Origin of the sequence: Butyrivibrio sp. AD3002, from assembly GCF_000420905.1 — a bacterium.
Classification (GTDB): Bacteria; Bacillota; Clostridia; order Lachnospirales; family Lachnospiraceae; genus Butyrivibrio.
Window position 1 is genome coordinate 461,371 of record NZ_ATVV01000001.1, and the last position, 57,671, is coordinate 519,041.

Genomic DNA, 57,671 nt, shown 5'->3' on the forward strand with positions numbered 1-57,671 from the left:
TGAATTCCCTTAATCTTAATGATATATTGGTTGGGATTAAGCTGAATATTATCGCGCAGGCGAATAATCGGAACCACGGTACCAAGTTCCAGTGCAATCTGTCTACGTATCATAACTACTCGGTCGAGAAGGTCACCGCCCTGATTTACATCAGCAAGCGGGATAATCCCGTATCCAAATTCAAGCTCAATAGGATCAACCTGAAGAAGACTTGTAACATTTTCAGGCTGCCTGATTTCCTCAGCCTGTTGCTCCTCTTCAGCCATAACCTCTTCCTCAGTCGCACCAATCTTCGATTCTCTGTCCATAAGGAAACCAAGTCCCGCTATAAGGCCTCCGAGCGGTATATACAAAATATTAGGAAGCGGTGTAAATACGCCCAGAGCAGCCACTACGCCGCCAACCAGATACAATGTCTTGGACATGGAAAAGAGCTGCCCAATAAGAGCAGGTCCAAAGTCTGCTTCCTTGCCGCCTTTTGTAACAAGAATACCTGTGCTTAGCGACACAAGAAGTGAAGGTATGGAACTTACAAGTCCGTCACCCATTGTAAGGATGGAATATTTATCAAGTGCATCCGTTACAGGCATCCCCTGCCTGAGTACACCCATCAGGATACCACCGACAATATTTATTATGGTGATAATAAGTCCTGCAACCGAGTCTCCTTTTACATACTTCGTAGCACCGTCCATTGCTCCGAAGAAACTCGCTTCATTCTGGATCTTCTCACGTCTCTCTTTTGCTTCCTGATCTGTGATAGCTCCCGTGTTAAGATCGGCATCAATAGCCATCTGTTTACCGGGCATAGCATCCAGTGTGAATCGAGCCGATACTTCAGCGACACGCTCAGAACCTTTGTTGATAACCATGAACTGAACAAGAATAAGCATTCCGTACACAATCGCACCAATGATAAGATCTCCGGCTCCTACGAAAGATCCGAATACCTCAATAACCCTTCCGGCATCTCCTCCAGTGAGTATAAGACGCGTAGATGATACGTTAAGTGCAATACGGAAAATTGTGGTGAACAAAAGGATAGTCGGGAAGAATGACATATCCAGTACTTCCTTGGAAAACATGGCTGTAAAAAGTATCACAAAAGAAAGTGACAAATCCATCGCCAGAAGCGTATCCATCAGCCACGTAGGAATAGGGATAATGAGCATCATAATAGCTGCAACAAAATAAAGCGCTACTCCATAATCAAAAGCACGCTTTCTTATTGTTTCAAGCAAGCCTGAATTCATGATTATCCCCCTTTCCCCATTTTTTCATAATTATACATAATTAGTATAGCGCATACCATATATTGTATTCAAGAGAAAAATGGGGCACAAGTTTAGAGGAAGTTCTGCTCTACTCTGTATGACATCTCACCAGACTCGAAAAAACCTTGTCAGGTGATCTGCACATCGCTATCGCTCGCCAGAACAAGGTAATTACTAAGCTCGAAAATACCTCGCTAAGTAATTACACTTTTCCTTGCAGGTGATATACAAATGCCAGAACCTCAGCAACTGCCTGATACAGCTCCGGCGGGACAAACTCTCCGACTTCCACATTTGCATAAAGCATACGGGCAAGAGGCTTATTTTCAACTATTTCTATGCCATGTTCCTTGGCAACATCTTTGATTCTCTGAGCCAGATAATCCTCACCCTTTGCTACAACCTTAGGTGCATCGTAAAGATCAGCATCATAAGAAATCGCAACAGCATAATGAGTAGGGTTTGTGATGACAACATCTGCCTGGGGAAGCTCCTGCATCATTCGACGCTGTGAAGCCTGCATCATTCGGCGACGCTGCTGTCCTTTGATCTGAGGATCTCCTTCTGTATTCTTGTATTCATCTTTTACTTCCTGCTTGGTCATTCTCATATCTTTCTTGAATTTCCTTCGCTGGAAGACAACATCTGCCGCCGCGATAATTACATAAATCGCAGCAATCCTTATTCCAACATCGATAACCATCGATCCCATAAGACCAATGGCCTGTTTCAAAGGCATATCATAGAGTGTAAAAAGCGACGCTGTGACACCTGTAAAATAGTTATATACAACAAAGCTTATTATGGCTATTTTGGCAATTGATTTAAAAAGCTCAAATAAAGATCTCGAAGAAAAAATCTTCTTGAAACCGTTTATCGGATTAAGTTTACTAAGTTTGGGCTGAAGCGGCTTACTTGTAACCTTCCATCCAACCTGAGCAACATTAGACACAAGTCCGATAAGTAGAGCTGCAGCAAAAAAAGGCAGTGCCGTAAGAAACATGATAATTACCGCATGTTTCATCACTGCTGTAATATTCTGAAACGGAGTATTTCCGGAATGCATTATTATAATGTCTGGAATCTGAGTATATACATACTTGAACATTCCCGAAAAATTATTCCCCATATATCCGTAAAGAAGTCTGATCATAATAAAAAGCGCAAGAAGACCTGCCGCATTTCCAACCTCTCGGCTGTTAGCAACCTGTCCTTCATTTCTGGCATCCTGCAACTTTTTTGCTGTGGGTTCCTCGGTTTTTTCACCGCCGGGACCATCCGCAAAAAACTGCAAATCATAAGAGATCATAAGGCCATTATTAAGTTGTCCAAACTCCTCACATAAGGTCATTTATAAACTCCGTGATCATTTGTCGCATATTGGAAAATATGAAATCCGACGCATTGTAAAGCAACGTACTGGTTATATACATAATAAGCAGTCCAACGATAAGCTTGAGCTGCATACCAACAGCAAACATGTTCATCTGAGGTGCAACTCTTGCGAGCACACCCAAAATAACGTTCATCATGAATGTGACAATAAAAATCGGAAGACATATGCGAAAACCGATGATCATATACGCACTCAAAAACTTTATCATTGAGTTAAGAAGCTTATCCGAGTTGAATATCGCTCCGTTAACCGGTATCAGCAAAAATGAATCCGCAAGAGCCGAAACAAAGTATCTGTACAAACCGCTCACAAGCATCATTGCAAGAAATGAATACTGGTAAAGACCTGCCGAGACAGGCACCTGCTCTCTTGAATTAGGGCTCATTACCTGTACCATCGAAAGTCCGACCTGCATATCGGCAACCTGTCCTGCAAGCGAAGCTATCAAAGTACATATCTGTGCCGAGTAACCTATTATAAGTCCCGTAAAGAACTCCTTCAGGACAATTATGGTGTAGCCTAATACCGTGTTATACTCGAGGGTATTCACAGGTGCAAGGCCATATAAAAGAAAAGACAGGAATACCGAAAAACAGATTTTTACACGGTGCGGTGTATTATTCATACTAAAAAAGGGCGCAATATAAACAAACATTGTCACCCTCACAAGTATTAGCAGAAATATCTCAAGGTCACCATAGGTGAATGTGAAATCTATCAAGTCATCATCCTCCGCTAATGAATGTACAGAGAAAAATCTGACCAAATTTTTACTACATAGTTGGACAGCTCAGTAAGCATCCAGTTTCCGAGAAGCATAAGCGCCAAAAAAGTAATAATTATCTTTGGCACAAATGTCAGAGTCTGATCCTGAATGGACGTAACAGTCTGAAAAATCGAAACAGATAGACCAACTATGAGGGATACCAGAAGAACCGGCACCGCTATTTTTATAACCATGAATAAACCGTTACTCATGATGGCAGTTACATCATCTACTGTCATAGTTACCTCCTTAATAGAACGTCTTCACAAGGCTTCCGATTATCAGATTCCAGCCATCCGCAAGTACAAACAGAAGAATCTTGAACGGCATGGAAATAGTTGTCGGCGGCAACATCATCATACCCATACTCATAAGTACCGATGATACAACCATATCTATTACTATGAACGGAATATAAATCAAAAAGCCGATGATAAAAGCTGTCCTGAGTTCACTGATAAGGAAACTCGGAACCAAAACCGCATTGGGAATACTGTCCAGTTCCCCATCCCATTCGATATCATCAATTTCCATGAAAAGGCGAACATCCTTAGTCTGAGTCTGGCCATACATAAAATTCCTGAAAGGAATCATAGCTGTATCCAAAAACTCCTGCTGCTCTATTTCTCCCTTGTCAAAAGGAACAACTGCAGTGTCATACACCTCCTTAAGAGTCGGCTGCATAATGAAAAATGTAAGAAAAAGAGCAAGTCCGAGGAGAACCTGGTTGGGCGGTGATGTCTGCGTGGCAATAGCCGTTCTCGTAAAGTGAAGCACTATGATGATTCTGGTGAAACAGGTCATCATGATAAGAAGAAGCGGTGCCAGCGAGATAAGTGTCAGGGTAATAAGGATACGAAGCGCACCGTTTATAGTCCCGTTTCCGTTATCATAGGTTACAGTGACAGTATTTGCGATATTGAGTTCTTTAAGGTCGTCTGCATCCTTAGCGGAACCCGGCTCAGTTATATTCGTCCTCTCTCCGTCCGTCCCCGTAAGATTAGTCTCCCTGTCAACAGTCGGATCTGTAGGGTGCGTATCATCTATGTAAGAGGTTGATGCATATATAGTCACAGATCCACTGTTAAAAATACAAAAAGCCATAACGAAAGAAAGGCATAACAAAGAAATGCCTTTCCTCAATAATGGCTTTAAATCAAATACTCCCCGAAAATTCTTCATACCTTTTACTTCTTCTTAAACCGCTCTAAAACTTTATCAAATTCCTTGGCAAAATCAACAGGTTCTGAACCCCTTACTGCCGGCGGTTCATACTCATCCTCCGAAAGCTCGGTCAGAAGAGTGACCGAATCTTTACTTACAGAAATTACCAGATACTTATTAACAACCCTCACAATCTGAAGATATTTTGTAGTTGAAATCCTACAGGTCTCCATTACCTCCATATTTGATGTGAAGGTGGATTGCTTCTGATATTTCGCAATCCATTTTGTTACATAATAGGTCGCAGCCAGGACCAGAAAAAACAATATAAGAACAGTAATCAGCTGCGCCACCGATGAAACTCTCATTTTTATGACCTTTCAGAAAATTACTGAACTATCTCCGTTACACGTACGCCGAAACTTTCCTCGATTACTACAACCTCGCCCTTTGCAACAAACTTACCGTTAACAAGGACATCTACAGGTTCACCGGCAACCTTTTCAAGCTCTATGATGGTACCCGGTGCGAAATCAAGGATATCGGAAATTGCCTTAGCTGTACGACCAAGTTCAACTGTAACCTCAAGCGGAACGTCCTTGATAAGGCCGATATTCTCTCCGGCTGCCATCATGGGGCCACCACCCGCAAAGCTCTGGAACTGAGCAGGCTGAACATTTGCTCCCATCATCTGAGGCTGCATCATAGGCATACCCATAGGCATCATAGGCATACCCATCTGAGGCATACCCATCTGGGGCTGCATCCCCTGCATCATTGAAGGATCCATTGCAGGCATTCCCTGAGGTGCTGCAGCGCCCATGCCCATATCAGGTGCCATACCCATATCGGGTGCAGCTGCCGGAGCAGGCGCCGGTGCCGGAGCAGCTTCTTCAGCAGGTGCTTCGGTACTGATAGTATCCTTAAGGCTCTTAGCAAAATCTATAGGATACAACTGCATAAGAGTCGAATCCACGAGTTCACCGATCTGCAGTTTAAATGTAACGCGGCAGAAGGTTCCTGTCAGGAACTCAGAAATCTCACTTGGATCATCATCGATCATATCAAGCAAGGTAGCCTCCGGCGGACTGATATCGACTTTCTGACCAATCATGGTAGAAAGTGATGTTGCCGCAGCACCCATCATCTGGTTCATAGCCTCGGAAATAGCTGAAAGCTGAAGTTCCCCAACCTCACCCTCAGTATTTGTTCCGTCACCACCCATCATAAGATCGGTGATAACCATAACATCATGCTCCTTGAGGATAAGGATATTAGTACCCTCAAGACCTACCGTATATTTAATCTGAATAAATACACAGGGTTTCTCATAATTATTTAAAACTGTATTCCAGTTAGCAAGCTCTACCTGAGGCGTAGTGATATTAACCTTCTGATTAACAAGGGAATAAAGCGTTGTAGCTGAAGATCCCATACTGATATTGGCAACTTCACCTATCGCATCCTTTTCCTCATCATTCAGAAGACTCTCATCAATTTCTCCGGCAACGAAACCACCGCCACCGCCTGAAGGAGCATCTGCAGCAGGAGCATCTCCGCCCGCATCAGCAGCGGGAGCATCTCCGCCACCGGCATCACCACCTCCTGAATCCATACCGGCGAGCAGTGCATTTATTTCTTCCTGTGAAAGCATTCCATCCATGCTGCTACTCTTCCTCCTCTCTAATTACCGACGTTATCTTGACGGCGTACTTATCTTTAGCTGTTCCGGGCATTGCAGTGAACTTATAAATATCACCGACATATACCTGTAATTCGCTATTAACCTGATTATCAAGTCGAATTATATCGCCCCTCTGGAGCTGAACAAAATCGCTGACCGATACGTTACATCTCCCCAATATGGCCTTAACCGGAACATCGACATGTCTGACAAGAGACTCGAGATGTTCACCGTAAGTATCATCATCATGCTTCTGCATGGTTGAAAACCAGAACTTCGTATTCAGCTTATCCATAACACTCTCAAGCGTGAAGTACGGAAGACAGATATTCATCAGTCCCTCGACATCACCGATCTTGATATTAAGTGTCACGATCGCGATCATATCAGTAGGTGAAATTACCTGTGCAAACTGCGGATTGGTTTCAATCCTCTCCATGATAGGATTTATCGCAAGAACGTTCTCCCACGGTTCAACCATAAGCTGCATACATATGGTTATCAGCTTCTCAATAAGCGGCATCTCAATATCGGTAAAGGGCCTTGTCTTATCAAGTCCGACGCCCTCTCCTCCGAGCATTCTGTCTATAAAGGCAAAACCGATATTGGCCTGAAGCTCAAGAATAATGGTTCCCTGCAAAGGTAAGAAATTAATAATTCCCAAAATTACAGGGTTACTCAGTGCGTTACTAAACTCCGAATATGTTACGGTCTCGGAGTTTGCCACCGAAACCTGCACGTTTTTTCTAAGATAAAGCGGAAGTGTTGTTGATAACAATCTTCCATAATGTTCATAGATCATCTCGAGGGTTCTCAGGTGTTCCTTAGAGAACTTTGCCGGTCGTTTAAAGTCGTAATCCTTGACTTTCTTCTCATCCGCAGCGGACATCTGATCCACGTCGAGTTCACCGGTATTTAGAGCCGCGAGTAGATTATCTATCTCATTCTGTGATAATACTTCACTCAAGCGTAGATCACCTCACTTTTACAGTAACAAAGTACTTTCATAACAAACTCTTTTCATACTCCCCAAAATAAAGACTATATATATTACTGATATACGGTTCCGGAAAAGCTTACATCATAGATAAAGCCGGATCCGAAAAGTTCCTGTATCTGCTCCAGAAGAGTAGCTTTGGCTTCATCCTCATGCTGTCTGATCTCATCCAGTGTATACGCGCCGATAACAGTGGTAATCTTGGACTTGATCATATCCTGATAGGTTGCAATTGCTTCATCCGTACCATAGGTATTGTAATCCTCATTGGATTTATCCATCGAAAGAACGATGGTTGTAAGCATGTAATGTGCTTTTCCGCTTCCGTCCTCTTTAAGCGTGATAGTCATATCAGCAATGGAATATGATGCAACATTTGCAATATCCACATTACCTGTAGCGGATCCCGAAAATCCCTGACCGTTTTCACCACCGTTGGCCTCAATCTGAAGAGCGGCTGCGATATCTCCGATAAGAGCAACTGCCTGATTGTTGGTGGTCATGACCGTCAGCATCATAAATCCTGTCATACCTGTGTTAACTAAAAGTAAAGCCAAAATAATAATTGCAAGCAGGTTCTTTTTCATTTTTTTGTCTCCCTTTTAATACATTGGACTGAGCGGATTGTATATCCTTATCTCTACTCGCCTGTTCCTTGCTCTTCCTTCCGGTGTGGAATTGTCCGCAACCGGTTCATACTCTCCTCTTCCCGAATGCTTCAACTTTGAAGGGTCAAGATTGGTATTCTCAATAAAGTAGTAGAATACCGAAAGTGCTCTTGCATCACTAAGTTCATCATTGTTTGTTATCTTACCTGAAGATCTGTGCATAGGAACATTATCTGTATGTCCCTCGATCTCTATCGTCCCACCGGCATATCTCTCAAGAACCGAACCGACTTTATTAAGAATCGAGTCTGCTCCCGGCTTAAGTACAGCGTTACCGGTGTCAAACAAAATCGCTCCCTGAAGTGTCAGCTGCACGAACTGGCTGGTAAAATTAACATCAACCTGTTTTGCCACATCCAATGAATCCAGAGCTTCATTGACCTCAGCTGCCAGCGCCTCCGAAGCCTTGAGCTGTTCAGCCTCAGCCGCCTCCTGAGTTTCCTCGGAATTAGCACCTTGCTGGGTAGCATCACTCTCTGTAGACATCTCTGTGGAATCACCCTCGGAACCAGTTCCGGTTGCATCTCCTTCCGATCCGCTTCCTTCTCCTCCGGTTCCCTGCATGATACCACTGGTGTCTCCTTCTGTGTTTATTCCGGCTCCGCCGCTCTCACTGGCATTTTCGCCCTCGGAATCGGTAATATCCTCATCCTGGGAACCTGACTGAGATACACCCATTGAGATAATATAGTTGGACAGCTGATTGAGCTGTGAAATACCGTCTCCGACCAACGCGCCTTGACCAAGTGCAGCTTCACCACCCTGGAAAATACCAAAGGCTGAACTGAAGGATGCGGCAACCTCCTCGAACTTCTGCGCATCCATGGTAGCCATGGAGAAAAGCAAAACGAAGAAGCAAAGGAGCAGGTTCATAAGGTCACCGAAAGTACCCTGCCACGCCGGCAAACCGGGCTTTATTTCTTCTGGTTTTTTAGCCATTATTCTCCTCCGCCTCCGTCACCGGTGCCGTTCTCTGCCTCATAAGCAGCTCTGTTAGCAGGTGAAAGGAACGATTTAAGCTTCTCCTCTGTTACACGCGGGTTTTCACCTGCCTGTATAGAAAGAAGTCCCTCAATGACAATACTTTTCATAGTATATTCTGCATTATCCCTTGCCTTGAGCTTATTCTCGGCAGGGTAGCAAAACCAGTTCGCAAGAACCGATCCGTAGAACGTTGTGATAAGGGCAACGGCCATGGACGGTCCGATTGATGAAGGATCTGACATGTTCTGTAGCATAAGAACCAGTCCAAGAAGGGTTCCGATCATACCCCAGGATGGTCCCATACCTGCAACATCAGCAAAGAATGTATAATTCTCTTTATGTCTTTCTGACATAGCATCTATCTCAGCTTCAAGGATAGCCTTAACCAGTTCGGGCTCGGTACCGTCAACTATAAGTCCGACACCCTTCTTCATGAAAGGATCTTCAATGTTGCTGGCAGCTTCTTCCAATGCCAGAAGTCCCTCTTTACGTGCAGTATTGGAAAGATCAATTATCTGCTTGATAACAGCCTTAGTATCATCCGTCGGCATCTTAAAAATCAGCGTGTAGGATTTAAGGCCGTTAATGAAACTGGGCATGGTTCTGGATGCCAAAACCGCCATGAAAGCTCCGCCAAACGTGATCATCGCGGAAGGCGCATCGACGAAATATTTAACACCGGTGATACCGGCACCAAACACAATACTCAGAATCATGAAAACGAAACAAAGCAATACACCAAGTAATGACGCTATATCCACTTAGTTTTCTCCTCTCATAAAAAAACTTTAGCCGAACTTATTTCTCGTTACATTTCTTCATGATCTCAGGAACAGATTCCTGTACAATAAACTTACGTCCATTCGCCATAATAATGACTGTGTCGGGGGTGGCCTCCACTGTTTCTATAAGATCCTCATTGACCAGCATAATGCGGCCATCAATTCTGGTAATCTCAATCAATTTTTAGCCCTCATATAATTATTTTTTGAAAAAAGCATTCAGAAAATAATCTCCCACTGAAGCAAAATTATCACGAATCAGTTTAATTAAGATAATTTTATCATGCTTTTTCGATGAATAGGCATCCTGAAAGACGCAAAAACACAGCTTTTGTATTTTTATTTCAAAATGTATAGTTTTTGATGAAATAAAATTACACGCTACATCTTGTGCATACTTCATTTTTGATTATACAACATCTCGTGATTTATTAAAATAGTTTTGGCTCTTTTTCTGAAATAATGATGGCCTGTTTTTACTTTAAAGAATTTTTCGGGTTTGTTTATTTGTATTTAATATATTGATTTCTGATCAACAGATAATTCAATGATGTTATTGAAAATTTATTTCATAATTTTCTAAATATTATTGTAATTAATTTTCAACCGAATCTCTTCTAGCGAAAATGGCGCTCAGGTTTGAGCGCCATTTTTGTTTATCTTAGCTTTATCTCCCCCTCGCTAAGTTATTACCTCTTCAGATTTGTCAGCTCCTCAAGGAGTGTATCTGAAACTGTGATGATTCGGCTGTTAGCCTGGAATCCACGCTGGGTTGTGATCATGCTGGTGAACTCACTTGAAAGGTCTACGTTTGACATTTCCAGAACACCTGTGGTGATGTATCCGCCGTCTGTTGTTACATCCTGGATTGTAGCTTCGCCGGAGTTAAGTGTCTGTGTATAGAGGTTGTCACCGTTCTTCTCAAGACCTGATGCGTTAGCAAATTCTGCTGTTGCGATCTGTCCAAGGAGCTTTGTCTGACCGTTTGAATAGGTTGCGTAGATTGTTCCGTCCTTACCGATTGTAACACCGTTCATCTCGCCGACTGCACGTCCGGTCTTAAGACTTTCCTTATCACCCTTAACTGCTCCGATTGTGGAGGTTGCCATTGTATTGTAGTTAGTTGTGGATGAGAAATCCATGTTTACATCTGTGAAACCTGCCATCTTAGGCTGTCCATCGATAACAGCGTCCTGGTTGAAATTAAGAACGATCTTCTCTGTGGGCTGCTCGATGGCGCCGGTCTTTGCATTGTACTTAAGTGTAATTGCGTTGTTTACAATCTGAAGTGTTCCGTCATCAAGGATGTGATAGGTAAGTGTCTCGTAGTTTCCGGAAGTCTTGTCAGGTGTGTAGTTATAAACATCCGGGAAGAAATCTGCTGTAGCTGTTGCATCGAAGATCTCTGATACATAGCCGGTTCTCGGAATCTTGTCGTAAACTGTTTTTCCTTCTTCGCTTGCATTCTTGAAGGTAGCGGTTGTCTCGTCAAGTTCGATTTCAAATGTAAGCTGTGTCTCGGTTGTTGTCTTTGTAATTGCAAAGCTCTTTACACCTGAGTTATTCTTTGTTCCGATTGTAAGTGTTGATCCGTCATCGCTGAGCTTATAGGTAACATCATCATTACCGGGTGTGTAGTTGTAGATAGCTTTAAGCACATTCTTCTGTGAGTTTGTAAGTGAGCTGATATTTCCTGAAAGCGGTACTGCTGTCTCAACTTCGCTCTTGTAATTTCTGTATACGATGTTTGATCCGGTATTCATGTAAACCGAATAGGTATTTTGGTTCTGATATTCGTTAGCAGCTGACTTTGTACTTGTGGTCTTGTAGATAGTAATCTTACCATCTGTGGCAATTTCATATTTGTAGGTATATGTACTGTTGTCATCAGATACAGGGATATCATTTGCTGTCATGCCGTAGCATTCAAGTATTTCAAGTGATTCGGGATCAAGGCTTGAAAGATCACCTTTTCTGTCAAACTTATGATTTTTCTTATCATCACTGAATACAGCTGTTGTTCCTTCTGTTGAGTAAACATATTTTGTGCTGTCATAAGGTCTTTCGGTAAGCTGAGTTGTTGCTACTGTCGTTACTTCAACAGTCATAACTCCGGCATCAGAAATCGTATATTGATATGTGTATAGCTCTGTACCGCTTGCGTTCTGCTCCGGAAGTGGTGTTGCTTTAAGCCCCAGTGCTTCAAGATCAAGGGGAGCTGACGATTCGCTGATAGCATCTGTTATCGGTAACTGTCTTGTTGTTGGAGGTGTCGACGGAACATTTATTGTTACTGTTCCTACAGGATTGTTATAATCTGTAATACTAAGTGGTCTGGTAAGTGTTGTATCTCCTTCTACGGTTGTTTCAACCTTAGTAATATCGATCTTTCCGTTTGTAAGGTTGATTGTGTAGCTGTAAGTGTGATTTGCATCTACTGGGTAGTTGGATCTGGATAATCCGTATGCTTTAAGCAGATCATCTGTTAAAACATTAGGTCCGGATGCAGTTTCGGGGATATCTATATTAGTATCTGTATTTCTGTTATTCAATGTAATTGTTCCCGAATCATACTTAACTATTCTGTAATCTGCATCAAGCGGCTTTTCTTCATGTGATTCACCGTTTCTATACAGTGTAAGACCTGATACTCCGTCAGATGAAAGTCTATATGAATAAGTTACACTGTCTTCGCCTGTCTTAGGTATGTAATCAAGGTCTTCAACCTTTAAGCCAAACATTGATTCAAGGACTTCCTTCTGGCTGGAATCCAAAACACCCGTATTGGGCATATCCAGAGTTCTGGGAAGTGTTGCATAAGTGGAATTCTCATAGGTTCCGTATGTAACTGTGGTATCTGTGCTGCTGTTCTTATAATAGGTTCCAAGACTTGATGATGATGTATCTGCCTGTGTTACAGGGTATACGCTGATGGAGCCGTCGGTGTTAATTGTGTAATAATCTGTAGATGCTACTGAAGTATCTCCTGCTACTCCAACTGTAAGTCCATACACATTTCTCAGAAGTGTAGGTGCCTTATCAACGAGATTTGAAATTGCTCCGCTTGTAGGAATTCCTGAATATGCGGTTGATCCTGATGAATTTTTAAAAGATACATTCTTAGCACCAACTGTTGCTGTATAGTTAACTGTTGTTACTGTCTTTGTCCAGGAATCACGAAGTCCGTAGGTCTGCTCATCATTATCAAGGTCTGTGAAGGTTACGTTGCTGAGCTTCTCTGCGCCGATTGTATTCCCCTTGGAATCAAGGATATCTTCGAGAGTCATTGTATAAGTATGCTCGAGGTCATCAACGTCGCGAACAGCGAATTTTGCTGTGTAGAGATAACCAAGATTGTCGTAGAACTCGAGAGTTACGGTTTTTCCGTTATCACTTGTGATGTTTGTGTCGTGTGCGTCAATGTTACCGCTTACAAGTCCTTCTGTTGTTCCTTCCGGAGGATATGTCATGTTCTCGGCACTCATGATCTGAAGTTTGCCGATACCGCCGTTTGTGTTAACGGTGATGGCACCTGTCTCGGGATCTTCCTGTGCTGACCAGCCGTATACAAAGTAACCTGTTGACTGCATTGCGAGGTTTCCTGCACCATCTACATAGAAGGAACCGTCTCTTGTAAACATTGTCTGGTTTCCGTTATTTACTACATAGAAAGCGTCGCCGGTAATTCGCATATCGAACGGATTGTTAGTTGTTTCCGTTGCGCCCTGCTGAGTGATTGCTGTTGCAATCGCGCCTGATTTTGCACCAAGACCGATCTGACGTGCATTGATACCACCGGTTCTCTCGGTAGCTCTGGATGCGCGCTGCGTAGTCTGGTACATCAAATCACTGAAGGTGATAGACTGTGACTTGAAGGATGTGGTGTTAACGTTCGCGATGTTATTACCGATAACATCCATCTTGACCTGGTGGGTCTTAAGTCCTGCTACACCAGAAAAAAGTGATCTCATCATAAGGCATGTCCTCCTACTTTGATGGGGGACGGCACACATATTCTATTTTCCGGTTGGAATGAAAAAGAAGGGGAAACGTGATTGAATTCCGTCTGGCGTTCGGGAATTCGTGACCTCCTTAGATACTTACCACTTCCGATAAGCTTACGGACAGCTGCCCTGTCCTCGGTCCGGTCATATTTCTTCTTTCATTCTGTCCATTTTATAGAACTTATGCGATTACCGCTCCGTCTATATTGGTAAAAATGTTGCTGCCAGTTTCCTGACTATCCATCGCTGTAACTACTGTGTTGCTCTTTACATTTACGATGAAGGCAAGCTGATCAACCAGGATAAGTGATTCGTTTATTCCTTTCGCATTGGCCTGATTCCTTGCGTTATTCAGGCGGTTCATCTGATCCTGTGTGAGCTCAATGTTGCGGTCACTTAGTCTGTTGGAAGCGTGCTTTGAAAATCTGACACCCTCCCTGCTTTCTTCGATCTGAGAGAGGATTTTGCCAAAGTCCGAATTCTGGACGCCGGCGCCGCCTCTGATCTTCTCGCCCTGACCAAAGTACTGGTTCTGAACCTGTTCAATTGAAAGGAATCCGCTTGTATTATCTATTCTCACGGCTTACTCCTTTCCATAAACAAACACTAAGCCTAATTGCTTTACCGCTCTATATTTCGGCTTGCTAATCAAAAACTTAAACCCAATTTACAAATTTACATAAATTTAATAAATGATATGATTCATTTATTCGGTTGATACGCTTTCATCGGGGTCGTTTGTTATCTCGTCGATCTTTGCTTCCTTCTCAGCCTTCTGTCTTTCCTCGTAGTCTGCCTGATTCTGGTTAGCTTCCTTTACAAGTTCCTGAGCTCTCTTATAATACTTTTCAAGTTTATCAATATCAGACTGATCAAGAAGAGCAATTGCATCCGCATCCATATTCTCGTAAAAGCTGAAGGCCTTGTAAATTGCATCCGCATCGGTAAATACCATGTTTTCATAAACAGGGAACTTTTCCATCATCTCTGCAAGATCATCTGCCTGATCATGAATCTCTACAAAGTGGCTGTCCGCTACTGAGCTTACATCTTCCATCTTGTAATCTGTTCCGTCTATATTCAGATATGCTTCTCCGCTCTTGTATGTTACATAGTCAACCTTGCCCTGAACCTGCTGGCCCGCCTCATTTGTAACGATAACGGTTTTTCCAACAAGGTCGGATGCTCTGGACATTGAGAAAGCCTCTGCCATATTGGATAGCTGTTCAACCTGTGTAAAGGTCGCATACTGATTGATATACTCGGTGTTAGAAGTCGGCTCCAAAGGATCCTGGTACTTCATCTGTGCACAGAGAATATTCATAAATGCGTTTTTGTCATATCCCTGATTGGCCGCCGCTTTAGTAGCGTCACTGGTTTTGCTCTTGGTATCAACGAGTTTACCGTCTTGAACTACTGCATTTACACTCATTTAATTACCTCCGCCGTATATCATGCTGAAAAATCGACTGAGTTGCCGTTAATCGCCATCATCTCAGCTGTGAGCTGATCTTCCTCGGCTATTTCTCCGACTTCCTCTAAGGAAAGGTCTCCGAGTCTTATTCTTCTCATGGGCTTTCTGACAGAACTCTGCGCATCAGCATCATCTTCTCTCTGGCTCTGGCTGTCATTAAGTGCCTGATCAAAAGCTCCTGCGTTTACTGTTACTTCTACTGCAGTAACCTTTACGCCCTGCTCATTAAGCTTATCCTGAAGCTGCTGTATCTGGCTTTCAATGGCTGCCCTTACATCTTCGTTCTGAGTGAGGAACTTTGCTATTACATTTCCGTCCTTAGCCGCTTCGATGATTACATTTACATTTCCGAGGCTTGCCGGATGAAGCTGAAGTTCCATTGTGGTTGTATCGGATCTTACATTCATTTTGATATACTCGGTTATCTGATCCATTATCTCCTGAGTGTTAGCCCTTGCCATCTGCCCATAGCTTTCGGTCTCCACTACTTCGGTAAGAGATGCTGATATCTGATTCATCACCTGGTTGTATACAGACCCTTCTGTGTTTTCCTGTTTCTTGTTATCACTATGATGCTCTTCGTGATGTTCCTGTGTCTCTACTGTAAGCTGGAAATTTGGAGTTGCTTCTTCGTTTTCAGCAATTCCTGCTGCCTCTGTAGTTGTAGTTGTTTCTTCTGTTTTAGTCGCCTCTGCCACCTGCTGGCTTACTTCCTTTACAATGCCGTCACCTGTAAGGTCAAGTCTTACTGCCTCAGAGGATACCGCATTTTCAAAGGTCTGAGTAATTGCCGGATTATTTGTATCTGCAACAATTTCTCCAATTTCCTGTCTGGGTTGCTGTTCACTTAAAGCTTCATTGAAATCCTCAAGTGCGGAGTTAAATCCTTCTTCATTTAATCCAAACTCCTCCATGAGGTTCTGTCTGGTAGTGTCTACCGCATCCTGCATATTCTGTACATTCAGATACAAGTCTGCATTGGTTACGATGGCCATTACGTCATTTGCAGCGGTAAGCTGGCCAACTATCTGTGTAAGATTTGTAGGATCAAGTATTGCTACATTTGTAAGTCCCAGTGTTGCCATTGCATTCTCGATGTCTTCGATATCGACACCAAGTTCATCTGCAAGCTGTTCCATCAGAAGTCTGCTGCTTTCAAGCATAGCCTGTTCCAAAGCGGTCTCGGCTTCATCTGCCGCTGCAATAGCAGCTGTGTCTTCGCCGGCATTTTCTTCTGTTACTGTCACAACCTGGGCATTTTCTTCTGTCTGTTCCGTGACATTTGAAGTTTCTACAGCTTCCTCGGCCGTTACATTTTCCTTTTGTGTATCTGTCTTTGCTGCCGTTGTCTCGTCTGTAGTAGTTGTCTCTTTTACAGCTGTCTGTTCACTGTTTTGTGTACTCGCCTGCTGAGCTGCCTGTGACTTTTCGTAGGTCGCACTTACATTATTTGTCGCTGCTCCTGTCTGTGTAAGAGTCCTTGCTACATCTGTTGTAATTGACGCTGTCTGCTTCTGCGAGTTGGCATTTAAAAGCGCTTTCTGGAAATCTGTAGTCTGCTCCTTTGTAGCAGCAATTCCTTTTGCTGTCTGGGTATTGGTATATGTATTTAGTGTTCCAATACCGGGAATCGCGTTACTTATCAAAGCTTTTTCCTCCTTTCCCTTTTAGATTTGGGTATGGTTTGCCCATAGCTTTACATAACTAATATCGGCCATGTGGGAGAAAACTTAACCCGCATGGCCGAAAAATATTAAAAATTTATTAAAATTCCCCTCATCCGGCACTTCGTGCCACCTTCCCCCCAAGGGGAAGGCTTAGTTGCCTACTCCGGATACTGTAGCCTTATGTGTGGCAGGTTCCATGTAGTCGGTAACCTTACCTGCATATTCCTCTGTCATCTTATCAAGAATAGCACCGCGGTTTTCGGCACTCATCTTGCCCAAAATTCTCGAAATGAGTCTTACCGCATCTCCGGTATCATTCTCAATCATTGCATCAAAGATTGCTGCAGCTTCCTTTGCCTTCATGGATGAATATGCTTTTACATATTGTTCCAGCTCAATATCATCCGCTTGTCCCTGAATGATCTGTGCATAAATCTGCGCTGCAACGTCAGGTTCAATCTCCTCATAGTATTTTCTATATTCATCTACTGAAGGCGCGTTGTCCGCATAAACAACGTTCTTGTAGAAGTCCTCTTTTTCCTGTTCGAGCTTGGACTGATTCTCCTCAAAAGGTTGGAGCCTGGTCACTTCGGTCTGAAGCTTTTCATTCTCTTCCTGAAGATTCTTGTTCTCTTCCATTTCCTTTCGAAGCTCATTCTCAAGCCTCTTGATATAGAGATTAGCTTCATCAAGGCTGCTCGCAAGCTGTTCATCAACCGGATTCACAAGCGGCTGTTGTGCTTCTTCCTGCTTCTTCTTTTCTGTAGGTGTGTAGCTTCCCTCCGGAAGAATATTGTTAATTCCGGGTATGTCCCCTATGATCGGTGCAAGAACATTTGAGCCGAAGCCTCCCACATCCAGCTTAATGAAAATGCCCATAATAATGAGCCAGATCAAAATGATAATGAAAGTGATAACAAGTGTAGCCGCACCACCACCATCATCACCGTTCAGCTCAGCATTTCTCTCTGCCAGTTCAGCTTCCTTCAGCTTTGCAGCTTTTCTCTGCTCTTTTAGCTCCTGGCGAAGGGCTTTTCTCTCTTCTTTTATTTTTTTTCTGGCTTCTTTATCAGGATCTACCGGCTTGGGTAAAACCGAAGCTTCAGTATTATCCTTTGCGGGTTTGTCTGCCATTACTGTTCCTCTCTGGTACGTTTGGTGTATGTGAAGCTTGATCTTTCATCAACTTCTTTTGCCTCGGCTTCTTTTTCTTCCTCGACAAATTGTTCATAGGCTTTTTCTCTAAGCCTCTCCTGCATCTTCCTCTCCTGCACGGCTCTGGTGAGCTTCATTCTTGCGACTTCGAATTTTGCTCTGTAAGCATCAACCTTAACTTCCTGATCCTTTATTATGACATCCATCTGCTTTTCGTAAAAATTGTTGTCCATGATCTTCTGAACATCCATTATACTGGCGCTCCGAAGCTCATAGCCTTCCTGAATAAAAGCATCTCGCGTTTTATTGTAGTCATTCAATATATCAAGCTGATCATTAAGTTCCTTCAGAGCCTGGGCGAATTCCATCTTGACCTGCTCTTCCTGTTGGAGTCGCAGATTAAGGACGCCCTGAAGGGGATAGTTGAATCTTGCCATGGCCCCTCATCCGGCACTACGTGCCACCTTCCCCCTAGGGGAAGGCTTCTATCTTATTCTTTGAACATGCTCTCCAGCTGCGCTACGACTTCCTCATAGGTAAACTTTTCATCTGTCTCCTGCATAAGGAATTCGTTCACGGCATCTATTTTGGATACGGCATAATCAATGTTCTTATTGGCTCCCGCCTTATATGCTCCGATGTTTATCAAATCTTCAGCATCGGAATAGGTTGCAAGCACATTCTTTAGCTTACCTGCTGCTTTCTTCTGTTCCGAAGGCGCAATGGCGCTCATACATCTTGAAATGCTGGCAAGTACATCTATAGCCGGATAGTGGTTCTTTTGAGCTAACTTTCTATTGAGGACTATGTGTCCGTCAAGAATACCTCTGGCGGTATCTGTAATAGGCTCATTAAAATCATCACCATCGACCAGGACAGTATAGAGGCCTGTAATTGAGCCTTTTCTAGACTTACCCGCTCTCTCAAGGAGCTTAGGCATCTCAGCATATACACTCGGCGGATAACCTCTTGATACCGGAGGTTCACCACTCGCAAGTCCTATCTCTCTTTGTGCCATGGAAAAACGTGTAAGAGAATCCATCATCAAAAGCACGTCTTTTCCCTTATCACGAAAATACTCCGCAATTGAGGTTGCGGTTTTAGCCGCTTTAAGTCTCTCAAGCGCAGGTTTATCAGAAGTTGCAACCACAACTATTGAGCGTTCCATGCCCTCAGGGCCAAGGTCTCTTTCTATGAATTCACGGACCTCCCTTCCACGCTCTCCGATAAGGGCAATGACGTTAATATCCGCATTGGTATTTCTTGCAAACATACCCATAAGAGTAGACTTACCGACACCGGAACCGGCAAATATCCCGATTCGCTGTCCTTTTCCTACTGTAAGAAGGCCGTCCACTGCCTTAACTCCAAGTGATAAAACATCCGAAATCGGATCTCTTGTCATTGGATCCGGCGGCTGATTTTCAACGGAGTATGCTATTCCGTTTTCAAGAGCAACGCCCTTTCCATAGTTGGTTCCGTCTATTCTTCCAAGACCGTCAAGGGTTTTTCCAAGAAGGCCTTCTCCAACATTAACGCGAAGCGGCGAGTCTGTATTTTCAACAATACTGCCGCTTCCTATACCGCTAATATTCTCATAAGGCATAAGAAGTACATGATTATCCTTAAAACCCACGACCTCAGCCATGGTTCCCCTTCCGGAAGGTCTGGCTGTAGCTTCACCTTCCTTCTTCTTGGAATAAATATAACAGATATCTCCCATCTTAGCCTCGGGGCCCGCAGATTCTATCGTAAGTCCGACAACATTAACAACCTTGCCTCGAACCTTGTAAAACATATTGTTAGATATCTTTTTATATTTTGAATAATCGATAATTCCATTTGCCATCAGCGCCTACTCCTGTCAAATGATAGAAGCTTCAACTTTCTCGAAAGTTCCGAAAGCTCCACGCCAAGAGAGCAGTCAAATACACCACCCTCGGATTCAATTATACATTCATTCTCTTTAAGAAGCGGATCCTCAACAATTTCAAGAGTTGAATTCGGGGATGCCATTACTTCCTCAAGGTTCGCCTTTTCATCGGATACCAGATCATAATCATCGGCTGATATATGCAAAATAATATCAACTCCGCTCTCCATCTTTCCAAGTGTAGTTCTTATGAGATGAAGGATTATATCTTTATTTTCTCGAAGGTCAACATTAAATACATGCTCGTAAATTTGCGTCAATGTATCAACCATATCAGGCTCAATGCTCGCAACCAGCTGCTGAAAATCCGATTGTTGCTTATCTTTTTCGGCCTGGATCTCCTCCTCGGCCTCTGCCTTCATCTTTTCTATTTCCTCAGCGGCCTGTTTTATTCCTTCTTCATATCCGGCAGCTCTACCTTCCTCCATGGCCTGATTACGTATTTCATCAGCCTGAGCCTGGGCATCATCAACAATCTGTTTGGCCTGTTCCTCTGCCATTCTGATCTGTTCATCAATCTGAGCCTGTATTTCTTCCAGATTGATCTGCGGAACTTCCTCTGCCGGGGGCTCCGGCTCGGGTGTCATATCCATACCAAGGTTCATATCCTCCTCGGACATACCCATTCCCTGGTTATCAAAATTATCTCCCTGATATCCGTACTCACCCATTGCTTCGGGGTTCTCACCATATCCTTCAGCCGGATTTGTGCCGTACATACCCTCCCCTGAATCATAGGGGATATTCTCTCCAAAACCTTGCTGGCCTTCCATTCCGTAACCGGAATTCTCATCATAAACGCCCGAATTATCAAATCCATCACCATAATTCTGAACACTTTCTTCCGGAAATCCCTCCTGAAAGCCCTCATTAAAGCCACCAATCTGATTCTGGTCATCAAAATTGGTGTTGCCTATGATATTTTGACCCTCATCGTAAGCACCTACCTGTTCAAAGCCAAGTCCTTCCTCAAACGCGCCAAAAGCAGGCACTGGTTCACCTTTCTCCAATGCCTCCCTTCTTTTGGCTTCCTGGGCCTGATATTTTTCTATTTTCTGCTCAGCAAGTTCGTTGTTATCAATGATGTGCTTATCGTTTTCATCAACCTGATACCAACCGAACTTAAGTAAATTAGATTGATTAGACAACCAGGTCATCACCTCCGCCTCTGGAGATTACAATCTCACCGGCATCCTCAAGCTTACGTATAACATTAACAATCTTCTGCTGTGCTTCCTCAACATCCTTCATACGAACAGGTCCCATGAAGTCCATGTCTTCCTTAATCATTGCAGCAAGACGCTTAGACAGGTTGTTAAAGATAGCGGTCTGTACCTGTTCAGTAGATCCCTTACAAGCAAGGCCGAGGTCAGCATTGTCAACATCACGCAGCACGCGCTGAATAGCACGGTCGTCCAGAAGAAGGATATCCTCGAAGACGAACATCTTCTTGCGGATCTCATCTGCTAGTTCAGGCTGCTCGATTTCCAGAGTCTCCATGATATGTTTCTCAGTAGCACGGTCAACTGCATTGAGGATTTCAACCACAGCATCTACACCACCGACAACCGTATAATCCTGGTTAACCAGTGATGAAAGCTTGGACTCAAGAACTCTCTCAACTTCTTTGATCGTATCGGGACTTGTTCTATCCATTGTTGCGATACGCTTTGCAACATCAGCCTGTCTCTCAGGCGGCAGCGCACCAAGGATCATAGCACTCTGTGCCGATGACATATAGGACATAACAAGAGCAATAGTCTGCGGGTGTTCATCCTGTATGAAGGTAAGAAGCTGTGAAGGATCGGCCTTTCTGATAAACTCGAAGGGCTTAACCTGAAGAGATGCAGTCAGTTTACTGATAACATCCATCGCCTTATCTTCACCAAGCGCCTTCTCCAGAAGTTCCTTGGCATAGTTGATACCACCCTCAGCAATATACTGTTGGGCAAGACAGATTCCGTAAAACTCCTCGATAACCGCTTCCTTAACCTGAGGTGTTACACTTCTAGTGTTAGCAATCTCAAGAGTCAGTTCCTCTATCTCATCTTCTTTCAAATGTTTAAAAATGGCGGATGACTTTTCCGGTCCGAGGGCAATCAAAAGGATGGCTGCTTTCTGCGTTCCTGAAAGATTCGCAGTAAGAGCCGGATCATAATTCCCTGCGGGAGGTAATCCACCCGCCGCTGCGGCAGCAGCGCCACCTTCTAATTCGTCATCATCAAATTCTTCGCCGTCGATAGCCATTGTAAGTATTCCCCTCCGTGATTTTTAAGAATTACATCTCAAAGTCTTCCTTGAGCCAGTTGCGAAGAAGTATCGCTGCAGCTTCCGGATTCTCTTCGATAAACTTCTCGATGAGTTTCATAGTCTCGCTTCCTTCTTCCATGGTTATATCCGCAAGACCACCCTCCTCCTCAAGATATTCATCCGGCTGTGATTCTAGAAGCTCCTCAACTGAAAGTTCATCAGGCAGAACCTCTTCCTCAGCTTCTTCAATCTCGATTTCTTCTTTTCTGGTTCTGATACTTCTCCAGATAACAAATGCAAGAAGTCCGAGAATAAGAAGTATAAGTATCGCCTGTAGGACATCCGTAAAGGTAAGTCCTTTTCCCTCTGAATCAAAGAATTCAGGCTGTTCGTACGCTGTCATTGAAATATTTGCTGCCGAAATACCTGTCGCTTTGGCAACAATATTTATCGTATCCTCAGCCACCTCTGCCTGTGTGACCCCGGTATTCTCCTTAAATTCCTTCCAGGTCATGTTCTCATGCTCTTCAGGCTTATAGTTATCCTCATTATAGATAACATACTTTGTAGCTGTAACGGAGATTGTGGACTCTTCATAATTCACCTTACCTGAAGGTGTATCAACAGTTGTAATCTCCTCGTTAGGAAGATAATCCTTGGATTCCTCTTCTATCGTAGATGATGAATTCTCATTATCCTGAAGCATATAGGAGGTCTCATCATCATTATTGGTATCAGTTCCGGGAATGCCGCTTGTGCCGTTTACATTCTGGGCACTGTAGTTATCCTCATGACTCAAAACACCCTGTGTCTGATCCTCAGCAGGTGTATAAGTATGTGTCGTCTTTTTTATATTTGAAAAATCAAGGATCAGGTTACTTGCAACTTCAATATCATTGTAGAGCTTTGTGCCCTTAAGGACTCTGATAACTTCATTTCTCACCTGCTGCTCTGCCTTGGTCTTAGCATTAAGCTGAGTGCTGGCAAGCCCTGCAGCAGTAGTATCTTCGGAACCGGAGAACAAAAGATTTCCATCGCTATCCATGATGGTTATCTTCTCCGTTGTATTATTTCCAAGTGCCGTTGCTGTTGCCTTAGCAAGAAATGCCGCATTGTCTTCCGTAAAGGACTCAGGATCCCTAAGTCTTAAGAATATCGATGCTGAAGATTCCTCGTTTTTGGATAAAAGAGTTCCATCATTGATCGGTATATGAAGCTCAATTCTGGCACTGTCTATATCATCAAAGTACTCTTCAAAATCGTGTCCGAGCTTACTTTCAAGATAAGCTATGTATTTTTTTTGCTTATCCGATTCTGTTGTTGAAAAGCTGCCGTTGGTTACATTATCAATACTATAGGTATCGGGCTGTATATAGTTTGTACCCAGCAAAAGAGAGGCATTACTCTCATCCGATTTCAAAACCTCAAACCTGAGATTGTCCTCTGATTTTCTGTACTTAATACCGTTTTCATCAAATAATTCAATTATCTGTTGCGACTCCTTCATAGTCTCAACAGTAGCAACCGTTACATATTTGGGCTGGTTGTATACAGTAACCAGTATAATAATTACCATGATTACTGCAGCTACGCAGGCTCCAATAAGCGTCTTCTGTCTGATTGTAAAGCGATTCCACCACCCAAGGATCCTGTCCCTGAGATCCAAAAGACGTTCTCTCATACTCCTCTCCTCCGTACTTACTTCTAAAGCTTCCCCTCATCCGGCACTTCGTGCCACCTTCCCCCAGGGGAAGGCATATAGTTTCTTCATGCCACCTTCTCCAAAGGAGAAGGCTAATAAATCAATTTATATCTGCATCTGCATGATTTCTTTATATGCAGAAAGCATGCGGTCTCTGACCGCTACCGTATACTGCAGTGCTGTCTCGGCTTTCTGCAGCGCTATCGCAAGATCATGTGTATTATCCGTCTCACCGAGAGACCACTTAATCTCCTCATTCTCAGCATCTGACAGATACGCATTCGTAGTATTTATATTTTCAACAGCTCTCTTGAAAATATTATTAAAAGAACCATCGTTACCAAATCTGTCCCCAAGTGGATTAGTAACCTTGGAATTAACCTTTTCAGCATTTCGAATCGCTGTCGAATGAACATTTCTTATCTGACTAATATCAATATCTGCCATTTATATCTCCCCGCGGATCCCCTGTCCGCATTTAACCTTGCAGGTCATCACTCCGGCTTAGATGAATCATTCAATATTCATCAGCCCTGAGCTATGGAAAGTCCCTGACTCATAAGATTCTTACTTGCATTAAAAGCTGTAGCATTAGCTTCATATCCTCTCTGCGCATCAATGAGATTAGTCATCTCTGTAACGATGTCAACATTAGGATATGTAACATAACCGTACTCATCCGCATCCGGATGTGACGGATCATAAACCATCTTGTAATCGGTCCAGGTGTCATCCTTGATTGAAGATACCTTAACGCCTCTTCCGCTATAGTGATCCAGTCTCTCGTTAAGAATCTTGGAAAAAGGTGTCTGAGTACCTTTTTCGGAAAAAGTTACCACTTTTCTCGTATATACATCACCGGTAGCATCCCTTGTGGTATTTGCATTGGCGATATTCTGGGAGATGATATCCATGCGAAAACGCTCAGCTGTCATTCCCGAAGAGTTGATATTAAAGGAATCAAACATATTACCTGTACTAATCATAGGCTATACCTCACTGTCCTCTCATGGCTGTCTGAAGGTTGGAAAACTCTGACTTAATCCCGAGCATAACACCCTGATATTTAAGCTGGTTAGCTGCAAGAGTCACGTTTTCAGTATCAATGTCCACGTTATTGCCATCCATTCTGTATGAAAAGTTGGAATAATCTGTATACGGTCTTGGTTTCAGTCTGCTTATCTTAAGATCCGAGACCTTGGCATCCATGGTCTTATACCTGGAGTTTCCAAGAGCGCGTTCAAGCTCCCTCTCAAATGCAACGTCCTGTCTCTTGTAGCCAGGCGTATTAACATTTGCAAGGTTATTGGATAAGACTTCATTCCTTACCCATGAAGCATCAGCAGTCTTATCAAGAACATTAATGTAATCAAACGCGTTACTGTTGATCATAGTCTCCCCTCCGTACATAGTAAGGCAGGATAATCCTTTTAATCCTTACTATCATATTATGATGATTTTAATCAAATTACAAGCAATTTGGCAAAAATTATACTTTATATTGTGTTTTTTATATGTCACAGGCACAATATAAAGAAAAGGGATTCGTCACTTCGACAAATCCCTTTATCATTGCACATCCTGTATTTATTATTTCGGAAAAGCTCATAAAGCTCTTTACATCTGCGCCTTTAGTTTTTTTATTTCATCAAATACAACATCATTTAAAACTTTAATATATGTCCCCTTCATTCCCGAGGATCTGGATTCAATTACTCCTGCACTCTCAAATTTGCGAAGCGCATTTACAATAACACTTCTTGTTATTCCGACTCTGTCAGCAATCTTGCTTGCTACCAGAACACCTTCCATACCGTTTAGCTCATCAAAAATATGGATGATGGCTTCCATCTCTGAAAATGACAGTGTACTTATCGCCGACTTAACAACTGCAAGCTTTCTGCTTTCCTCTGCATTTTCTTCATTAACGGCTCTCAGCATCTCAAGGCCTACTACCGTTGTGCCATATTCACAGAGAATAATATCATCGATATCATAAGGCTCATTGCATTTATAAAGAAAAAGTGTACCGAGTCTTTCTCCTGCGATTTCAATGGGTGTAATGATTGCCTGGTATTTTCTCATGTCAACATCTTCAAAACCAAGCGTCTCCAGATTTACATTTTCTTTAGTGGACAAAACCGTGAGGAGTCTTTCGTTCAGCATTGGATCTATGAAGCTTCCTACATCATCAACAAGCATTTCTCCCAGAGAATCAACGGCAGATGTCTCACCGATACCTAGAACCTTGCCCTTTCTGCTTATTACCAGCATGTTGGAATTAAGGATATCGCAAAGCACTGTGCAAATATCGTTAAACACAACCTTTCCGGAATTGCTATTGTGTAGAAGTTTCCCAATTTTTCTGGTTTTATCCAAAAGCTGTACACTACTCATGAAAAAAGTCTCCTTTTATCTGAAAATGCCACTAAGTTTATATAAATCTACTACAACTAACGTGATTGTACCACATAATATACAATACATCAAAGCAATTTGTGCATATTTTTATTAAAATTTAATGAATAGAATGTACAAATCAAAATAAAGAAAAAGCACAGACAGAAAATATAAATTCTGTCTGTGCCATATATATTTAGATCAATTAATCCTCGTCTTTACCGCGGTCTTCGATATATCCGCACTCAGGATCATTACATACAAGTTTGTTATTCTTTATAAGCATGAGTCCGCCGCATCTTGGACATGCTTTCTTGGAAGGTTTCTGCCATACCATGAAGTCACAATCAGGATTGTCTATGCAGCCATAGTATAAACGACCTTTTCTTGTTCTCTTAAGCACTATGTCTTTTCCGCACTTAGGGCAGGAAACACCTGTCTTTTCATAGTAAGGTTTGGTATTTCTGCACTCAGGGAAGCCGGGGCATGCAAGGAATTTACCATGCGGTCCGTATTTAATAACCATGTTGCGTCCGCAATTTTCGCAGACAACATCGGTTGCCTCATCCTGAATCTCAACCTTTTCAATTTCCTTCTGAGCTTTCTCAACAGCATCTGCAAGATCGGGATAGAAATTCTCTACAATGGTCTTCCACTTAACATCACCCTCAGCCACACCGTCAAGGAGAGTCTCCATGTTGGAAGTAAAGCTTACATCGACTATTTGAGGGAATGCCTCGTTCATCATCTTGTTGACAGCTTCTCCAAGCTCAGTGACATATAAGTTCTTATTTTCTTTTGTAATGTAGTGTCTTGCGAGTATGGTTGTTATTGTCGGGGCATAGGTCGACGGTCTTCCGATTCCGAGCGCTTCAAGATCGTGTACAAGAGAAGCCTCTGTATAGTGAGGTGCTGGCTGTGTAAAGTGCTGTTTTTCCTCATAATCCTGAAGTTCAAGCTCTGAATTCTCATCGATTCTCTTTGCCAGAGTATTCTTCTCAATCTGGTCCTCATCATCGGTATAGACATTCATGAAACCGTCAAATACCGTTCTGGACGCAGCAACTGTAAAGCGGTGGTCTCCCGCATCTATTTTCACGGAAGTTGTCTCATATTTAGCAGCTGCCATCCTGCTGGCCATAAATCTGCGCCAGATAAGCTGATAAAGGCGGAACTGATCTCTGGTGAGGAATTCCTTAACGGCTACCGGCGTATTGTTAACATCTGTAGGTCTTATAGCCTCATGCGCATCCTGAATCTTTGCTCCGGATTTACCGCCCTGAGTTGCCTCTGCAAGATATTCTTTACCAAAAGCGTTTGCAATATAATTTGCTGCAGAAGCCTGGGCTTCCTCGGAAACACGCGTCGAATCCGTACGAAGGTAAGTGATTAGTCCGACAGTTCCTGCCTTACCCATATCAATTCCTTCATAGAGCTGCTGCGCCGTGCGCATTGTCTTCTGTGTCGAGAAATTGAGGGATTTTGATGCCTCCTGCTGAAGTGTCGATGTCGTAAAAGGAAGTGGTGCCTTCTTTGTACGCTCACCCTTCTTTATTTCGGAAATTTTGAATTTCTTTCCCTTTAAGTCTTTTACAATTTCGTCAAGCTCTGCTCTGGAAGAAATGTCAATCTTTTTGCCATCTTTTCCATAATAGTGTGCGACGATAGGTTTCTTCTCTCCCTTAACCTTAAGGGTAGCATCAAGAGTCCAGTATTCCTGAGGAATGAATGAATTGATCTCATCCTCTCTGTCACAAATAATTCTGAGTGCTACAGACTGCACACGTCCTGCGGAAAGTCCTCTCTTAATCTTCTCCCATAAAAGAGGTGATATCTGATAACCAACCATTCTGTCCAGTACACGTCTGGCCTGCTGAGCATCGACAAGGTTCATATCGATGTCTCTGGGATGCTTCATAGCTTCCTTAACAGCTGATTGTGTAATCTCGTTAAAGGTCACTCTGGAAAAACGATCCTTTGCATCCTCTAGCTTAAGTGCTGTCATAAGGTGCCAGGAAATTGCTTCTCCTTCGCGGTCAGGGTCAGTTGCGAGATAAATATGATCTGCATTCTTTGCCGCTTTACGAAGAGCTGCAAGAACATCGCCCTTACCCCTTATAGTAATATACTTTGGTTCAAAATCATGTTCTACGTCTATTCCCATCTGACTTCTGGGAAGATCTCTTACATGGCCGTTACTAGCTGCTACTTCGTAACCTGTACCAAGGAATTTTTTTATTGCTTTCACCTTTGTCGGTGACTCAACAATAAGTAAATTTTTCTTTTTTGCTGCCATTAAAAATGCCCCTCTTAAAATGTATTAATAGTAGAAACAGGTTCATTCCGTTTCATAGTTTCGTAATATACACCAATTTTAGGGGCTTTGCAATATGAATTTAAAAAATGAAAAAAAATGAAAGGGCACCGACCTCATCGATCGATGCCCTTTAGTTCTGAATTTCCAATGGACTTGTCTCCTTTTCTGTAATTGTATTTCCACGAATCCTTAAGCGAAAATCACGCTGCGCATCATGACCTTCTTGTGACCACCGGCATCCTCGTTACTCGCCGTTCCTGCAGCCAACCGATTCGTTAAGATGAAATGAATAGAGCGATCGAATTGGTGAAGCACACGCCGCCGCATCTCACCTCTATTCTTAAAACAGATAAATCTGTCTGTTCTCACTCCGGTAAAGCACTCGCTACCATCGCTATTCCTTAGAATTTATCTGCTCTCTTGTTGGTAAAATGATAATATCAATATTGTTCCAAAATGTCAATACACTTTACAAATATTTTTGCTTTATTTAGAAAAATAAATATTAATTTCAAATTAGTCTCTATTTTCTGTCTTTTTAGTGCAAATTGCATACTGTTTTTGATTCAATTTTATTTATACCCTTCTTTATTTCGTATTTTACAAACATATAGTCTTTTAAAAATCTTGCTTACTATATATTGTATTCGTAATTGTCACCCTTGCATTTTAATTGTAGTTGACAATCAATACAATTTATTATATTCTCTCATTGTTATCCGTTTTTTATCGATATACGGTGACAAAAATAATCATCAAAGAGAATCTGTTCTATTCTTTTTGAGAGTATCCAAAAAATATTTCGAAAGGACTTAAGCTAAAAATGAACGAGCAACAAGTTGATGCAAAAACAAACGAATCTACCGAAATACAAGGAACAGCTATAAAGGACTTATGTTTTATCAGTGTTTTTTGTGCAATCATATGTGTTCTATCACAACTTTCAATCCCGATGCCCGCCGGGGTTCCCATGACACTGCAAACACTCATTATCCCCATCGCAGGTATTGTCCTTGGAAAAAGAAGAGGAACCTATGCCACTCTTTTATATCTTCTTATCGGAACTGTTGGAATTCCTGTCTTTTCAGGATTCAAGGGCGGTATCGGTATAATTTTCGGATTGACGGGTGGTTTTCTTATCTCCTTCCCTATTCTTTCATATACCGCTGGGCTCGGTGATGAAATAGCAGCAAATGTTCTCCGCAAGCAAGGCCGGAAGAGTCCGCATATTTATTTCACTATTCTCGTGCTTTGCCTGGCAATAGGTGCTACAATCAATTATGTATTTGGAACAATTTGGTTTATGCTCTTTTCTAAAAGCACCTTTATAGCGGGGTTTACTGCATGCGTACTTCCGTTTATCCCCACCTCAATAGTGAAGATAATACTGGTCGCGCTTATTGCTCCGCAGCTCAAGAAAAGGCTTAGTAGTATTCTATAAGGAAAAATATGACTGACACTAAATCTCTTGTACTGAATTATCTCGAAGACAACTCCGGACGCTTTTCTTCCGGAGAAGTTATTGCGAAGGAACTTAAGCTGTCAAGAAACAGTGTCTGGAAAGCTATAGAATCCCTGCGTAGAGAGGGCTACATTATTAATGCCTCTCCTCGCAGGGGTTATTCTTTGTCAGCACCTGCAGACAATATTACGCTCTCAGGAATTGCAAAATATTTATCTCCCGGTGTCGACTCCGAACTAATTACAATCTATGACGAACTTGAATCCACAAATAAAACAGCCCGGAGCATGGCTTCCTTTGATGCACCTCACGGCAGTGTAATCATTTCGAAAACCCAGACCGGAGGTACCGGAAGAAAGAAAAGGCACTTCTCATCTCCCAAAGGCGGCATATACATGAGTATCATTCTTCGCCCAGAAAGGATGAATATTTTTGATTATTCTCTGATCACCCCTTTTGTCGGTGTCTGTGTCTGCAAAGCTCTGGAAAGCGCCATCGGCGTATTTCCCTCAATCAAATGGCTAAATGACCTGTATATTGATGACAAAAAGATTTGCGGGATCCTTTCCGAAGCAGGAACTGATTTTGATACCGGCGAACTTCAATATATTGTTATTGGTATCGGCATAAATTTCAATTCCGATATAAACGAATTCCCACCGGATTTAAGAAAGACAGCGGGAAGTTTGTTTGAGAAAGGCGGAGAGACTATATCAAAAGACCGGCTTATCGCTGATATTTTAAACAACATTCTTACAAATGATGTGCCGGACTGCATCGTAGAAGAATACAAATCAAGAATGAAAATGCTTGGAAGTACAATCAGAGTAATCACTACAGATGGAAATTACGAAGCAAAAGCTATTGATGTGAACGAAAAAGGGAAGCTCATCGTCGAGCTTCCCGATAAAACAACTAAAATATTATCCTCTGAAGATGTAAGTACAAAGAGCATTAAACCCTGAGCGTAATAATCGCCGCTTACGGCAAGGTTATTTTGCCTTTACCATCATCTCCTTAAGATCTGCAGGCGTAAAGGAATAGGCTTTTCCGCAAAAATGACATTTAATCTCTACATCTTCGCCATCCGATGCAAGGTCCTCTAATTCCTTCTTTCCAAGAAGAGTCAGCGCTCTTTCTACCCTGTCTCTGTCACATCCGCAGTGATACTTAACCGGCATGGTTGCAGTGATATCTATATCAAAACCTGCAAGTACCATGTTCAGCATATCTTCCGGAGTATTTCCCTCCTTAAGAATCTCTGTAACAGTCTTCATTCCCTGGATATTACCCTCGAGCTTTGAAATAACTTCCTCTGATGCCCCTGGCATAAGCTGAACAATAAACCCTCCGGCTTCCATTATTGAAAAGTCTTTATTAACGAGAACTCCAAGACCTACCGAAGAAGGAATCTGTTCTGATTCCACAAAATAACAGGTCAGGTCATCCGCAATCTCACCTGACAAAAGCTGTATCGTTCCCACATAAGGGTCCTTAAGTCCAAGATCTCTTGTTACGGTAAGTGTACCATTACCTACTGCCCCGCCGACATTAAGATGTCCTGCATCATTATTGGGAAGAACAACAGTATTATTCTTCACATATCCTTTAACCTCTCCTCTGTTATTAACAGTCGCAAGAAGTCCTCCGATAGGGCCGTCGCCGTCAACGGTAATAGTAAGCGCATCCTTTTCATTTTTCAGCATGTCACCCATCATGAGAGCGCCACTCATAAGGCGCCCCAATGCAGCGCTGCAAATAGGAGTTAAATCATGTATTTTTCTGGCCTCATCCACCAGATTTCTTGAAGTAATGGCAAATGCCCTTATCTGCGCATCAGCTGCAGTAGCACGCACCATATAATCCTTATATTCCATATAACCTCGTTTATAATTCTGTTATCTGTCTGTTAAGTGTCAGAGGTTTATGCCAGGCTTGCTGTAATAATTGCCATTGAGTAAACCTCTATAGCATTACAGCCTCTTGACAGGTCATTGATCTGAGCATTAAGACCGAGAAGTATCGGACCGTATGCTTCAAAGTTACCCATGCGCTGAGCAATCTTGTAACCGAGGTTACCGGCATCAATATTAGGGAAAATAAAGGTATTTGCATGTCCTGCCACAGGTGATCCCGGTGTCTTAACTCGTGCAACCTTAGGGGAAACAGCAGCGTCAAACTGAAGCTCACCATCAATCGGAAGCTCAGGATACTTTTCCTGTGCTTTCTTAGTAGCATTCTGCATCTTTGTAACAGAAGGGCTCTTAGCTGAACCCTTTGTGGAGAATGAAAGGAATGCAACTTTGGGATCAACACCGAAAGCCTTGGCACACTCTACTGTCTCTCCGCAAATCTCAACAAGCTCATCCTCAGAGGGATCAATGTTGATAGCACAGTCACCCATTGCAATAACCTCGTTATCGCCTGTAGCTGAAGGACGAACAAGAATAAAGCAGGATGAAACAACCGTGTTACCGGGCTTAGTCTTGATGATCTGAAGTGCAGGTCTTACCGTATCAGCTGTTGAATAGGTAGCGCCGCCAAGGAGGCAGTCAGCTTTCTTCATCTTAACAAGCATGGTTCCGAAGTAGTTTGCATGTGACAAAATATCACGAGCCTGCTCGGGAGTCATTCCTTTGCTCTTACGAAGCTCAACAAACTCTGCAACCATAGCCTCAAAATCGTCATAGTTTGTAGGATCAATTATTATTGCTCCTCTGATGTTATAACCCTCATCCTCAGCAACCTTGTTAATAACATCAGGATTACCAAGAAGAATAGGCTTTAAAAAGTTACCTGCAAGAAGTCTGGATGAAGCCTCAAGAATTCTGGGATCCTCACCCTCTGTGAAGACAATAGTCTTCGGATTAGCTTTAAGCTTGGAAATCATTTCTCCAAAACCGTACATTTATATTTCCTCCTAATTTATGAATAGGCAGGCTTGAAACAGCCCGCATTGGTGATAATACATAGCCTGAGCATACAGCTCATTTATAATTATGCCTCAAAATTATAACTCTTAATGTCTTAAAATCTCAAGAAAAGATAAAATTTTATCAAAGTTTTAATAAACGCCTGACATCAAGATAAAAAGTAAAGCCGGATAATCGCATAAAAACGACTATCCGGCTCTATCCCCATTATATTAGTCGGGGAGATCTATTTTCTTACCATCGCGGTGCATTGAGAATTTATCCATAGGATAATTTTTAAGGTTTTCAAGAACCTTTCTTCCGTCAGCCTTTGCAAGAAGTGTTGCTCTGGCCTTGGTAATCTCTGTCTCCGTTTTATGCTTGGAGGGTCCTCCGACGCAGCCTCCGGGACAAACCATACCCTCAATGAAATCATCAGGGAACTTGCCCATCTTAAGAAGCGTCAGTGCTTTCTTACACTCAAGACCACCGGCTGCTCGATGCAGTTTAAGGTCACCGATGTCCTCACCTCTCTCCTGCATGCACTCGATAACGGCATTTGCAACGCCGCCGCTGGTAGCAAATCTCTTACCCCAGATTGAGGATTCCTGATACTCATCATCCACAGGCTCGAACTCTACATCCTTAGATCTCATAAGGGCTCTGATCTCACCATAGGTTACTACATAGTCAGCATTATCCGGAACATCAGGATCCTGAGCCTCTGACTTTTTAGCTATGCAGGGGCCGACGAATACTGTAACGCATCCGGGACGCGTAGCCTTTAAATATCTGGAAATAGCACACATAGGCGAAACAGTTGAAGACATGTTGTTTTCAAACTGCTCAGGGAAGTGCTTCTTAAGCATATTGATAAATGCAGGGCAGCATGACGTAGTCATCTTCTTGCCTTCGGCGTAAGCTTCGGCCCATTCCTTTGACTCATAGGCAGCTGTCATATCCCCGCCAAGTCCAACCTCAACCATATCTGAGAAGCCGATCTTTACAAGCGCCTTTTTAATTGCAGCCATAGTGATGTTCTCACCAAACTGGCCTTCTGTCGCAGGAGCGCACATAGCAATTACTTCCTTGCCCTCCTTGATAGCCTCAATTATCTGAACAAGATAAGTCTTGGATCCGATAGCTCCGAAAGGACAGTTGTGAATACAATGTCCGCAGGATATACACTTATCCTCATCAATTTTACAATATCCATACTCATCGTAAGTGATTGCTCCTACAGGGCAAGCCTTGTGGCAGGGACGTTCAAGATGAACAATTGCTCCATAAGGACAAGCCTTGGCACACATTCCGCATTCCTTACACTTAGCGGGATCAATGTGCATCTTCATGTCACCAGGATGAATAGCATCGAACTTACATGAGTTAAGACATGCTTTTCCCATACAAAAACGGCAATTATCTGTTACTGAAAATGCTGAAATAGGACACTCATCACAAGCAGGATCAATAACCTGAACCACATTTTTTGAATTCTCGTTATAGGAAGTGCTCTGTCCGCATGCCAGACGAATTCTCTGACGCACTATCTCTCGCTCCTTGTAAACACAGCATCTGTACTCAGGCTTCGGTCCGGGCGCAACCTGATATGTAAGCTTGTCTTTGTGCTCCTCGTCAAGCTCTCCCTTCCAGGCAAGGCGGCAAACCTCCTCCATAATCTTGTGTTTAAAACTTACCAGTCCTTCGTCGTTTGTTACCATAGAAATCTCCCAATTCTATAAAATCAATTTACAACTACATATATAAACCTATCATCCCAAAGGAATTTCAAGGTATATTACAATTCAATACGTCTGCAAAAATCCAGACCCTCCATATCATGAGAAGTAATAAGAAGCGGATTTCTTCCCTGTTTTTCTCTGATATACTCAATTGCCTTTATCCGATTTTCAAGGTCAAGTCCTGTAAATGGCTCATCCATAATAAGCATATCCGATGGAATAGCACATGCTCGTACTATCGCAACTCTTCTTTTCATTCCTCCCGAAAGCTCAGATACCGGTTTATGAATCGCATCCTCGGGAAGGAGTCTTAAGAGTTCCTCCTCGGCAACTTTTACTGAGTTTTTCTTATTGACCATAACAACATTCTGAACTGCAGAAAATTGTTCGCAAAGTCTGTTTTCCTGAAAAACCACTCCTGCGTTCAGATATGGATATTTATAATCACCCATCAGATGAACTCTTCCGCTATCAGGTTCTTCAAGGCTTAAAAGAATTCGTATAAGCGTTGTTTTTCCGCTTCCCGAAGCACCTGTAATAACATAAGAATGATCATTTTCTATTTCCAGATTAAAATTTTCAAGGACTTTCCTCGCCCCATAGGATTTGGAGATATTCTCAAGGTCAATTGTCATCCTGCACCTCCTCATCCTTACTGTTTACAGCCTGATTATTTGCCGATGCAGGCACGAACAGTTTCTTTATTATGGAAATTATCATTATAAATATTTTTTCAACTACAAATGAAGCTAAAACAATCGTAAATGTCCAGGCAAAGACCTCTGCTGTATCAAGATTTATCTTAGATCTGTAGAGCCCGTTACCCATAGTGAGGAGCGGCTGCCCTATTACTTCAGCTGCTGCGCCGCTCTTAAAGCCCATGCCTACTGCGACTGAAATCGCACTCATATATGATGGGATAAGAGCCGGAAAATAAATATATCTTATTTTATTGGCAGATGGCATACGATATACTTGTGCCATCTCGAGAAGCTTATCATCTGTGGCGGATAAACCGTTTGTCGTTGCCAGATATAAAATAGGAAAAACCACCAGCGCTACTATCACTGTGGACAAATTGTCACTACCAATCCAAATAAGTATAAGCACAACAAAGCTTGCTACAGGCACTGACTTCACAGTAGTCACCACAGGGGAAATGAATTCTCCTACAATTCTGTATTTAAGAGCTATAGCCCCCAGAACAATTCCCAGCACACAGCCGATCACCACTCCTGCTACAATATGAAGCATTGAGGTTACAACCGATGCTGAAAAATCAGGTGTTTTTGCCATCTGGATGAGCGCGTTTAATGACTCTGCAGGGCCTGCAAGTAATATTTTATTGTGGATTATTATAGCCAGCAGTTGCCAGACCAATAGCCAGAAGGCCACAATGCCGGTCTTTTTTATTATTTTCATAAAACCTCAGCAATAATTAGTCCAATGTATAGAAGGCATCATCCGGAAGGTTACCGCCAACAGATTTAGGATCCTGATCAAAAAGAACCTGTAAGTAGCCTGAAAGCGCAGTCTTTGCATCATCTCCCGAAATACAAACAATATTGCAGGAAGGAAGTGCCTTTGCAGCTATCTCCTTTTTCTCAATAATTCCATACTCTTCCACAAGAGCTGCAGTTCCTTCGACATCTGATATGGCCATGTCTGCACTTGCCTTATGCTCTTCAATGAACTTCTGAACTTCTGAACTATGCTCATTTAAAAAGTCGTTTCTGACAACAGTTACGCCTGTTAAGAGCTTTGATCCATCGGAAACCTGATCCCATTCATCGGTAAGATCGAACACTGCCGATACAGCATCGTTCTTTGCAGATGCCACTGTAGCAAATGGCTGCGGAAGAATTGCCACCTTTGATGCGTCCTCCTGAAGAAGAGCCGCAATTTCTGTTGCCTCTGACTTAAATTCTATATTACAGTCAGTAACACCGTTTTTATCAAGAAGATATCTGAGAACATACTCAGGTGATGCACCCTGTCCGGTAGTCACTACTGTTTTGCCCGCAAAATCCTTAACACTCTTTACGGATTCGTCACCGGTTACGCAATACAAAACACCCAGTGTATTGATATCAACGAGGGAAACACCTCCCTCAGTCTTATTATAAAGAACAGATGCCATATTGGCAGGAACAAATGCTATATCAATATCGCCTGACACAACGCCCGCCATGATTTCATCTGGCTGAGTCTTCATTGAAAATTCATAGTTACCGGCAGACTCTCCGTTCTCGGAATCCTTCATAAGATTCACAAGTCCCATTGTTGTGGGGCCCTTGAGAGAGCCAACTCTTACAGTAACCGAGTCGCTTGTCTCTTCTGCCGATGCTTCCTCAGTCTGCTTTTCCTCTTCAGTTTCTTCTGTAGTTTCTTCTGCTACTTCTTCAGCAACTTCCTCTGCTGCTTCTTCTGTTACTTCTTCATTTGATTCTTCAGCAGTTGCTTCAACTGTTTCTTCGCTTACCGGTGCAGATTGCTCCTTTTCTGTGTTTCCACAACCAACAAGGGTGGACACAAAAAGAGTCGTTGCACATAAGATAGATAATGCTTTTTTCATTCTAAACTCCTCGTATACCTTGCTTATTACTGTATTTATGCATAAAGTCCGATTTAGTATATCATAAAACATAAGGGTATCACAATCATTTTATTGCTAACTAAAGGGCCATAACTTGTCCATATTTACATTTGACGCGCTCTTCCAAATTTGATATTTTATTATAAGTAAAAGGGAGTAGTTGTCATGCATCTGCATGTAACATTTATCCGTCAGTACGGGAAGATGTCCTTCCCCGGATATGTTGTAATTAACGAGACTTTTACTGCATTATCTGCAGTATCAGTCTCTTTTTTTATCAAATATAAAATGGCGAAAGGAATTATAAAATGAAAACTCTTGCAATTATCTTATTTGTGGCGATGTATATCGGACTTATCGCATTTCCGAAAAAGCGTGCATATATCGCTCTGGGAGTTGCCGCAATATTTATTGTGACCGGTATTCTCCCCTACACTAAAGTAGTTTCGGCAGTTGATTGGAACGTACTTCTTATGATTTTCGGAACGTTACTGCTTGTAGATTACTTTATTGAATCGAAAATGCCAAACCTGATAGCAGATCATCTGCTTGATCTTGCTCCAAATGTAATGTGGGTAACAATTTATATGTCACTGTTCTCGGGACTGATATCTGCATTCATCGACAACGTAGCCACCCTTCTGATGGTTGCACCGGTCGGACTCGCAATCTGCAAGAAGCTCAAGATAAATCCTGTTCCGATGATCATTTCGATTGCAGTATCATCCAATCTGCAGGGAGCTGCTACACTTGTCGGCGATACAACTTCCATTATGCTTGGTGCTTATGCAAAAATGGACTTCAATGATTTCTTTTGGATGAACGGCAGACTTGGAATCTTCTTTGCGGTAGAGCTTGGTGCTCTGCTTACAGTTCCGATCATGATGATTCTTTTCAGAAAAGATAAAGAGCCTGTATCCGCAGAAGAAAAAACAGTCGTTAAAGACTATGTCCCTACAATAATGATGGTTGCCCACGTCGTTTTACTCATGGGAGCTTCATTTATTCAGAACAAACCTGAGATTACAAATGGAGTCATCTGTCTTGTATGTTCTCTTATCGGAATCGTATGGGAATACTTCAAAGATCACGATGTAGACAGAATAAAAAATGTTGTTAAGAATCTCGACTATGATACCGTGCTCCTTCTTACCGGATTATTCATGGTAATTGGCGGCGTTACAGAGGTTGGTCTTGTGGATGATCTCGCAAAGCTCATTGTTAAAGCCGGTGGAAATAACATTTTCTTATTATTTACAATTGTAGTTTGGGGCTCAGTTCTCATTTCTGCCTTTATCGACAACATACCTTACGTAGCTACGATGCTTCCCGTACTTCAAGGTGTTACCGCGTCTCTCGGAATTGCTCCGTATCTGCTCTATTTTGGACTCCTTTGCGGTGCTACCCTTGGAGGAAACATCACTCCCGTGGGAGCAAGCTGCAATATTGCAGGTGTCGGAATGCTCAGAAAAGAAGGATATGAAGTAAGCTTCAAAGATTTCACCAGAATCGGTATTCCTTTCACATTGGCTGCCGTTATCGGCGCATATGTGTTCTTATGGGTACTTTGGAGATAATAATGCAGCAAAAAACTTCCTCTTGTCTCTCCTTCGAGAACAAGAGGAAGTTTTTATTTTACATTTTTATATCAATTCAAAATGTTTCAAAGCCTTCCATATCCCATCATCATCAAGCGATGCTGTAATATAGTCGGCATATTCGGAAAGATCATGATAGGTTCCGCCCATACCTACACCGACACCGGCTGCTATAAGCATCTCCTTATCATTTATGCTGTCTCCGAAAGCAAAAGTATTGCTGATATCTTCTCCGAGAAGCTCACATACCTTCTCAATTCCGACGCCCTTATCAAAGCCCTTGGGAACCATCTCAACTACGGTATCGCTATGTATCATGTAATCATATAGGTCAGACAGCTTTTCAAAGCATTCATCGCGCTTTTCTACCGGAATCTCTGTGGCGCAGGAAAGCTTTTGCATCTCCCATTTGCCCCAGCATTCATCGATTCCTCGCAGACGGTCTCCCATCTCAGCTATCACTTTATCACCATACATATCGCCTTCAAAATCAGACAATTCCAGGTATAAGTGATTGGGGCCTTCCAGAATAGGCTTGAAGCCGTAAGCTCTTACTGTCTCAATAGTTCTTATGGCATCGTCTGCCGGAATAAGGCGATTATAAACCACCTCGCTGTTGTACTCGATCATAGTTCCACAGGCCGATACTATGCCATCAAAACCTATTCCCAGCAGATCTTCATTAGTGACAAAGGCTCTCGCCCTGCCGGTATTTATAAAGCACTTATGCCCATTCTTCCGTGCAGCGCGAATGCCTTCTATAGTCTTATCACTTATTTCATTTTTGTAATTCCAAAGTGTTCCGTCTATATCAAAAAATAAAACCATTAAAATACAACCTTCTTGAAGGACTTCTTACCTCTCTTAACCATCACACCATCACCGGCAAAAGTCTCCTTAGTGTATGTAGTCTTAAAATCGGTAACCTTGTCATCGCCAAATGTTACACCACCCTGCTGAACTGCTCTTCTAGCCTCACTTCTTGTAGGGCAAAGTCCTGAAGAAACAAGTACCTGAAGGATATCAATAACTCCGTCTCTGAAATCCTCTTCCTTAAGAGAAACAGCAGGAACATTTGCAAGATCTCCGCCGCCTGCAAATAATGCTCTGGCACCATCCTGAGCTTTCTTCGCCTCTTCTTCTCCATGAACAAGCTCTGTAAGCTCATAAGCAAGAATTTCCTTCTTCTCATTGATTCTGGAATCTTCCCACTTCTCCATCTCCTCTATCTGCTCGATAGGAAGGAACGTAAGCATCTTAAGGCACTTATCAACGTCAGCATCACCGACATTTCTCCAATACTGATAGAAATCATAGGGTGATGTCTTCTTGGGATCAAGCCATACAGCATTACCAGCTGTCTTACCCATCTTATTGCCCTGTGAATCTGTCAGAAGAGTTATAGTCATAGCATGTGCATCCTTACCGAGCTTTCTTCTGATAAGCTCTGTACCCCCAAGCATGTTACTCCACTGATCGTCACCACCAAACTCAAGGTTACAGTTATATTTCTGGAACATGTAATAGAAGTCATAGGACTGCATGATCATGTAGTTAAACTCAAGGAAAGACAGTCCCTTTTCCATACGCTGCTTATAGCATTCGGCACGAAGCATATTGTTAACTGAAAAGCATGCACCAACCTCTCTGAGAAGTTCTATATAATTGAGGTTCATCAGCCAGTCTGCATTGTTTACCATCATAGCCTTGCCTTCGCCAAAGTCAATGAATTTCTCCATTTGGCGCTTAAAACATTCTGCATTGTGATCGATATCCTCTCTTGTGAGCATCTTTCTCATATCGGATCTTCCGGAAGGATCTCCGATCATGGTAGTACCGCCACCGATAAGAGCGATAGGCTTATTTCCTGCCTGCTGAAGTCTCTTCATAAGAGTAAGTGCCATAAAATGGCCTGCTGTAAGGCTGTCTGCAGTACAGTCAAAACCGATATAGAAAGTAGCCTTCCCTTCATTTACGAGCTCTCTTATCTGCTCTTCATCAGTTACCTGCGCAATAAGCCCTCTTCTTTTAAGTTCTTCATAAATTTGCATAATACACCTCCGTTTTTTATGCGAGGACGTCCTTTTGGTTCTCCTATAAAAACCAAAATAAAACGCCCTTCGCAATCAATTAAAGATTACGAAGGACGGGTTTAAATCCGTGTTACCACCTTCATTCACATGTAATTCACATCACATGCCTCAGCAAGTACTTGGAATATTCCGCATACTCTTCCGACTAACGCTCGGTTCTCGTCGCGGCTTACTAGATATATCATTCCTCCGCGCAGCTCCCGGATGTATTCATCTAATGAGCATATCCGCGCCTCTCACCAACCGGCAACTCTCTGTGGCTGAATCATTAGACTACTTATTCCATTCATAGCCTTTACGTAATAATTATCAATATTTTTGATTTATTGTCAAGAATATAATTTTTTAATTCAGATTTTTGTCCAGATTGAAAGCGACTTCATATTTTTCTTGAAATATGGGGTACTCGTAATAGATGCCCGGCCACTTGAAAACTCTGAAAAACCACCACTATTCTTTCCAATCTCCTTTTTAACTCCCGTGATACCTATGAGAAGTTTCCCTTCACTTTTTTTAGGATATGTAACATCATATGTTACATCCCAATTTTGGGTAATTGTATAACTGGCCTTAACATTTCCTTTTCTCTGTACAAGTTTTTTTAACTCTCTATTTGTGACAATCATTTTACAGGAAAGTACAGAACCCAAACGTCCCGTGTCCGCATCAAGTATAAATGAGCCACGATCAAGAGCACTGTTTTTATGCTTACTTGCCATAACAATCTTTGCTGCATTGTTTTTGATTTTATTGAGCGTCGATTTTGGGTAGTAGCAATGAATTGATACTTTGGCCCGCTTTGCCTTATAGCTTTTACCGTTGTATACGAATTCCCCATCTTTTTTCTCTACAGTATCAAATCTCACTTTCATCTTTTGATAACCGATACCGGGAAAATATGTCTTTATCGTATATGTGCCGTTCTCTTTTGCAGATGTATTTAGCATACCCTGCGAATATGCTGCAGCACTTACAGTATGGGGTGTGTATGAAAATACTATTACAGATGCGAGAATAACCATTGAAAGGATTTTAAAAACTTTTTTCATATACCATTCCTCTATATTTTTTGATCAAGGATATTATATCAAATTCAATGAGCTTCGTTCAAAAAAATACAAAAAGGGATCGGTGCGAGACCAATCCCTTTCACTAATGCGATTTTTAATTACTGAAGTCTGATAGCTGCAATGTTCTTTTTGCTTCCACCAAATCCTGCCTGATTAAATGTGCAATAACCATACTGATAGGAATTCAATGCGCTGTATGAAGGCTGACCCTTTTTAAGACCTGCTATACCAACGCAAACGTCCGGTGAATAAGCAGGACATACAACCATAAGCTTGAAATTTCTGCTCTTAGGAGTAGAAACACTACAATGATATCTGTAATATCCGCTTCTGTATACAGCTTTCTTTGTAAACTCACTGCTTGACTTTGTGATACTTGAATATTCCGCTGAAACTGCTGCTCTGGTACCGTTTATATCATTACCCTGACTATCTGTAAGAACCCAAGTATAAGTCGAGAGTGAAGACAAACCTTTCCTGGAGCATTCCTTATTAATTCCTATACATTCATCTGTGGTGAATTTTGTGTTCTGCAATGTAAAATCAACATAATATACATTGTAGCCCTGGGAAGATCCCATAAATCTTTTGTCGTGACAGGTAACCTTTGCCTTGTGTGCCTTGGCACCCTTATAATACTTTGACTGTACCTTCTTAGTCTGTCCTACATTTACAGTAGTAATTCCGGCAGCAAATGCTGTCTGAGGCATTGCAGTGAATGTAATAGCACATGCAAGAACAACGCCTGCGAGTGTTTTCAATACTTTTCTCATTTTCTTTTCCTCTTTCCTCTCTCATATAGAAGACAAATCATTTCAGCAATGAGCCCCATAACTCATTAAATGATTTATCAGCTTAAAACGTACTTTGTAATATTACCACATTTGGAGGAAAAAATGAAATAAAATTTTATAATTATTTTATATTTACGAAAAAAACTCACATACCATTGTTAAATGGTATGTGAGCTTAAATTACCATCCCTGAAGGTCGTTTTCGTCCTTACCTTCTCTGTTCATAAGATCCGTAACAGCTTCAATCGCCGGTTTATTGTTAAACAATACCTCATTAACCTGCTCGACAATCGGCATCTCAACGTCATACTTTTTCGAAAGTGCAAGCGCAGCTGATGCACTATTAATTCCTTCCACAACCATCTTTACCTCTTTGGTTGCCTCGTCAGCGGTTTTACCCTGCCCGATAAGAATTCCAGCTCTGCGGTTTCTCGAATGCATAGATGCACAGGTCACGACAAGATCACCGATTCCCGACAATCCCGAAAATGTCTCAAAGTCGCCACCCATAGCAACTCCAAGTCTGGACATTTCCGCTATGCCTCTTGTTATGAGAGCTGCTTTGGCATTGTCACCATACCCCAGTCCATCGTTAACTCCTGCCGCAAGCGCAATAACATTTTTAAGGGCTCCGCCTATCTCTATACCAAGCATATCCGGGCTGGTATATACACGAAATGTATCAGCCATAAACGTATTCTGAACTTCTTTTGCGGTATCCTTGGAGAATGCACTTACAACAATAGTTGTCGGCAGATCCTTTCCAACCTCCTCGGCATGTGACGGGCCGGAAAGAACAGCCACATCCCTTCCCGGGAGTTCATCAAGAATAACATCAGACATAAGCATAAGGGATTCTGCTTCGATTCCTTTAGCACAGTTAACGATTATCTGGTGCCCCTCTTCCTCAGGCATGAGATAGGGTTTCATTTTCTTACAAACCTCTCTGACTGCAACAGAAGGAACCGTTATTACTACCATATCCTTGTTCTTTAATGCGCCTTCGAGGTTATCCGTTATCTTTATACTTCCATCCAAAATTACTCCGGGAAGCTTGTCCTTGTCCTCTCTGTAAGTTCTGAGCCTCTCGGCAGATTCTCTGCTCCTCGCCCATAAGGTAACATCCGATCCGTTTTTCCAGAGTCTCCATGCAAGTGCAATTCCCCAGCTTCCGGAGCCTATGACGGCTATACTGTTGTCCACATTATCCTCCTCAATCTACTTTATTTTTCTTCCAAATATAGGTTTTTCTCTCTTCACCGCGAATCAGCCTTCCAATATTGGTTCTGTGCTGATAAAACGCAAGCGCAGTCATAGCAAATGCTATAATATACATTTCAATAAGGTGCGGCTGAGACATGTTTAAAAGTCCCATTTGTCCTTCTACTACGAGCTGGATAAAAAATACTGCATAAAGACAAAGTGAGCCAAGAGATACAAAATGAGTGATATTAAAAGGAATCAGAAATGCAAGTAGTCCTCCGATCACGAAGGTCCATTTAAATGCAAGAATATATCCTGCCGTACAAGCTATTCCTTTTCCGCCCTTAAATTTCATATAAAAGGGGAAATCATGCCCCAGGACACATCCTGCAGCAGTATATATCTTCAACAGATACTTCATGTCACCATATCCGTCACCAAGAATCATCTTACATAAAAATGAAGAAACCACTACAGCCGCTATACATTTAAGCATATCCCCAAAAAGTACTGTAAATCCGGCTTTTGCCCCAAGAACACGAAGCGTATTTGTTGTACCGGCGTTGCCGCTTCCGACATTTCTGATATCCACACCTTTCATCCTGCAATAAATTACAGCAGTCTGAATAAGGCCGAAAGCATAGCCAATTAACAGACACAAAACTCTAGCAATCATACGAATCCCCTCCCGGGCCCCCTCATCCGTCAGCTTCGCTGACACCTTCTCCCCAGGGAGAAGGCATATATTTTAGAGTCCCCTTCTCTTTTTTACTTACTTTAATGTGTATTTCTTACTTTACTTCTTGTCATTAGTTCTCTCTCGGATAATGAACTTAAGTGGTGTACCCTTGAATCCGAAAGATCCCCTTATCTGATTCTCAATATATCTGGTATAGGAAAAATGCATCAACTTCTTATCATTAACAAAAATTACAAAAGTAGGCGGCTTAACCGCAGCCTGGGTGATGTAGTAGAGCTTTAACATTTTACCCTTGTCTGACGGAGGCTGCTGCATTACCACTGCCTGCATCATTATTTCGTTGAGGACACCGGTCGCAACACGCATAGCGTGATTCTCACTTACTGCATCTATCATGTCATACAGCTTTACAAGTCGCTGTCCGGTCTCGGCCGAAATAAAAATAATCTCTGCATAAGGCATGAAGGAAAGTACGCTTCTTACATCCTTTGTGAACTCATTAACCGTCTTATTGTCCTTCTCGATAAGGTCCCACTTATTAACCGCAATTATGATTCCCTTGCCGCGATCATGCGCAATTCCAGCAATTTTGGCATCCTGTTCAGTGACCCCTTCATCAGCATTTATAACTATGACAGCCACATCAGCTCTTTCAACCGCGGTAACAGTTCTCAGGATCATAAATTCCTCGAGCTTTTCTTTGACCTTGTTTTTCCTTCTAAGGCCTGCGGTATCTATGAAGGTATATTTCTTACCGTTATATTTTACCTCTGTATCAATCGCATCTCTTGTAGTTCCTGCGATATCTGACACAATAAGTCTGTTTTCTCCGCAAAGTCTGTTTATTATAGAGCTCTTGCCAACATTGGGCTTACCTATAACAGCAACTCTTATTGAGTCATCCTCTTCCTCTTCGTTGTCAGACGCTGTAAAGTTCTTGGTAACTTCCTCAAGAAGATCTCCGATTCCCTGCTTATTCGCAGCGCTTATGGGGAACGGCTCACCGATTCCCAGATTGTAGAACTCATAAACATCCATGGAATCACGCTTAAAGCTGTCCACCTTATTGACGCAAAGAACAACCGGTTTTCTGGATTTCCTAAGCATATCCGCAACCTGTGAATCCGCATCAGTCAGCCCCTGTTTTACATCACACATAAAAATGATAACATCGGCAGTCTCAATCGCTATTTCAGCCTGAGCTCTCATCTGCGCGAGAATCGTGTCATTTGTATCCGGTTCTATACCGCCTGTATCCACAAGTGTGAAATTGTAATTAAGCCACTCGACATCCTGATAAATTCGATCTCTGGTAACACCGGGAGTATCCTCAACAATAGAGATATTTTTCCCTGTAACTGCATTAAACAGGGTACTTTTTCCTACATTGGGTCGTCCCACTACCGCAACTATGTTTTTTCTTTTCATAAAATACCATCCTGCTTCGTAATTAGTCCCCTTATGAAATCCATACCTCCGCTTTTTATAATGCGAACCTTAACCCCAAGCTCGCTCTCGATATCGGATACTCTCACATCATCCAGGAGATAATCTTCTCCTGCCCTAAGTACATTCTGTGGAAGTATCAGCGCATCTCCAAGCTTTTGCCCTTTAAGCTGTGCAATTATGTCCTGTCCTGTAAGAAGCCCTGTAACGGTTATTCTCTCACCAAAGAAATTATTTATAATTTCATGAACATGAACCGTAAGTCCCGGTGCTGCTTCGGTAAGCTTTCTTGCCATCTCGCATATAAACGGATATATAAGCCTGCCGCTAGCAGTTGACACCTCTCCTTTATATTCACTTAACGGAATGCCATCGACCCCGTTTTCTATTGCATCCCTAAGCGCTTCATCAAACTCATCCAGAAGAAGCCTAACCATCCCCACTCCGTTTTCAAGCTGTCCGTAATCGTCATACGCTTCTGCGGGAGGAATCGGAAGCTGTGCAATCATATACCACTCATCCGAGGCATGTACAAAATGGTCTCCGTATTCCTCAAAAGACTTCTCCTGCCAATAATTGATTTCCTTTATTACAGCTACGGCATCATCTTTTTCAAACGGTTCCAACGGAAACAGACCATCCCTGTATTTGGACAAACCGACCGGAACTACTGAAACACTCTTAAGATTTGGTCTGTAATTATATAGATCGGTAAGCGACCTGTGAAGTTCTTCCCCGTCATTAACACCCTTGCACAGAACAATCTGTCCGTTCAGCTCAATTCCGGTACCCGGCTCGCAAAGCCTGTCAACCTTTTTCAGTGCTTCGCCGGCAAATCTGTTATTTAGCATCTTGCAGCGAAGTTCAGGATTAGTAGTCTGAAATGATACATTTATCGGAGAAAGATGATATTTCAGAATCCTGTCGATATCTTTATCACTCATATTTGTAAGAGTGACATAATTCCCCTGAAGGAAGGAAAGTCTCGCGTCATCATCCTTAAAATACAGCGTCTCTCTCATCCCCGGTGGCATCTGATCTATAAAACAAAAAATACATTTATTGCAGCAGGATCTGTAGTCATCCATAAGTCCGTTATCAAACTCTATGCCAAGATCCTCGTCGTAATATTTTTCTATGTCAAGCTCCCACTCTTCTCCGTCCGGTTTTCTAACAAGAAGGGTGAGCTCTTCATCCTGTACCATATACTGGTAGTCAAATATATCCTCTATAGGTTGACCATTTATTGCAAGCAAATAATCCCCGGCGGCAATTTCCAATTCGTCCGCTATGCTTCCGGGTTCAACCTTTTTTATCAAATGTCCTTTATTATCCATAAAACTGATTATACATTAAATTTCTTGACGTGTCAGTATAAGATACAATAAGATAATAGCGTAAAAAATCTATTATTATTTTTGTTAGGAGATAAAATGCCTGATTTTCATAAATTAGATTCATCAATACCGGTTGCTCCGATCGCGCTCATGGTCATGGAGTCTGCCAAAGGACTTGGAGAACTGGTCAATGCACGTCTTGTCGAATTCAGACACGACCTTCACAACACCCCGGGTAATGACCCCGCTTTTCAGGGATATGTTAAGGATGAGTACAGGGTTAAATATGCTAATCCCCGCTTCGGAAGCGGTGAGAGCAAGGCTCAGATTTATGAGTCACTTAGAGGTAAGGATGTCTTCATTCTCACCGATGTTATGAATCATTCAATGACCTACAAAATGTATGGTTATGGTAATTACTACTCTCCCGATGATCACTATCAGGATTTAAAAAGAGTCATTGCTGCCATCAACGGTAAGGCAAGAAGGATAAACATCATTATGCCTTTCCTCTACGAGGGCAGACAGCACAACAAGAACAATCGCGAATCGCTTGATGCCGCAGTTATGTTCTCGGAGCTTTACAGCATGGGTATAAGCAATTTCATTACCTTTGATGCCCATGATCCCAGAATATCCAATGCAGCTCCTATTTCAGGTTTTGATAACTTTATGGCATCACCGCAGTTCATGAAGGCTATTATTTCGGAAATTGATGATCTTACTGTTGATAAGGAACATCTGACCGTTATAAGTCCTGATGAAGGCGCTTTGGACAGAGCGGTTTATTTTGCAAATGTTCTTAACGTTGATACCGGAATGTTCTATAAGAGACGTGATTACAGCAAAGTTGTAAACGGTTCCAACCCCATTGTGGCACATGAGTATCTCGGTTCCGCAATTGATGGCAAGGACGTTATCATAATCGATGATATGATTTCCTCCGGTTCGAGCATGATAGACACCTCCAGACAGCTCAAGAAAAAGGGCGCAAAGCGTGTATTTATATGCACAACCTTCGGTCTTTTCACCAACGGAATGGAAGTATTCGATGAGGGTTATAAAAACGGTGACTTCGATGCGCTTATAACCACTAATCTCATCTATCAGAATCCTGACTTTATGAACAGAGAGTATTATCACATTGCTGACATGAGTAAATTCCTTGCGACAGTCATCGATTTCATGAACCACGATGCATCGCTCAGTAACGTTATTACTCCAACAGAATCTATTCACAGTATCATTGATAAATATAATGCCAGAGCAGCAAAAGCTGAGGACCTGTTTGATTAACAGGTCCTCATTTTTTAATAGTCTTTTTTATTATTTATCCCATTTTTTCCGAAGCGGGATTTCCGTTGCTGAATTTTCCGGTTTCAAATCCCACATTTACCTTGAACAAATCACCGTCAAGAATAATCTCAAACTCTCCTCCCATTGCTGTAGTAAGACTCTTTGCAATGGATAGTCCAAGTCCCGAACCTTCGGTACTTCTGGAAATATCTCCTCTTATGAATCTCTCTGTAAGTTCATCCGCGTTTATATTCAACTCATTTTTCGAGATGTTCTTAACAGAGAAAACTGCTTTGCTGACACCTATCTCCGTTTTTGTCACTAAAAGATCCATATATACTCTTGTATCCGGAAGAGCATATTTGCATACATTGTTCAAAAGATTCTCGATGACACGATACAGCTGTCTTGCATCAGCCTGAATAAACACATCATACTTCTCGCACTTAAGAATGGGCACCAGCCTGAAGCTCTCGAATTTCTCATAGAACTCACCAAGAATCTGATTTACAAACTCGGCAAAATTGAGCTCCGTTATCGTAAGTGTAATATTGCCGGAAGAAATCTTCGAAGCCTCCACAAGATCGTCTGTGAGCTGCCTCAGTCTCTGCGACTTATTATCAAGTATCCTTATATATTCACTGACTTTCGGATCGTCAATGTTTTCTCTTTTCAGAAGATCAACATAATTGATTATGGATGTAAGAGGCGTCTTGATATCATGCGATACATTTGTTATAAGGTCAGCCTTCAGCTTCTCATCTCTCATACTTCGATTTACAGCTTCTTCAACAGAAACCGAAATCTTGTTTAGTTCTTCCCCAAAGTAGACATTACTGCTGTGAAGCTTATTAACATCCACCTTGACATCAATCTCGCCCTGAGCAATCCTTTTTAGCGCATCAAGGATGATAAACTTATCATTGTTAAGGTTTATAATATATAACGCCACAGCAACGTCAAGGACTACAACTATAACAATTCCTACAGCGCCCCATCTGAGAATAAGATATAGATTAAGCAGCGTAGAAGTCAAAAACGGCAGCACCGTTCTCACAAAAAGATTCTGCCTGAGTGTCATCTTACCAAAAAGCTTATGAATCAGCCCGATAATAAACTTAAACAGGGATGTTTTATATAATTGTCCTGCCTTGGCTCTTCTGATTATGCTGTAAATTGCATAACATATGGCATTATCACCTACAAAAGAGAGTCCTCCTGCAAGAAGCGACATATTCATTGTGTTATATTTAACAACTTCATAATTATTGATGGCGAATTGGAATAGCCCAAACAAAATACCCAAAACAGCCAGTGAAAACACAAACACAATTTCTATCGGGATAACATCTATTCTCTCAATCCCGCCTACTTTTCCGTCAGCGTATTCGATTCGTCCTTCATATATTGAAAGATGGACAAGTACAATCACATACATCACCGCGAAAATTGCACTTATTATATACAGTTGCCTGTAGTACGGCATATACCTGTTAAACGCTTCTTTTCCAACCTTGAAATCATCTATATTGGCAGTCTTGTTAATATCGATTGCAAAATAGAACTTCATTTGATCGGGGAAGGCATATTGATAATTGCCAAGAAGCTGTCTTAAGGAATCCTCGCTTATCTGAGTATTGGTTGAATATTCGATATCATAAGGGCAGTAATAAATATACCTTCCGTAGGACTTGAAAACATCCTTCAAATTCAGTCCGTTTGTGCCGCTCTTAAGTGAATCAACATTTGTAAATACTTCAGTGCGGGCGTTAATCGTTCTGGTGATATAATATCTGAAATTCGATTTGTAAAACGAATATTTGTCCTTATATGCATCATAACGCTCATACCCTGCAGCCATTGTGGATGCGGTCTCGGTGATATTTGCACATAGCTGATTATACTCATCCCAGCCCGAAACAATATCCTCGATATTTTCACCGTTAATGGTTTTATATCTGGGAATCAAAACAGTATGTGATCCGGCTCCGTCCTTATCGACTTCCTTCACATTGGTTCTTACCGCATTGTTTTCAAGCTGAGAGTTTAAGAACGCATTCATTCCACCCTCAGCATTATTTTTCAAGAGATGCGTGTATACTGTAGTAGCAGATAAGAAATCCTTGCTCTCTTTTGTAGTAAAATTCGCATCATCATATTCAAAGCCATTCTGGGACCACTTGATCAGATTTGAAACCGGGTAAACCGCAGTAATATAATCGCTCTGTAAAACTGTATTTCTGTTAATAAAAGCGGTTACATCAATATTTTTATCTCCGTTATATACTCCATCGGTCTCAAAAAGAGTCTGATATGCGGCAAGCTCCACCGCATTTCTCAGATTATCAAATAATATTGAATTAAAAAGCTCCGAATCGGCATATTCTTTTCCGATGTCGTCCTTCTGCAAATTATAGACAACACCGTCCGTGCCCGTGAAGGTAGACCCTTTATAAATATAAAAAACAAGAGCAACTACCGCAGCAAGACATATGTGCTGAAAAATTCTAAGTATATATCTGCTGATCCAGGACATGGTCTTATGCCTGAATATTTTATCAAACATTATCAATCCTCAGTGTCGATTTTATAGCCTACCCCCCAAACAACCTTAAGATATTTGGGATTTTTGGGATCAATCTCAATTTTTTCCCTGATATGTCTGATATGTACTGCAACAGTATTATCAACAGACACGGCGTTCTCGTTCCAGATATTCTCGTATATCTGGCTGATAGAAAACACCTTCCCCTTATTCTTGATAAGGAACATCAGAATGTTGTATTCAATTTTGGTAAGCTTGACCTCTTCTCCGTCCACGGTTACAGACTTGGAATTGTCATTGAGAACAAGTCCGCCGGCGCGGAAAATGTATTCATCATCGGCATCCTTTGTATCCGCATTTCCAAGCTCCGTATAGCGACGTAGATTTGACTTTACTCTGGCCACAAGTTCAAGCGGATTAAATGGCTTAGTCACATAATCGTCCGCACCAATATTGAGTCCTAGAATCTTATCCGCATCCTCTGATTTGGCGGAAAGAATAATAATCGGGATGGAACTGTGCTCTCTTATCTTCATTGTGCACTGAATTCCATCCATTACCGGCATCATAATATCGATGATAGCCGCATGAATCTCATTTGTTTTTACAATCTCCAATGCTTCAATGCCATTGAAGGCTTTAAAAACATTAATTCCTTCCTGTTTTAAATATATCTCAATAGCTTCAACTATCTCTTTATCGTCATCACATACCAAAACGTTCTGCACTATCTGTAAATCCTCCTCTATTATCACCACGCATTGTAGGGAATATATGAAAAAGCATTTTTATGCCATCTTATATGAATAGCTGATGTTTCGTCAACCTTTATGGCAACAACATCATATCTTACCGGGCATTCCTCGCTTATACCGAACCGTATTTTATAAAAATCCGACACCCGGCAGATTGTCTTCTGCTTCCGGGAATTCACCGCCGCTTCCGGTTCCCCGAAACGAGCTGATGTTCTGTATTTCACCTCAACAAATGTAAGATATTTTCCATCTCTTGCTATAATATCGATCTCACCCTTTTTACTCCTGAAATTTCTGCAAACAATCTTTGCTCCATTTTCCGAAAGATACTCACAGGCGAGATTTTCATAATATTGTCCTGTTTCTCTTTTATTCATAAAACTTATCTATTATTTTCTTTGGCCTTAATCCTATCCATAGCATCTACGAATACCAGAATCTCAGCCACTACCTCATAAAGCTCGGGAGGAATCATTTCACCGATTTCCAGCTTCGACAGAGTATCTGCAAGCTTCGAATCCTCGTGAATCGGGATATCCTGCTCTTTAGCAGCATCAATAATTCTTTCGGCCACGATGCCCTTTCCGCTTGCTATAACGCGGGGAGCCCCGTCTTCATTTGGATCATACGCAAGAGCTATCGCCTGCTTTGGTTTTCCATCCTTCGTCTTTCCTTTTTCAAGATCACTGTTATCTGCCATGTTTTAGCCCTCTTATGCTCTCGCATCAAATGATGTTGTTGATAAAAAAGCTGTCTTTTTTGAATCAAGCAAACTGCTGACGGGCGGATCCTCACTGTTTTCATCCTGATCGGTATGAAGCATCATCCTCGCTTCCATAGTGTATCCTCGCTTATTCAGCCTATCATTCAGCTCCCCGATGTGCTCTGCAATAAGATCAATAACCGATTCGTCTGCGACATAGAAATTTGTCTTTACATTGGTATCTTTCATCTTCACATAAACATCGATCGGTCCGAGATTATCCATATCCAGATGCAGGATCGCACTTACCGTATCTCCCGGTTCAAACTTTTTCTTGCCGTTTGAATAAACATAAAGATCACCGTGAGCATCCTGGTCTGCCATCTTAAGAGGCAATTGAATATAATGAAACATCTGGTTGATCTGATTCATGAAATCAATATTATTCTGGAGATTCATTGCACTTTGTGCAACTTTATTCTCAGGTCCAAGGCTCTCTGTAAGCTGCTGGGTAAGCTGCTTGGCCTGTGTACTCAGTCTTGTGTAGAGATTTTCAACATTCTCCTTTATGCTCACATCATCAGGTCTTATCAGCCATTCTTCCTGCATCACATTTTTCATGAGTTTATTATACTCATTACTACTGAATATTTTTGAAAAAGCAGCTTCCTTATTTTCAGCTGAATGTGATGCTGCCTGATAAGCATCAGCGAGTTCTTTTATAAGAGCCATCTGATCAATCTCGGTACTTTTACCCGTGCCGGCCTGAGCAATAAGCTTTTGTATCTGGTCACCGGTAGCTCCTGTATTTGTGTTTAGTTCTTTGATAAGCTTGGCAAAGTCATTATCAAAAACCATTTTCTGTGTACTTGCACTTTGGTCACCGGCTGCTTTCTCTGTAACTTTTCCGGATTGCGTTTCTTCAGAGTTCACCTGAAGCTCTTTGATATTCGGATCATCACCTACAGCATTTTGCGCATTCTGCACATTGCCGGGCTTTTGTGCATCACTCGCCACACCATCGTCCGAATTTATAATATTCTCTCCATTTGCAGTTATAACTTTTGCATCATTGTTCTGAAGCGAAACTGTACTTTCGTTTTCACCTTCGGCGAGAATCGTTTGTTCGCCGTTCGTCGCCTCTGCGTTATTTGCAACTTCACCTGTCGCGGGATTTGTCCCTGTTGCTGCATTCCGCTCCTGAATCATCGTGGCAGCATCACCCTTGACCACGGTCTGCTCCATATGCTCTGCACCTTCAGAGAGCATGTTCAATATCTTCCCGTAAAGATCATTTGCCTTTTCACCCTCACCATTTTGTACAAGCTGATTATAAGCCTCGGGAAGGTCATCCATAATAGATTTCATGGTCTCCACAACCTGATGCTCATAATTTTTATAGCTTTCAAATTGCCCGATATTCTGTTCTGTTATTGGAATATTAAGAGCCTTCATCTGAACCAGAGAAGTAACCTCTGCCTCAGGGTGAGAATTCACCGTCTGTTGCATGGCATTTAAGGAATCCTTGTCAATTCCCATCCCGTTTTCCATCATGGTCTTTACCATGTTAACGGTATCCTGTGTGACCTCAATTCCTGCTGCGTTTAGCGCTTTCAGAGCAGTCGGATCCACAGAAGTATTTTCATAAAGAGGTGTAAGTGTTATCTGTCCGGATGTTCCGCGCACCTGAAAAGATATTGTCTGTCCTTCCTTAAGGTACATGCCATCCTGGAGCTTTGCATTTATTACAGTGTCGTCTCCAAGTCTTATCTGGGCATTTTTTGCCCCATTCTCATCAGACATGGAAATAATCTTGCCGGACAGTCTCTCCCCTGTCTCCAAAGAGCGCAATGACTCCTGCGATTTTGCAGCATTCTGATTAACAATATGGCCATCAACCTGTACAACAGGCCTGTTACCGGTCAAATTCTGAATGATACTCATGCAGGCACGCTTTCTTAATTAAGAAAATTTTTTATAAAGGATTTTCTGTGAATCTCACAAGGTCCGATTTGCCGAAGAGCAGCTATGTGATCTGCACTTCCGTACCCTTTGTTATGTGAAAAACCGTAACCCGGATACTTACTGTCAAGTTCGGCCATAAGTCTGTCTCTCGTAACCTTGGCAATAATACTTGCCGCAGCTATAGATACACTTTTGGCATCCCCCTTTATTATCGATTCCTGAGGATAGGCTTCAAGCTGCGGTATATGAACCGCATCAATAAGCAAAATATCAGGCTTAACAGAAAGATTATCTACAGCCTTAGCCATAGCCTCAAAGGTAGCCTGAAGGATGTTGATTTCGTCAATTCGCTCATGGGTACTAAAGCCAATACCAACCGATACAGCTTTTTCCATTATTTCCTGATAAAGCTCTTCTCTCTTTTTTTCGGATAATTTCTTTGAATCATTTATATACAGTATTTCAGCATCCGCCGGAAGAATGACCGCTGCAGCGTATACCGGTCCCGCCAGAGGGCCTCTTCCAACCTCATCTATACCACAGATATATTTTTTACCAGCATGAAGCCTCTCGTAACTTCTCATCTCATAGAGGCGCTTCTTCTCATTTTCAATAGCTGTTATATGCTTTTTTGCGGACTCAATCAGTTTTTTGACTCCCGCTCTGTCATCAGCCTCATATCTTTGGCAAAATGCTTCGTAATCCTCTACGGAAACAGCATTTGAAAGTTCAGACTTAATGACACCTATTTTCTCAGTCATCGCTCTTATTTTCCTTGTTTTTATCAATTATTCCGAAAGATGAAAAAGGATACATCCTGAGCCAGGTTCTGCCGATGATATCAGATCCCTTTATATTTCCTACGAGCGGTTCTCTTGAATCCATACTGTAATTTCTGTTATCTCCCATAACAAAATATTCATCATCACCAAGAGTTATCGGTTCTTCGGCTCTGCCGGGATTCTGGATTATTTCTGCGCCGTAATGCTCCTCAAGTATCTCTCCGTTTATGTAGATATTACCGTCATAATCTATCTGAACTGTTTCTCCGGGAAGCCCTATAACCCTTTTAATAAAGTATTCGCTGGGATCCTGTGGATACGGGAAAATAACTATATCAAATCTCTTTGGCTTGGAAAACTTGTAAGTAAGCTTATCTGCCATCAGCACATCACCATCGTGAAGTGTATACATCATAGACTCACCGTCTACATCTGTTCTCTGAGCAACAAATTTCATAAACAGCATTGTTATAATGCAGACGATTAAAACTGTAAGGATAGTACTGCCTGCACTTTTCATAAACTCTTCTATTTTATTCATATCGGTCTCTCCAAAGATATTTTTCCAAGTCTCCCATTCCTGAAATCATCAAGAAGCTGCATGCATGCTCTTTCTATATCAGCTTTTCCGCCCTGTTTTATCAGTTTCCTGTTATCAGCTATAGCTGTAAGAATTGATGACTCCGGGGTCTCATACATATCCTCTTCATAGAGGAGTTTCTGCTTGTCCGTAATTCCATATTTGTCTGAAAGGACACCGGGATACCAGTCCTCGAGAATTCTTATAAGGCTTACTGCAAGCTCACCCTTATCAAGGTTCTCATCATTCATGGAACCGATAAGTGCAAGGTGAAGTCCTACAGTTTCATCATCAAACTTTGGCCACAATACTCCGGGCGTATCAAGAAGCTGCAAATTTTTCCCGAGCATAATCCATTGCTTACCCTTTGTAACACCGGGCTTATTGCCTGTTTTTGCTGCCGCCTTTCCGGAAATCCGGTTTATAAAAGTTGATTTGCCCACATTGGGGATACCTGCAACCATCGCCCTTATAGGTCTGTTTACTATCCCCCTCTTTTTATCACGCTCAATCTTCTCCCGGCAGCTCTCAGTGACCTGATCCAGAACTGTTCTTACCTGCGAGCCCGTTTTGGAGTTCATCTCCATAACTCTTGCCCCGGTGGATGAAAAATACTCTATCCACTCCTTACTGATATCAGGGTCTGCAAGATCAGCTTTATTTAAGATAACAAGTCTGGACTTATTTTGCCCGAGTTTGTCAATATCGGGGTTTCTTCCCGACATCGGTATTCTTGCATCCGTAAGTTCTATTATCAGGTCTACAAGCTTGATGTTTTCCTGCATCATGCGCATAGCCTTGGTCATATGACCGGGATACCACTGATAATTATTCATACATTCTACCTTTAATCCACAAAGCCTGTTTTACCCTCTTTAGATCCATAGGATAACCACGCTTTGCCTGCAATGGTCGAAAGCTTCACAACACCAATATTGGCACTTCTGGAATCCTCACTGCTGTTTCTGTTATCACCGAGAACAAAAAACTCTCCGCTCCCCAAAGTAATATCATTTTCAGCTATTCCAGCTTCTTCCATTTTATCATATTCACGATCTTCAGTGACGACAGTTTCGCCATTCACCAAAAGATTGCCGCCTTCAATTTTTACCGTCTCCCCAGGGACCGCAACCACTCTCTTGACATAATAATGTGATTTCTCATTACCATTTGGCAAAAAAACAATCACATCATCCTTCTTTGGCGAGGTGAGCTTGTAGACAATCCCGTCAACAAGTACACTCTGACCATTAGTAAGCGAAGGTTCCATCGAATCTCCGATGACTCTGACTCTTTTTCCAAAACAGAGCACAAGAACAAAAGCCACAAAAAAAGCCACCGCGGTATAGAACACCCACGAAAGAATCTCTTTGAAAATTTCGGGCGTTACCTTCTTTTTCTTTTCCAAATACATTGGTCTGTATCTATTTTTCCGAAGCATAAACACTCCTTAAAAATCCCAAAAGATAAAAAGG

54 protein-coding genes and 1 other annotated feature (1 of these 55 running past the window's edge) are annotated in these 57,671 nt (G+C 42.1%); of the genes, 4 read left to right on the top strand and 50 right to left on the bottom strand.

Going from position 1 to position 57,671, the window contains the following annotated elements:
* The 27 genes from flhA to topA form a co-directional block, all read right to left on the bottom strand.
* A protein-coding gene (flhA, locus tag G596_RS0101970) for a flagellar biosynthesis protein FlhA (protein ID WP_022760152.1) crosses the window boundary here: on the bottom strand, positions 1-1,253 show its 5' portion. The gene continues 814 nt to the left of window position 1, outside the view; 1,253 of the gene's 2,067 nt are visible here — the first part of the coding sequence; it begins with the start codon at positions 1,251-1,253; its stop codon lies off the left edge, out of view.
* A 223-nt stretch (positions 1,254-1,476) separates the two neighbouring features.
* Positions 1,477-2,625, bottom strand: a complete 1,149-nt coding sequence (gene flhB / locus G596_RS0101975) for a flagellar biosynthesis protein FlhB (protein WP_022760153.1) — start codon at positions 2,623-2,625, stop codon at positions 1,477-1,479.
* Positions 2,612-3,391 (bottom strand): flagellar biosynthetic protein FliR, encoded by a 780-nt coding sequence (locus tag G596_RS0101980; RefSeq protein WP_022760154.1) that lies wholly within the window; start codon positions 3,389-3,391, stop codon positions 2,612-2,614. Before G596_RS0101980 ends, flhB begins: the two co-directional genes overlap by 14 nt.
* A 14-nt stretch (positions 3,392-3,405) precedes the next feature.
* On the bottom strand, positions 3,406-3,675 hold the full coding sequence (fliQ, locus tag G596_RS0101985; protein ID WP_022760155.1) for a flagellar biosynthesis protein FliQ: 270 nt from the start codon (positions 3,673-3,675) through the stop codon (positions 3,406-3,408).
* 10 nt (positions 3,676-3,685) lie between these two features.
* Positions 3,686-4,540 (bottom strand): flagellar type III secretion system pore protein FliP, encoded by an 855-nt coding sequence (gene fliP / locus G596_RS0101990; protein ID WP_022760156.1) that lies wholly within the window; start codon positions 4,538-4,540, stop codon positions 3,686-3,688.
* An 83-nt stretch (positions 4,541-4,623) separates the two neighbouring features.
* Positions 4,624-4,968, bottom strand: coding sequence for a flagellar biosynthetic protein FliO (locus tag G596_RS0101995; RefSeq protein WP_022760157.1), 345 nt, complete (start codon positions 4,966-4,968; stop codon positions 4,624-4,626).
* Between the two features lie 20 nt (positions 4,969-4,988).
* On the bottom strand, positions 4,989-6,263 hold the full coding sequence (gene fliY, locus G596_RS0102000) for a flagellar motor switch phosphatase FliY (protein WP_022760158.1): 1,275 nt from the start codon (positions 6,261-6,263) through the stop codon (positions 4,989-4,991).
* A gap of 4 nt (positions 6,264-6,267) precedes the next feature.
* A complete protein-coding gene (fliM, locus tag G596_RS0102005; RefSeq protein WP_022760159.1) occupies positions 6,268-7,251 on the bottom strand; it encodes a flagellar motor switch protein FliM in 984 nt (327 codons plus the stop codon).
* Between the two features lie 83 nt (positions 7,252-7,334).
* A complete protein-coding gene (locus G596_RS0102010; protein WP_022760160.1) occupies positions 7,335-7,868 on the bottom strand; it encodes a flagellar basal body-associated FliL family protein in 534 nt (177 codons plus the stop codon).
* A gap of 15 nt (positions 7,869-7,883) precedes the next feature.
* Positions 7,884-8,888, bottom strand: coding sequence for an OmpA/MotB family protein (locus tag G596_RS0102015; RefSeq protein WP_022760161.1), 1,005 nt, complete (start codon positions 8,886-8,888; stop codon positions 7,884-7,886).
* Positions 8,888-9,694 carry a motility protein A gene (locus tag G596_RS0102020; protein ID WP_022760162.1) on the bottom strand — a complete coding sequence of 269 codons (807 nt, stop codon included), beginning with the start codon at positions 9,692-9,694 and terminating at the stop codon, positions 8,888-8,890. Before G596_RS0102020 ends, G596_RS0102015 begins: the two co-directional genes overlap by 1 nt.
* A gap of 37 nt (positions 9,695-9,731) precedes the next feature.
* Positions 9,732-9,896, bottom strand: coding sequence for a flagellar FlbD family protein (locus G596_RS24285; RefSeq protein WP_022760163.1), 165 nt, complete (start codon positions 9,894-9,896; stop codon positions 9,732-9,734).
* 508 nt (positions 9,897-10,404) lie between these two features.
* Positions 10,405-13,689: a flagellar hook-basal body complex protein gene (locus G596_RS25835; protein WP_026671156.1), complete on the bottom strand. Its 3,285-nt coding sequence runs from the start codon at positions 13,687-13,689 to the stop codon at positions 10,405-10,407.
* A gap of 211 nt (positions 13,690-13,900) precedes the next feature.
* Entirely contained in the window at positions 13,901-14,299 is a 399-nt protein-coding gene (locus G596_RS0102040) for a TIGR02530 family flagellar biosynthesis protein (RefSeq protein WP_022760166.1), read from the bottom strand.
* Positions 14,300-14,425: 126 nt separating this feature from the next.
* Positions 14,426-15,151, bottom strand: a complete 726-nt coding sequence (locus tag G596_RS23370; protein ID WP_022760167.1) for a flagellar hook capping FlgD N-terminal domain-containing protein — start codon at positions 15,149-15,151, stop codon at positions 14,426-14,428.
* Between the two features lie 20 nt (positions 15,152-15,171).
* On the bottom strand, positions 15,172-16,839 hold the full coding sequence (locus G596_RS0102050) for a flagellar hook-length control protein FliK (RefSeq protein WP_022760168.1): 1,668 nt from the start codon (positions 16,837-16,839) through the stop codon (positions 15,172-15,174).
* A gap of 171 nt (positions 16,840-17,010) precedes the next feature.
* Positions 17,011-17,994, bottom strand: coding sequence for a hypothetical protein (locus tag G596_RS20560; RefSeq protein ID WP_022760169.1), 984 nt, complete (start codon positions 17,992-17,994; stop codon positions 17,011-17,013).
* Entirely contained in the window at positions 17,994-18,452 is a 459-nt protein-coding gene (gene fliJ, locus G596_RS0102060) for a flagellar export protein FliJ (protein ID WP_022760170.1), read from the bottom strand. Before fliJ ends, G596_RS20560 begins: the two co-directional genes overlap by 1 nt.
* A gap of 53 nt (positions 18,453-18,505) precedes the next feature.
* A complete protein-coding gene (fliI, locus tag G596_RS0102065) occupies positions 18,506-19,864 on the bottom strand; it encodes a flagellar protein export ATPase FliI (RefSeq protein WP_022760171.1) in 1,359 nt (452 codons plus the stop codon).
* Positions 19,864-21,096, bottom strand: a complete 1,233-nt coding sequence (locus G596_RS0102070; RefSeq protein WP_196805176.1) for a FliH/SctL family protein — start codon at positions 21,094-21,096, stop codon at positions 19,864-19,866. Before G596_RS0102070 ends, fliI begins: the two co-directional genes overlap by 1 nt.
* On the bottom strand, positions 21,089-22,195 hold the full coding sequence (gene fliG / locus G596_RS20565; protein ID WP_022760173.1) for a flagellar motor switch protein FliG: 1,107 nt from the start codon (positions 22,193-22,195) through the stop codon (positions 21,089-21,091). Before fliG ends, G596_RS0102070 begins: the two co-directional genes overlap by 8 nt.
* 31 nt (positions 22,196-22,226) lie before the next feature.
* Positions 22,227-23,879, bottom strand: a complete 1,653-nt coding sequence (gene fliF / locus G596_RS0102080) for a flagellar basal-body MS-ring/collar protein FliF (RefSeq protein ID WP_022760174.1) — start codon at positions 23,877-23,879, stop codon at positions 22,227-22,229.
* 126 nt (positions 23,880-24,005) lie between these two features.
* Positions 24,006-24,347: a flagellar hook-basal body complex protein FliE gene (gene fliE, locus G596_RS0102085; protein ID WP_022760175.1), complete on the bottom strand. Its 342-nt coding sequence runs from the start codon at positions 24,345-24,347 to the stop codon at positions 24,006-24,008.
* Between the two features lie 80 nt (positions 24,348-24,427).
* Complete coding sequence (gene flgC / locus G596_RS0102090) at positions 24,428-24,886, bottom strand: flagellar basal body rod protein FlgC (RefSeq protein ID WP_022760176.1); 459 nt, start codon at positions 24,884-24,886, stop codon at positions 24,428-24,430.
* 10 nt (positions 24,887-24,896) lie between these two features.
* Positions 24,897-25,292 carry a flagellar basal body rod protein FlgB gene (gene flgB / locus G596_RS0102095; protein ID WP_022760177.1) on the bottom strand — a complete coding sequence of 132 codons (396 nt, stop codon included), beginning with the start codon at positions 25,290-25,292 and terminating at the stop codon, positions 24,897-24,899.
* Between the two features lie 225 nt (positions 25,293-25,517).
* A complete protein-coding gene (gene codY / locus G596_RS0102100; protein ID WP_022760178.1) occupies positions 25,518-26,297 on the bottom strand; it encodes a GTP-sensing pleiotropic transcriptional regulator CodY in 780 nt (259 codons plus the stop codon).
* Positions 26,298-26,505: 208 nt separating this feature from the next.
* The gene (topA, locus tag G596_RS0102105; RefSeq protein ID WP_022760179.1) at positions 26,506-28,596 is read right to left on the bottom strand and encodes a type I DNA topoisomerase; all 2,091 of its coding nucleotides are present in this window, start codon (positions 28,594-28,596) and stop codon (positions 26,506-26,508) included.
* Between the two features lie 991 nt (positions 28,597-29,587).
* On the opposite strand from topA, the gene G596_RS0102110 reads away from it, so the two are divergent.
* Entirely contained in the window at positions 29,588-30,058 is a 471-nt protein-coding gene (locus tag G596_RS0102110) for a biotin transporter BioY (protein ID WP_049944830.1), read from the top strand.
* An 8-nt stretch (positions 30,059-30,066) separates the two neighbouring features.
* Complete coding sequence (locus G596_RS0102115; protein ID WP_022760182.1) at positions 30,067-31,044, top strand: biotin--[acetyl-CoA-carboxylase] ligase; 978 nt, start codon at positions 30,067-30,069, stop codon at positions 31,042-31,044.
* 27 nt (positions 31,045-31,071) lie between these two features.
* On the opposite strand, the gene hslO is transcribed toward G596_RS0102115, so the two are convergent.
* The 6 genes from hslO to G596_RS0102145 form a co-directional block, all read right to left on the bottom strand.
* Positions 31,072-31,956 carry an Hsp33 family molecular chaperone HslO gene (hslO, locus tag G596_RS0102120; protein ID WP_022760183.1) on the bottom strand — a complete coding sequence of 295 codons (885 nt, stop codon included), beginning with the start codon at positions 31,954-31,956 and terminating at the stop codon, positions 31,072-31,074.
* Between the two features lie 47 nt (positions 31,957-32,003).
* A complete protein-coding gene (gene pta / locus G596_RS0102125) occupies positions 32,004-32,987 on the bottom strand; it encodes a phosphate acetyltransferase (RefSeq protein WP_022760184.1) in 984 nt (327 codons plus the stop codon).
* A 237-nt stretch (positions 32,988-33,224) separates the two neighbouring features.
* Positions 33,225-34,712 (bottom strand): 4Fe-4S dicluster domain-containing protein, encoded by a 1,488-nt coding sequence (locus G596_RS0102130; RefSeq protein WP_022760185.1) that lies wholly within the window; start codon positions 34,710-34,712, stop codon positions 33,225-33,227.
* A gap of 77 nt (positions 34,713-34,789) precedes the next feature.
* Positions 34,790-35,368, bottom strand: a complete 579-nt coding sequence (locus G596_RS20570; protein ID WP_022760186.1) for an ABC transporter ATP-binding protein — start codon at positions 35,366-35,368, stop codon at positions 34,790-34,792.
* On the bottom strand, positions 35,358-36,155 hold the full coding sequence (locus G596_RS20575; protein ID WP_022760187.1) for an ABC transporter permease: 798 nt from the start codon (positions 36,153-36,155) through the stop codon (positions 35,358-35,360). The genes G596_RS20570 and G596_RS20575 overlap by 11 nt, the downstream gene beginning before the upstream one ends.
* A gap of 16 nt (positions 36,156-36,171) precedes the next feature.
* The gene (locus G596_RS0102145) at positions 36,172-37,308 is read right to left on the bottom strand and encodes an ABC transporter substrate-binding protein (protein ID WP_022760188.1); all 1,137 of its coding nucleotides are present in this window, start codon (positions 37,306-37,308) and stop codon (positions 36,172-36,174) included.
* Between the two features lie 329 nt (positions 37,309-37,637).
* On the opposite strand from G596_RS0102145, the gene G596_RS0102155 reads away from it, so the two are divergent.
* Positions 37,638-38,906, top strand: coding sequence for an SLC13 family permease (locus G596_RS0102155; protein ID WP_022760190.1), 1,269 nt, complete (start codon positions 37,638-37,640; stop codon positions 38,904-38,906).
* 66 nt (positions 38,907-38,972) lie between these two features.
* Here the strand turns inward: G596_RS0102155 and G596_RS0102160 are convergent, their stop codons facing one another.
* The 8 genes from G596_RS0102160 to G596_RS0102195 all read right to left on the bottom strand — a co-directional run bounded on the left by G596_RS0102160 (position 38,973) and on the right by G596_RS0102195 (position 47,570).
* Positions 38,973-39,755: an HAD-IIB family hydrolase gene (locus G596_RS0102160; protein WP_022760191.1), complete on the bottom strand. Its 783-nt coding sequence runs from the start codon at positions 39,753-39,755 to the stop codon at positions 38,973-38,975.
* Complete coding sequence (gene tyrS, locus G596_RS0102165) at positions 39,755-40,978, bottom strand: tyrosine--tRNA ligase (protein ID WP_022760192.1); 1,224 nt, start codon at positions 40,976-40,978, stop codon at positions 39,755-39,757. Before tyrS ends, G596_RS0102160 begins: the two co-directional genes overlap by 1 nt.
* An 88-nt stretch (positions 40,979-41,066) precedes the next feature.
* Positions 41,067-41,319 (bottom strand) — a binding site (T-box leader).
* 51 nt (positions 41,320-41,370) lie between these two features.
* Positions 41,371-42,069 carry a hypothetical protein gene (locus tag G596_RS0102170; protein WP_022760193.1) on the bottom strand — a complete coding sequence of 233 codons (699 nt, stop codon included), beginning with the start codon at positions 42,067-42,069 and terminating at the stop codon, positions 41,371-41,373.
* Between the two features lie 119 nt (positions 42,070-42,188).
* Positions 42,189-42,863: a hypothetical protein gene (locus G596_RS0102175; protein ID WP_022760194.1), complete on the bottom strand. Its 675-nt coding sequence runs from the start codon at positions 42,861-42,863 to the stop codon at positions 42,189-42,191.
* 201 nt (positions 42,864-43,064) lie between these two features.
* On the bottom strand, positions 43,065-44,087 hold the full coding sequence (locus G596_RS0102180) for an NAD(P)H-dependent glycerol-3-phosphate dehydrogenase (RefSeq protein ID WP_022760195.1): 1,023 nt from the start codon (positions 44,085-44,087) through the stop codon (positions 43,065-43,067).
* Positions 44,088-44,097: 10 nt separating this feature from the next.
* Positions 44,098-44,763, bottom strand: coding sequence for a glycerol-3-phosphate 1-O-acyltransferase PlsY (plsY, locus tag G596_RS0102185; RefSeq protein ID WP_022760196.1), 666 nt, complete (start codon positions 44,761-44,763; stop codon positions 44,098-44,100).
* Positions 44,764-44,883: 120 nt separating this feature from the next.
* Entirely contained in the window at positions 44,884-46,215 is a 1,332-nt protein-coding gene (gene der / locus G596_RS0102190) for a ribosome biogenesis GTPase Der (RefSeq protein WP_022760197.1), read from the bottom strand.
* A complete protein-coding gene (locus G596_RS0102195; protein ID WP_022760198.1) occupies positions 46,212-47,570 on the bottom strand; it encodes a DUF512 domain-containing protein in 1,359 nt (452 codons plus the stop codon). The genes der and G596_RS0102195 overlap by 4 nt, the downstream gene beginning before the upstream one ends.
* A 96-nt stretch (positions 47,571-47,666) precedes the next feature.
* Between G596_RS0102195 and G596_RS0102200 the strand changes: the two genes are divergently transcribed.
* Positions 47,667-48,866: a ribose-phosphate pyrophosphokinase gene (locus tag G596_RS0102200; protein ID WP_022760199.1), complete on the top strand. Its 1,200-nt coding sequence runs from the start codon at positions 47,667-47,669 to the stop codon at positions 48,864-48,866.
* Positions 48,867-48,900: 34 nt separating this feature from the next.
* On the opposite strand, the gene G596_RS23375 is transcribed toward G596_RS0102200, so the two are convergent.
* Genes G596_RS23375 through lepB (G596_RS0102245) form a run of 9 tightly spaced genes read right to left on the bottom strand, consistent with a single transcriptional unit; the run spans position 48,901 to position 57,637 of the window.
* Positions 48,901-51,432: a sensor histidine kinase gene (locus tag G596_RS23375; RefSeq protein WP_022760200.1), complete on the bottom strand. Its 2,532-nt coding sequence runs from the start codon at positions 51,430-51,432 to the stop codon at positions 48,901-48,903.
* A gap of 2 nt (positions 51,433-51,434) precedes the next feature.
* Complete coding sequence (locus G596_RS0102210) at positions 51,435-52,139, bottom strand: response regulator transcription factor (RefSeq protein WP_022760201.1); 705 nt, start codon at positions 52,137-52,139, stop codon at positions 51,435-51,437.
* A 23-nt stretch (positions 52,140-52,162) separates the two neighbouring features.
* Entirely contained in the window at positions 52,163-52,543 is a 381-nt protein-coding gene (locus tag G596_RS0102215; RefSeq protein ID WP_022760202.1) for a YraN family protein, read from the bottom strand.
* A gap of 5 nt (positions 52,544-52,548) precedes the next feature.
* On the bottom strand, positions 52,549-52,866 hold the full coding sequence (locus G596_RS0102220; RefSeq protein ID WP_022760203.1) for an EscU/YscU/HrcU family type III secretion system export apparatus switch protein: 318 nt from the start codon (positions 52,864-52,866) through the stop codon (positions 52,549-52,551).
* 12 nt (positions 52,867-52,878) lie between these two features.
* Positions 52,879-54,813, bottom strand: coding sequence for a flagellar hook-length control protein FliK (gene fliK / locus G596_RS0102225; RefSeq protein ID WP_022760204.1), 1,935 nt, complete (start codon positions 54,811-54,813; stop codon positions 52,879-52,881).
* 14 nt (positions 54,814-54,827) lie between these two features.
* Positions 54,828-55,595 (bottom strand): ribonuclease HII, encoded by a 768-nt coding sequence (locus G596_RS0102230; protein ID WP_022760205.1) that lies wholly within the window; start codon positions 55,593-55,595, stop codon positions 54,828-54,830.
* Positions 55,588-56,157 carry a signal peptidase I gene (lepB, locus tag G596_RS0102235; RefSeq protein ID WP_022760206.1) on the bottom strand — a complete coding sequence of 190 codons (570 nt, stop codon included), beginning with the start codon at positions 56,155-56,157 and terminating at the stop codon, positions 55,588-55,590. Before lepB (G596_RS0102235) ends, G596_RS0102230 begins: the two co-directional genes overlap by 8 nt.
* A complete protein-coding gene (gene ylqF / locus G596_RS0102240) occupies positions 56,154-57,032 on the bottom strand; it encodes a ribosome biogenesis GTPase YlqF (RefSeq protein WP_022760207.1) in 879 nt (292 codons plus the stop codon). Before ylqF ends, lepB (G596_RS0102235) begins: the two co-directional genes overlap by 4 nt.
* 11 nt (positions 57,033-57,043) lie before the next feature.
* A complete protein-coding gene (lepB, locus tag G596_RS0102245; protein ID WP_044927597.1) occupies positions 57,044-57,637 on the bottom strand; it encodes a signal peptidase I in 594 nt (197 codons plus the stop codon).
* Positions 57,638-57,671 lie beyond the last annotated feature (34 nt).

Bases quoted from the DNA above. Each gene is read 5' to 3' on its own strand.
- flgC (WP_022760176.1), bottom strand. From the start codon at position 24,886: ATGATTAGTACAGGTAATATGTTTGATTCCTTTAATATCAACTCTTCG.
- G596_RS0102110 (WP_049944830.1), top strand. From the start codon at position 29,588: ATGACACTGCAAACACTCATTATCCCCATCGCAGGTATTGTCCTTGGA.
- G596_RS0102215 (WP_022760202.1), bottom strand. From the start codon at position 52,543: ATGAATAAAAGAGAAACAGGACAATATTATGAAAATCTCGCCTGTGAG.
- G596_RS0101995 (WP_022760157.1), bottom strand. From the start codon at position 4,968: ATGAGAGTTTCATCGGTGGCGCAGCTGATTACTGTTCTTATATTGTTT.
- tyrS (WP_022760192.1), bottom strand. From the start codon at position 40,978: ATGCAAATTTATGAAGAACTTAAAAGAAGAGGGCTTATTGCGCAGGTA.
- G596_RS0102220 (WP_022760203.1), bottom strand. From the start codon at position 52,866: ATGGCAGATAACAGTGATCTTGAAAAAGGAAAGACGAAGGATGGAAAA.
- codY (WP_022760178.1), bottom strand. From the start codon at position 26,297: ATGAGTAGTGTACAGCTTTTGGATAAAACCAGAAAAATTGGGAAACTT.
- flgB (WP_022760177.1), bottom strand. From the start codon at position 25,292: ATGATCAACAGTAACGCGTTTGATTACATTAATGTTCTTGATAAGACT.
- G596_RS0102175 (WP_022760194.1), bottom strand. From the start codon at position 42,863: ATGAGAAAAGTATTGAAAACACTCGCAGGCGTTGTTCTTGCATGTGCT.
- fliG (WP_022760173.1), bottom strand. From the start codon at position 22,195: ATGGCTATCGACGGCGAAGAATTTGATGATGACGAATTAGAAGGTGGC.
- fliP (WP_022760156.1), bottom strand. From the start codon at position 4,540: ATGGCTTTTTGTATTTTTAACAGTGGATCTGTGACTATATATGCATCA.
- G596_RS0102195 (WP_022760198.1), bottom strand. From the start codon at position 47,570: ATGGATAATAAAGGACATTTGATAAAAAAGGTTGAACCCGGAAGCATA.
- fliE (WP_022760175.1), bottom strand. From the start codon at position 24,347: ATGGCAGATATTGATATTAGTCAGATAAGAAATGTTCATTCGACAGCG.
- lepB (WP_022760206.1), bottom strand. From the start codon at position 56,157: ATGAATAAAATAGAAGAGTTTATGAAAAGTGCAGGCAGTACTATCCTT.
- fliF (WP_022760174.1), bottom strand. From the start codon at position 23,879: ATGAGAGAACGTCTTTTGGATCTCAGGGACAGGATCCTTGGGTGGTGG.
- fliQ (WP_022760155.1), bottom strand. From the start codon at position 3,675: ATGACAGTAGATGATGTAACTGCCATCATGAGTAACGGTTTATTCATG.
- G596_RS0102015 (WP_022760161.1), bottom strand. From the start codon at position 8,888: ATGGCTAAAAAACCAGAAGAAATAAAGCCCGGTTTGCCGGCGTGGCAG.
- plsY (WP_022760196.1), bottom strand. From the start codon at position 44,763: ATGATTGCTAGAGTTTTGTGTCTGTTAATTGGCTATGCTTTCGGCCTT.
- G596_RS0102200 (WP_022760199.1), top strand. From the start codon at position 47,667: ATGCCTGATTTTCATAAATTAGATTCATCAATACCGGTTGCTCCGATC.
- G596_RS0102160 (WP_022760191.1), bottom strand. From the start codon at position 39,755: ATGGTTTTATTTTTTGATATAGACGGAACACTTTGGAATTACAAAAAT.
- G596_RS23375 (WP_022760200.1), bottom strand. From the start codon at position 51,432: ATGTTTGATAAAATATTCAGGCATAAGACCATGTCCTGGATCAGCAGA.
- der (WP_022760197.1), bottom strand. From the start codon at position 46,215: ATGAAAAGAAAAAACATAGTTGCGGTAGTGGGACGACCCAATGTAGGA.
- ylqF (WP_022760207.1), bottom strand. From the start codon at position 57,032: ATGAATAATTATCAGTGGTATCCCGGTCATATGACCAAGGCTATGCGC.
- G596_RS23370 (WP_022760167.1), bottom strand. From the start codon at position 15,151: ATGAGTGTAAATGCAGTAGTTCAAGACGGTAAACTCGTTGATACCAAG.
- G596_RS0102170 (WP_022760193.1), bottom strand. From the start codon at position 42,069: ATGAAAAAAGTTTTTAAAATCCTTTCAATGGTTATTCTCGCATCTGTA.
- G596_RS0102115 (WP_022760182.1), top strand. From the start codon at position 30,067: ATGACTGACACTAAATCTCTTGTACTGAATTATCTCGAAGACAACTCC.
- G596_RS20570 (WP_022760186.1), bottom strand. From the start codon at position 35,368: ATGACAATTGACCTTGAGAATATCTCCAAATCCTATGGGGCGAGGAAA.
- flhB (WP_022760153.1), bottom strand. From the start codon at position 2,625: ATGACCTTATGTGAGGAGTTTGGACAACTTAATAATGGCCTTATGATC.
- pta (WP_022760184.1), bottom strand. From the start codon at position 32,987: ATGTACGGTTTTGGAGAAATGATTTCCAAGCTTAAAGCTAATCCGAAG.
- fliJ (WP_022760170.1), bottom strand. From the start codon at position 18,452: ATGGCAAGATTCAACTATCCCCTTCAGGGCGTCCTTAATCTGCGACTC.
- fliK (WP_022760204.1), bottom strand. From the start codon at position 54,813: ATGAGTATCATTCAGAATTTGACCGGTAACAGGCCTGTTGTACAGGTT.
- fliY (WP_022760158.1), bottom strand. From the start codon at position 6,263: ATGGATGGAATGCTTTCACAGGAAGAAATAAATGCACTGCTCGCCGGT.
- G596_RS0102155 (WP_022760190.1), top strand. From the start codon at position 37,638: ATGAAAACTCTTGCAATTATCTTATTTGTGGCGATGTATATCGGACTT.
- fliI (WP_022760171.1), bottom strand. From the start codon at position 19,864: ATGGCAAATGGAATTATCGATTATTCAAAATATAAAAAGATATCTAAC.
- G596_RS20560 (WP_022760169.1), bottom strand. From the start codon at position 17,994: ATGGCAGACAAACCCGCAAAGGATAATACTGAAGCTTCGGTTTTACCC.
- G596_RS0102010 (WP_022760160.1), bottom strand. From the start codon at position 7,868: ATGAAAAAGAACCTGCTTGCAATTATTATTTTGGCTTTACTTTTAGTT.
- G596_RS20575 (WP_022760187.1), bottom strand. From the start codon at position 36,155: ATGAAAATAATAAAAAAGACCGGCATTGTGGCCTTCTGGCTATTGGTC.
- hslO (WP_022760183.1), bottom strand. From the start codon at position 31,956: ATGGAATATAAGGATTATATGGTGCGTGCTACTGCAGCTGATGCGCAG.
- G596_RS0102130 (WP_022760185.1), bottom strand. From the start codon at position 34,712: ATGGTAACAAACGACGAAGGACTGGTAAGTTTTAAACACAAGATTATG.
- lepB (WP_044927597.1), bottom strand. From the start codon at position 57,637: ATGCTTCGGAAAAATAGATACAGACCAATGTATTTGGAAAAGAAAAAG.
- G596_RS0102145 (WP_022760188.1), bottom strand. From the start codon at position 37,308: ATGAAAAAAGCATTATCTATCTTATGTGCAACGACTCTTTTTGTGTCC.
- G596_RS0102230 (WP_022760205.1), bottom strand. From the start codon at position 55,595: ATGACTGAGAAAATAGGTGTCATTAAGTCTGAACTTTCAAATGCTGTT.
- topA (WP_022760179.1), bottom strand. From the start codon at position 28,596: ATGGCAGCAAAAAAGAAAAATTTACTTATTGTTGAGTCACCGACAAAG.
- G596_RS25835 (WP_026671156.1), bottom strand. From the start codon at position 13,689: ATGATGAGATCACTTTTTTCTGGTGTAGCAGGACTTAAGACCCACCAG.